Origin of the sequence: Geodermatophilus amargosae (assembly GCF_900116515.1) — a bacterium.
GTDB classification, from domain to species: Bacteria; Actinomycetota; Actinomycetes; order Mycobacteriales; family Geodermatophilaceae; genus Geodermatophilus; species Geodermatophilus amargosae.
In genome coordinates this window covers 1-55,904 of sequence record NZ_FPBA01000005.1, presented here as the reverse complement: position 1 = coordinate 55,904, position 55,904 = coordinate 1, and the positions used below count along the sequence as shown (strand labels likewise).

The window sequence follows — 55,904 nt, the reverse complement described above, 5'->3', positions numbered from 1 at the left end:
GCTCGACGCGGCCCCGGACCTCGCCGCCTCGGTGGTCCTCACCGGCCAGCACCGGTCGATGCTCGACCAGGTCAACGAACTGTTCGACATCCAGGCCGAGCACGACCTGGACATTATCGAACCGCGGCAGACCCTGGTCGGGATCACGGTGCGGGCGCTGGCGGGCCTCGTCCCGATCATCCACGACCGGCAGCCCGACGCAGTCCTGGTACAGGGCGACACGACCACCACGCTCTCCGCTGCGCTCGCGGCCTTCTACGAGCGGGTCCCCGTCGTGCACCTGGAGGCGGGCCTGCGCACGGGCGACGTCACCTCGCCCTTTCCCGAGGAGATGAACCGGCGGCTGACCAGTCAGCTGGCCACCCTGCACCTGGCACCGACGCAGGCCAGCCGTGCCAACCTGCTGCGGGAGGGGGTGGACGCCGCGAACGTCGTCGTCACGGGCAACACCGTCATCGACGCGCTCGTCGACGTCGTGCGCCGGCGCCACCCATACACCGAGCCCGCCCTGACCACCCTGGACGACGACGACCGGCCGGTCCTGCTGGTCACCACCCACCGCCGCGAGTCGTGGGGCGAGCCGATGCGCGGCGTCGGCCGGGCGGTCGCCACCATCGCTCGGCGTCACCCGGACCTGCGGGTCGTGGTCCCGGTGCACCGCAACCCCGTGGTGCGGGAGGCGTTGCTGCCGGAGCTCGAGCAGCTCGGCAACGTGCTCGTCGTCGACCCGCTCGCCTACGGGGACTTCGCCCGGCTCATGGCCCGCGCCACGCTCATTCTCACAGACAGCGGCGGCGTCCAGGAGGAGGCGCCCAGCCTCGGCAAGCCGGTGCTCGTCCTGCGGGACAACACGGAGCGACCCGAGGCGGTGGAGGCGGGCACGGTCCGGCTCGTGGGCACCGACCCGGACGTCCTCGTCCGCGCCACGGAGGAGCTGCTGACCGACCCCGCCGCCTACGCCACGATGGCTCGGGCGGTGAACCCCTACGGCGACGGTGCGGCCGCCGGACGGTGCGTACAGGCGGTGCGGCACCTGTTCGGCCTCGGTCCCGCGGCGGAGGAGTTCCGGTCACGCGTCCTGACCGCGGGCGCGGCGTGAGCAGGGTCCCGCGGTCAGCTCAGCAGGGGTGGTCACCGCTGTCGGATCGCCCGGCCCACCGTCAGCCAGGCACCACGTCTGAAGCTCGTCCACCGCGCCTGGGTACAGCCGCAGTGTGTTCGGTGACTTGCCCTCGGCGCGCAGGGGGTCACGAAGTCACGGCGCAGGTGCTGCCAGTGAGAGGTCGTGCGGCGAGAGTCATGCGGTTGCCGACACTCGTACGTGCATGTCTTCAGCGCTCGACCACTCGCAAGACCGCAGGTCGCATCAGCAGTGTGGGCAGGGGCGGGGTCGAACCGCCGACCTCTCGCTTTTCAGGCGAGCGCTCGTACCGACTGAGCTACCTGCCCCTCCCGGTGACTCGCACCGGAGAGCGACCCTGACGGGACTCGAACCCGCGACCTCCGCCGTGACAGGGCGGCGCGCTAACCAACTGCGCTACAGGGCCTTGCTGTGTACTGCGTGCCCCCAACGGGGTTCGAACCCGTGCTACCGCCTTGAAAGGGCGACGTCCTGGACCACTAGACGATGGGGGCTCGTTCTTGCCGGGGGCAGGGAGAACGATACATGGCCTCCGGGGCGACTCCGACACCACCCTCCTCCCGGGGCGCGGCGGCTCCTCCCCTCGGACGACACGGACGCGTGGTCCCCGGCACCGGGCCGGCCGGCTGTCACGATCGCCGCGTGTTCCGCCGCGCCCTCGTCCCCGTGTCCTCGGTGCTCGCCGCAGCGGTGCTGCTGACCGGCTGCGCGGAGGAGGGCAGGTCGTCGGCGGGCTCGTCGTCGGCCGCGACGTCGTCCTCCAGCGCCGCCGCGGAGACCGGCGCGTCCGACGCCCCGGCGAGCGGGACCCCGGCCGGCAGCGACACCGACGCCGACACCGGCACGGCCGCGCCGTCGTTCCCGGCCGACACGCAGCCCGACACCGCCGAGGCGTCGGCCGACGCCTCGGTGACCGTCACCGACATCCGCACCGGCCGGCACGACGGCTTCGACCGGGTCGTGTTCGAGGTCGGCGGTACCGGCACGCCGGGCTGGGACGTCCGCTACGTCGACGCCGCGAGCTCGCAGGGCAGCGGGGACGCGGTCGACGTCGCCGGCGAGGCGGTCCTCCAGGTGACCGTCACCGGCGCCGGCTACCCGTACGCGACCGGCGTCGAGGAGTGGTCGGGGCCGGACCCGCTGCCGGGGCAGGGCACGGCCACCGTCACCGAGGTCGTCTTCGACGCGACCTTCGAGGGGACGACGGTCACCTTCGTCGGCACCCGCACCGAGGCGCCGTTCCGGGTGTACGCGCTGCAGGACCCGGCCCGGGTCGTCGTCGAGGTCGCCGACCAGTCCTGAGCCCGGCCCCGCTGCAGGGGCCCGCCGCGAGCGTGCGAGTGGCGGGGGACAGCGGGGTCCTTGCTCAGTTGAGGCTGGCGGTGAGCTCGACGGAGTCGCCGCTCACGCTGGTGCACTCCAGGGACAGCGGGCCGGCCGCCACGGTCTCGCCCTCGCCGCAGGACACGCTGGCGCCGGCGACGGTGATCGACGCCCGGCCGTCCTGCACGCCGCCCAGCGTGACCGTCGTGCCCAGGATGTCGACCTCGCTGCCCTGGCCGTCGAGCGTGACGGTGCAGGACGAGCCGGAGCAGGAGAAGCCGTTCGAGGTGAACGAGCAGCCCGCGACGGGGACGAGGACGAGCGCCCCGGCGAGGAGACCGGCGGCCAGTCGGGGAGTCGGTGCCATGACGCGAGCGTAGGACGGACGGTTCAGCCCGTCGGGGAGGCGGGGGTCCCGGTGCCGTCCCCGTTCCCGTCCCCGCTGCCGTCCCCGCTGCCGTCCCCGCTGCCGTCCCCGCTGCCGTCCTGGGTCTCCTCGGCCGCCTCCTCCGGCACGACGGTGCGCACGATGGTCGCCTCGGTCGCACCCAGGCCGCCGAGCGTGATGTCGTCGTAGGCCACCAGTGCCCCGGTGTCGGGGTCGAGGTAGAGGACCGTGCAGGTCAGCGGCTCCGGGTACTCACCCTGGAGGCCGCGCAGGCCCGCGCCGCCGGTCGAGCCCTGCACCATGAGCAGCGTCCCGTCGTCGAGGGTCTCGACCTCCCGCTCGTGCGTGTGCCCGGCCAGGACCAGCGGGACGACGCCGTCCAGGGGGGCGGCCTGCTCGGGGTCGTGGACCATCGCGATGGCCGGTGGGTCGGGCTGCTCCTCGGCGACCTCCGCGAGGTCCTCGCCGCTCTGCTCGAGCGACTCGAACCCGTCGGTGGCGTCCTTGTCAGGGGTGAAGCGGGGGTCGCGCGCGCCGACGACGGTGAGCCCGGCGACCGTCGTCGCCGAGTCGTCGAGCACGGTGGCGTTGGGCTGGGCCGCCACCAGCCCGGCGGTGACCGCGGAGTCGTGGTTGCCGCGGATGTAGACGTAGGGCACGCCGAGCGCACCGATGGCTCCGATGACCTGGTTCTCCGGCTCGCTGCCCCAGTCGGTGATGTCGCCGGTGTCGAGCACGGCGTCCACGTCGAACTGGCCGGCCACCTGCGCCACGAGGTCGAAGCCCGCAGGGTTCAGGTGCAGGTCGGAGACGTGCAACAGCGCGACGGTGTCGGTGGGGCCACCGGGCGCCGGCAGGGCCGACAGCGCCGAGTACAGCGCGCCGACGTTGGCGACGAGGTCCTCGAGCGATGCCCGGTAGGCGCTGAACCGGGCGACGATGTCCTCGGCGCTGCCGATGAGGCTCGTCGCGTTGACCAGCAGGCCGGTGTAGGTCGGCTGCGACAGCGCCTCGGGGCGCCAGGTGGCCGCGCCCAGACCGGCGGTGCCCGCGAGCAGCAAGACGGAGACGCCTGCGGCGATCAGCGGCTCGCGCCAGCGGCGGTAGGTGACGAGCGAGGCGAGGACGGCGCCGCCCACCGCGGCGGCGCCCGTCGTCCAGGCCAGCCGGACGACGGCGTCCTGCAGGTCGGCGCTGACGCGGTCGACGATGCTGTCGAGCTGGGCCGGGTCGCTGACCAGTGCCTGGATGCGGGTCTCGTCGACGCGCCGCAGTTGGACGTCGAGCCCCAGCGGGCCGTCGTAGGCGTCGACCTCCAGCGCGCCGAGCGGCGGGACCTCGACCGTCGCGGCACCGCCGGTGGGGGTGAAGGCGAGGGTCGCGTCGAACGGGCCGATCGGGGAGTCGATGCGGCCGAGCAGCAGGATGCCGATCAGGGCCCCTGCGGCCGCGACCAGGACCCGCAGCGTCCAGCGCCCGGCGACCCGTCGACGCTGCGCCCAGGGGCCGGCAGCCGGCGGCGTGGGGGCGCTCATCCCGCCGAGGCTAGCGACGGCCGCCGTCCTGGCTCACCGCGCCGCGTCCTGGCTCCCCGTCGGAGGCGAGCCAGGACGCGGCATGACCGGTGGGAGCGTGGTGCCGATCCGGTCAGGCGGCGAGCTTCGCCGACACCTCGGCCAGACGACGGCCCTGGTAGCGCGCGGCGGCCAGCTCGGCATCGCTGGCGGTGGCCGACTTGCCACCCGAGGCGTTGGAGACGCCGTAGGGGTTGCCGCCGGCGTCGAACAGCAGCGGGTCGGTGTAGCCGGGCGGCACGATGACGGCGCCGAAGTGCGAGAAGATGTTGAAGAACGTCAGGATCGTCGTCTCGTTGCCGCCGTGGACGTTCTGCGCGCTGGTGAAGGCGGTCGCGCCCTTGTCGGCGAGCTTGCCGGTGAACCACAGGCCACCGAGCGTGTCGATGAACTGCTTCATCTGCGCGGCGGGCGTGCCGAAGCGGGTCGGGCTGCCGAGGGCGTACCCGTCGGCCCACTCCAGGTCGGCCGGCGTGGCCTCCTGGACCTCGTCGGCGGTGGCGTCGACGTGCGCGCGCCACAGGGGGTTGGAGTCGATGGCCTCCTCGGGGGCGAGCTCGGGCACCCGGCGCAGACGCACCTCGGCGCCGGCCTCCTGGGCGCCCTCGGCCAGCGCGGCGGCCAGCTGGTGCACGTTCCCGGTGGACGAGTAGTAGATGACGGCGATCTTCGCCACGGTTTCCCTCGGCTCTCGTGTTGCTGGTGATCATGTGGTTGCACGTTCAACCACTGGACCACAGTGTGCTCCGGACGGGCGTGCGTCAAACACGCGGGGTGGCCCGGTCCGGGAGGCTCAGGCCGACTGCGGCCGGAAGACCCAGCGAAGGGCCAGGAACCGCAGCGTGCCGATGGTCCCGGTGACCAGGGCGATGACCGCGAGCTCCGCGATGACGGCGGGGTCGGCGACCGTGGCGTTGAACCAGCTCAGCGCCAGGCTCGTGGCGACCATCCCGGCGATGGCCAGCGCACCGCCCTCCCACTGTGCGGTGAACCAGCTGACGCGCTCGCCGGCGTGGAAGGTCAGCCGCCGGTGCATCTCGTTGGCCAGCATCGAGGACAGTGCCGACCCGATGACGTTGGCCTGGACGCCGCCCAGATCGTGCAGCAGCCAGAACAGCAGCGCGTAGACGGCGCTGGAGAACCCGCCGACCATGACGAACCGGGCGAACTGGCCGAGGGTGCGGTCGGACCGCGCCAGTGCCAGTGCGCCCCCGGCGAGGTCGGTGACCGCGACCGGACGGCTCAGCAAGGAGGGGCAGGTCATGGCGTCCCTCCTCGGTCGTCCCGTCGTCGTTCGTCTGCAGTCTCCAGCCTCCTCCTGACACTTCCCGGTGACCATCAGGAAAATCCCTGAGGTCGCCCCTCAGGGTGTGCGTCCGCTCACTCCGCGCGGTCCCAGGTCGTTCCCAGCCGCCGTGCAGGGAGGTGAGCCACGGTCGGGGGCATGAGGTCGCTGCTGTCCGCCGTCCTGGCCGCCGCACTGGCCCTCGTCGCCGTCCTGACGCTCGTACCCGCCGGGGGCGGCGGCTGGGCGTGGGGATCGCCTGCCGTCGAGGCGCACTGGTACCTCTCCGGCCTCGACTCCGGGGCCACCGTGCTGCAGCTGCTGGGCAACCTCCTCCTGCTGGCGCCGGCCGCCGCGCTCGCCGTCGTCCGCTTCCCCGCTCTGCAGTCCCCGGCCGTGCTCGCGGTCGCGGCCGGCACCGCCGGTGCGGGGATCGAGGTGCTGCAGTGGCTGCTGCCGCTGGGCCGGGTCGTCTCGCCGCTGGACGCGCTCCTCAACGCGACCGGCGCGCTGGCGGTCGGCCTGCTGCTCACGGCGCTGATCGGCCCCGGCGCCGCGCGGCTGCGCGGCGGCTTCGTGGCGCCCTGCCGGGGGTAGTGAGGCGCGCATGAGCCTCATGGGTTTCCTCGACCGGATCGCGGACGTGAGCACCTTCGACAAGGCCATCGAGCCGGCCCGCAAGGCGGTCCAGGCGGTGCTGAAGCCCGGAGTGCTCAAGGATGCGCTGCACGGCACCTGGCTCGGCCACCCGCTGCACCCGGTGCTCGTGCAGGTCCCCGTCGGCAGCTGGACCTCCGCCGGCCTGCTCGACGCCGTTCCGCCGCTGCGGCCGGCGGCCACGGTGCTCATCGCCACCGGGGTCGCGGTGTCGGTGCCCGCGGCGATGTCGGGGGCGGCCGACTGGTCGGAGCAGGAGATCGGCGTGCAGCGGCTCGGGGCGCTGCACGCGCTGTCCAACGTGGCCGCACTCGGGCTCTACGTCGGCTCGCTCGTCGCTCGCGCGAAGGGTCGCGGCACCCTCGGCCGGGTGCTCTCCTACACCGGGCTGGGCATCGCCACCGGCTCGGCGGCGATCGGCGGGCACATGTCCTACGCGCAGTCCTCGGGCGCCTCGCACGCGGCGACGGCGGCCCGCGCGCTGACCTCCGACTGGATCGACCTCGGGCCGCTCGACGACCTGCCCGAGGGACGCCCGGCGATGCGCACCGGCGACGGGAGCGGGGTGTCCGTGCCGCTGGCCGCCGTCCGCCGGGGCGCGCGGGTCGACGTCTTCGTCGGCTCCTGTTCCCACCTGGCCGGGCCGCTGTACGAGGGCAGCGTCGAGGAGGTGCGGGGGCACGCCTGCCTCGTCTGCCCGTGGCACGACTCGGCGTTCGACCTGGACAACGGGGAGCCACGGCGCGGTCCGGCCGCCAACCCGCAGGAGAAGCTCGAGGTGCGGATGGAGGCCGGCCGGGTGATGGCGCGGCTGCCCGCCCGCCACCAGTAGTCCTACGCTCGCCGCATGCGGCGGACGGCGACGTGGCTCGCCGTCCTGCTGTGCACCGCGTGCGGGTCCGCGGAGTCGTCGGCGTCCCCAGCGCCGTCGTCCTCTCTCTCGTCGTCCACGCCCGCTCCGGTGCCGGCGGTGCCGGCCGTGCCCGGCATCGAGGCCGAGGCGGTGGAGCTGCGCACCGACGAGGCGATCGGCGGCCAGGTGCAGGTGCGGATCACCGACACCGGGACCGAGGCCTTCACCGTCACCTCCGTCGCGATCGACTCGCCCGGGTTCGCGCCGCTGCCCGACCGCGCGGTCACCGCGGCATTCGCACCCGGCCGCACGATCGACCTGCCCACCCCGTACGGCGACGCGCTCTGCGACCGGGCCGCCGAGCCGGCGGCGGCGCGGCTGACCGTCGTCCGGCCCGACGGGCGCACCGAGGCGCTCCGCGTGCCGCTGGCCGCCGAGGTGCTGGGGCGCATCCACGAGGAGCGGTGCGCGGTGCGCGCGGTCCTCGCCGTCGCGGACGTGACCGTCGACGGGCTGTCCCCGGACGGCGACGCGGTCACCGGCACCCTGACGCTGGCGCGCGCCGGTGACGACGACCGGCCGGTGACGGTGACCCGGCTGGAGGGCAACGTCATCTACGACGCCACCGCCGACCTGCCGCGGACGCTGGGAGCGGGGGAGTCGACGCTCGAGGTCGGGCTGGAGTTCACGATGGCCCGCTGCGACGCGCACGCGCTCGCCGAGGTCAAGCAGCCCCACCTGTTCCTGCTGGGCCTGCAGGTGGCCGACGACCACGAGGTGGCCGCCGACCTGCCGCTCGACGAGGCGCAGCGGGACGAGCTCGCGGCGCTGATCGACCGCGCCTGCCGCTGACCCGCTGACCGGACCCGGCCCGACGTGGGACCGGCCCGGCCGTCCGGGGGGAACGGACGGCCGGGCCGGGATCTGCGCGCGGGCACCGTGGCCCGCACTGGTGATGACCGTAGGTAGTGGCAGTCAGTGCCACAGTCCCCTGAACGGGTACAGGCACCCGACCGGGTGGTGGGCCTCGTCACGCAGGGTTGCGGGCAGGCGGCGGGGGGCACCCCGGGCGGGTGTTCCTCTTCGTCTCCGGCCGGTTGGGCTGCCTGGGCTCCCTGCTCGTGTCGGCGATCCTGACCCTCGTCGTGCTGCTGGTCCTGGACGTGCTGTGACCGGTCCCCACGGCGGAGGGGACGGCTGTCGCAGGACGCGCCGCCGACGGCCGGTGACCGCCGGGTCGGTCTGGGGGACTCGACGGTGCCGGGCCTCTGGTGGATGCAGAGAACCCTGTTGAGTTGCGTTTCGGCTGACGCAGCGAACAGTCCGACGTGCGTTCCAGGACGCTCCTCTTCCTTCGGTGGAACGCCGCAGCTCCCCGTGTGGAATGGAGCTGAGCGGCATCTCCGGAAGTCCGCGACCCCTCGTGTGGGAGCGGTTCCCTCTCCCACTCGCTGAGCCGTCGCTCCAGTCGCCGGCGCCCGCGTCGATGCTGGCTCCGGTGATCCTCCGACCACCTCCCTCGCACCCCGGGTGACGACCCTTCGCTCGTCGGCGGTTCCGGTCGTCGAAATCGCCCGCACCGCGGCGTCGGCTGGGAGGCTCCGCCGGCCCGCCCACACCGAGGTCGGCCACCAGAGCGAGTGGCCTCGCGCCCGAACGGATGCGTCTCATGACCATGCAGCGCAGCAGGAGCCGGATTCGTACTGCTCGGCGAGGCCTCGTGGCGGCAGCCGTCCTGGGCGTGCTCACGCTCGGGGTGACTGCGGTGCCGGTCGGTGCCACGACGACCTCCGCTGACACTCCGCAGGAGGAGACGGCCTCGGCTATCGCGGACATCGTGCACAGCGCGATGGCCGAGGGTCACCTCCGGGCGGTGATCGTCGAGGTCACCCGGGGCGGGGAGGTGGTGACGAGGCAGGCGTTCGGAACGTCGATGGACGGCGTGCCGGCAACCACCGACATGCACGTCCGCAACGGCGCCGTCGCCTTCGCCTACCTGGGCACCCTCCTCATGCAGTTCGTCGACGAGCACGAGGTCGGGCTCGACGACACCATCGACCGCTGGATGCCGGACCTGCCCGAGGCCGACGAGGTCACGCTGAGGATGCTGGCCAACCAGACCTCGGGCTATCCCGACTACGAGACCGATCCGGCCTGGGAGGCCGCCTGGAGCGCCGACCCGTTCCACATCTGGACCTTCGAGGAGCGGCTCGCCTACGCGTTCACCCGCCCGGTCGCGTTCCCCCCGGGGACGAACTGGAGCTACGCGCACACCAACTTCATGATCCTCGGTGAGATCCTCGCCGAGGTCGGCGGGAAGCCGTTGGACCAGCTGCTGCGCGAGAAGGTGCTGGGCCCGATGGGCCTGACCGACACCGAGGCGTCGGTGACCTCCGGCGTCCCCGACCCGGTGCTGCACACCTTCAGCTCCGAGCGCCGGGGAGCGCTCGGCATCGCGCCGACGACCGCCTTCTACGAGGAGTCGACGTTCTGGAACACCCAGTGGGGCACGCCGATCGGCGCGAACCAGACGACGACCATCAGCGACATGGCCACGACCGCGGCGCAGGTCGGCACCGGCGCCCTCCTGTCCGAGTCCAGCTACCACGCCATGACCGACCCGAACCTGCTGGGCTTCGGGCACCCGGACCCCAGCTGTGCGCCCTCGTGCTTCACGCAGGTGGAGGGGTACAACTACGGCCTGGGCGTCGTCCGCTCCGGGTCGTGGATCCTGCAGAACCCGCTCCTGGCCGGGATCAGCGGGACGGCGGCGTACCTGCCCTCCCAGGAGGTCGCCGTCGCGGTGGCCGCGACGTACCTGCCCGGCGCGTTCGACGCCGAGGGCAACTACGCCAACGCCGCTGACCACCTGTTCCGGTTGATCGGGGCGGCCGTGGCACCGGACGATGCACCTCCGATGCCGTCCGGCTGAGGCGCTGCGTCGACTTGCCGGTTGGTGGGACCCGCACGATGGAGGAGTCACTCACGCGCAGGTGACATCCGGCGCCAATCAGCGCGAGGAACGGACGTGGCCTCGCTTCGAACCGCAGCGAGCGGCCTCCAGTCGTCCTCCGCGTTGTCTCGTGGGTGCCGCTGGCCGCCCCGGCGGCGCGCTAGCCTCGCAGCGGGCCGCAGACGCCCCAGTTGTCTCACGCGTTGTCTCGTGGGTTCTCTGGAGGGTTCTCTGCACCCACCGGGCCTCTAGCTCAACTGGCAGAGCAGCGGACTTTTAATCCGCGGGTTGTGGGTTCGATCCCCACGGGGCCCACCGTGCCGAGCAGCAGTTTTGCGTCCTGGCGCCTGTCCGGACGAGGGCTGCGCCCACACCGCGCCCACACGCGCGGAAGCCGCCTCCCGTGCGGCAGCGTCCATCCGGGCGGCCAGATCGCTCAGGTCGTCGTCGAACAGGCCGGAGTAGACGTCGAGCGTCATGGCCGCCGAGGCGTGCCCGAGCATGCGTTGGACCGCCTTCACGCTGGCGCCGCTCGCCACGGCTAGCGAGGCGGCGGTGTGCCGCAGGTCGTGCGGCGTGACGTCGGTCAGCCCCACCGCGCGCACGGCCGGGTCGAAGACGAGCCGGCGCCAGTTGCGCAGCCGCAGCACCGTCCCGCTCGATGTGGTGAGCAGGAAGTCGTCTCGGTGCTTGCCGGCGCACCGCTGCGACAGGGTGTCGACGAGAAGCTCCGGGAGCGGGACGGTGCGCTGCTGGTGCGTCTTGGGGGTGCCGAACACCGCTTGGCCGGCGACCTCGGTAACGGACTCAGCGATCGTCAGGCGTCGGCGGAGGAAGTCGACGCGTCTGACCCGCAGCGCGGCCATCTCGCCAAAGCGCAGGCCGGTGTACGCGAGCAGGCGGATGATGTCCCCGTCCTCGCCCGCTGCGTCTGCGAGGCGCTCGACCTCGTCCCGCGTCAGGAAGCGGGGCTCGTCCCGGGTGACCCGTGGCAGCGGCACCCGCTGAGCCGGGTTTCGCGGTATGCGGCCGTCGCGGACGGCGAGGTCCAGCAGCAGGGACAACACCCGGTGGGCCTGTCGGACGGTGGCCGGCGCGAAGCCGCACTCGAGCGTCCGCGCCACCCAGGTAGCCACGTCGGCATGCCGGACGTCGGCGAGACGGTGCGCTCCCCAGGTCGGCAGGATGTGCGCGCGAAGAAGGCTGGCGTAGCGCTGCCGAGAGCTCGGCTTGAGGCCGACCTGCGCAGACAGCCACTGCTCGGCCCATACCGCGACGGTGACCCGGCCCCGCTCAGGTGCGGTCCAGGTATGCGTGACGAGCGCCGAGGTGGCTTCCTCCAGCCATCGCCGGGCGTCGATCTTGCGGGCGAAGCGCCTCTCGTGCTGCCGCCCGCTGGGATCGCGATAGCGAGCGCGGTAGCGAGTCGTCCCGTCACTGGTCTTGAGGGCAGCGATGCTCCCGGCCATCGCGCCAGGCTGACCGGCCTAGATGTCGTTGTCGACAGTCCCTCTGCAGAAGTTCTCCAGTGCTGCCGCCCTGTGGATGACAGTCGTTGGCGGCCGTCGGCTGTCATCGCCGCACCTGGGCATGTCCCCGCAAAGTGGACTGTCGTGGCGCCCGGGTGCTGAGGCGATAGCTGCTCCTCGACCTCCGTCAACGGACGATTCGTGTCAGTCCGAATCGTCAAGCGGCGCCTCGACCAACTCAGCGTCAACGGGAGGCGGAGAGTGCGGGTCGAGGACTTGACGTCCGCTAGCGTCGTCCAGCGTCAACACCTCGACCGCTGTGTACTCAGGTCGTTCAATGCCACCAGGCGAGACGTGCATCTCCAGTAGTGCGTCAACACGCACCCGCTGACCGATGCGCAGACTGGACGTAACCGCTTCAGCGATCTCGCCAGGCTTGATACGGATGGTCTCCTCAGCATCCGTGCGCAGCTCCCATGCGCTGTGGTCGGAGATCGTCCGTAGCGTTCCGACGAGCTGCACAGACTCAACGTCAAGACTCTGACCCGCAACGAGTTCCCCTAGCCACCGTGCCGTACCGGTCGACAGCCGGGCAGTCCGCCGGGTGCGCGACGGCGTGGCCCAAGACCACTCCAGCTCGATACCGGAGTCCACGACCGCGCCCGCGAGTCCCTTGATTCCGGCCGCTACCCGCGCGCCGTACTCGTCGATGTCACGGCTGAGAGCAGCTGTGTCGGGGGCAGGGCTTGATGCTTCGCTTAGGACGTCGATGAGCGCATCTGCGCTGCGGTCCACCAGCGTAGTTTGGTCGTCGATGAGCGGGACTTTTCCTCCCGGATAGAGCTCCTCAACGGGGGACGCCTCTGGCACCACGAACAGCATGACGGACCCTGGCGCTGTACCCGCCAGCAGGCGAAGTTGCGTAGCGGATCGGAAGCGCTCGGCGACTACGCCGACTTGTGACTTCGAACCCTCCATGGAGGCGCCGAGAGCGGTGACCAACTTCTGAGGCTTGGTCATCATGTCGCCAGCGCCGTCGAGCCGGGCGCTGTTTGCATCCACAGCAGGGCCTGTAAGACGTACGACGCCGTGGGAACGCGTCACGCGCCCGAGCGCTTGCTCCGCTGCCTGAGCGTCAACGCCCATGGGAGCCAGATCGCTCGCGGACAACCAGTCGGGAGTCTCGACGCCCTTGTAGCGCGCAAAGAAGGCGGCGGCGTCCTTACTCAGGGAAGCCATCGAGCACCACCTCTACGTAACCCCGCCGAGGCAGCGCGTCCGCCGTTGTTCTTGGGGCACCCTTTGGACCGTTGCGCACACGCTGCCAGAAGTCATCCCAGTATCCGCGCCACATGGCGTACTCCTGATCCCTCGCGTCCTCCATCTCGATGCCTGGCCGGGGCCTCCAAGGCAGGATCGAGCAGTCGACCCGCATGTCGTCCTGGCGTATAAGGCCGTTGGCGAAAAGCGAAAGGTAACGGCGCGTTTCCGGATCTGCGCGTGCCGTATTAAGCAAACCCTCGTCGACAACCCAAACGCAGTCGATGTCGTTGGGTTCAAGCGTCTCGGAGAGAAACGAGCCGCCGAGCCAAGCGGCACATACCGGTACCACCTCACGTAACGCAGCGGCGGCCTGCTGCCACTCGCCCACATCGCGCGGCGGTTCGTCGAGGACCATTTGGAGTCGTCAACCCAGACACTCTCCACCTGAGTTTGAGTCAGACGAAATCTGCCAGGCGGCAGGGTGCCTGACGAGAAATCAAGCACCACCACCTTCCACCCCCGTTACCCCCCGGCACACGCCCGTGCGTGTCCAGCTCAGGGCAACCGTAGTGAGGGCCTGGGACAGTCGCCCAGTCGGGACACCACCACCGGGTGACGGCCTGAACTGGCGAAAGCGTTCGTCAGCGTTGCGTTGACGAGGTCTTGAGCGCCTTGACTCTCTCTACCTGCAAGCACGTCTCGAGCACCTCCAGGGCCGCCCGCTGAGCTTCTGCGCGAGGTGTCCCTCAGGCCGCTTTCGGGGCTACCGCAGCCGACGACTCAACCCGACGCGCAGCAGCGAGCACACCGCGGCGTAGAGGCGACTCACGCCCGCATACGAGCCCGACGTCCGGCGAGTTGCCAGGTGGCTTCGTGGCGTAGGCCGGCCCACTGCTGGGCCAGCATCGCCCTCGCCATCGGACTGAAGCTGCTGGGTGGTTACTCGCCCAGCAGGCCAGCGAGGTCCTGCGCGGCGCCGACGACCCCATGCACCACCCGGAACAGGTAGATGGTCAGCACCAGGTTGGCGATCAATGCGATGAACGTGCAGACATGGAGGATCTTCATACCCACGTCGCCTCGCGGGGGCTGCTGAGCCGGCCAGGGCGGAGGTTGCTGGGCTGGCCACGCCGAGGACTGCTGCCAGGTTGCCGGGAACGGCTCGGACTGCATGACCTCTCTATCGGCAGAACCACCGTGCTGCGAGACCTGCAGCCAGAAGCTGCCGACAGTGTCGGCCAGGGTGCTGACGATCAGCTGGACGACGGCCGCCCGCGTTGTGGGCTACCTGCCAGCGGTGCAGTGACGTGTGCGCGCCCTGCCAGCGGTGCAGTGACGTGTGCGCCCCGCAACCCGTCACAACGAGTTGCGCGGTGCCCAATGCATGAGGTGTGTCGCCGCTTGGTCCGTCGCTTCTTCAGTAGAGCCCGCGCGCAGCAGTAGGCCGGCTTCTGCCTGGCGGACGCCCCTGTGGGCGGTCCCGTTGGCGGGTCGCTTCAAGCTCGAGACGGCCGAGGACCTTGCTGGGATGGGCGTCCTTCATGCGCCGGCCGTATCAAGTTCGCAAGGTCCTCGGAACCCGCCCAGGATCGGTACCTGCCCTCCAGGACGACCTCTGCTGATGTCCCCCAACCACCTGTCGGCGCCAGCGTCCCCACATGCCACACCGGTCTCAAAGCTGCCGAGTCGCTTCCGGAGGCCGCGTTGGGCGGTCTCTACGGTCCACGGCCATGCGCACCCGTACAGCCTTGACTCTCGCCGTGCCCGCCGCCCTCGCGCTCACCCTGGCAGGTTGCGGAGGTGACGACACCGGCACCGCGGCAGCGCCCAGCAGCGCCATCTCGTCGTCAGCTACGTCCGCTGTGCCGGACCTGAGTGCCAATGATGTCGACGTCCTCACTGACCTCACCGCCGGCCAAACGTGGGCGGCGCTCGTGTCAGAGGCAACTATCACCGAGCCGGGCCGGCTCGAGGTCACCACCGCGATCGTCGACCCCCGCGGCGGAAGCACCGGCACCTTGGAGGCGCAGCAGGCCCTGCAGGTGTGCCAGGGAGCGCTGGCGTACATGCAGCAGCAGGGCCAGTCCGATCCCTACGTGAAGGTCAATGAGTCGAACGGGACGACGTTCGCGTTGCGAGAGCGCGGCGCCGCGGGCTGCGCCGAGGTCTGATCCGCCGTCATGAGCTACCCGCCTCCGTTCCCGTTCCGCGGCCCAGCTCCGGACCGGGAGACGGTCGTCCTCGACCAGGCAACCACCGTCTCCCTGCGGGCGTGGCAGGCCGCGCTGCCCCTGGAGTGGCTGCCGCCGGCCTTCCGGGATTCCGACAACCGCAGGATCCGCGTGCAGCGCCGTGACGTCTTCGCCCTCGCCGAGCAGGCGCACACGCCGGTCGGTGCGGTGCACACCTACGTTGCCGCGGCCGCGTGGGGCAGTCGGTCTGGTCGAGAGGTCAGCCGCCGGCTGCGGGCGTTCACCGATGTGGAGGCGGTCGCGGCCAAGCTCGCCGCAGTCACAGGGATCCTGGCCGCGGACGGCGCGGAGGCCGGCTTCACGGCGCTTCTGCACGGTGATCAGCGGATCGCCCACGTGGGGCCCGCGTTTGGCACCAAGTTCCTGTACTTCGCCGGCTACAAGTGCGTCCCGTCGGGGCCGCAGCCGCTGATCCTGGACGAGAACACCGGCGTGGCCGTGCAGCGGCTCACCGGTGCTCCGTGCCCCTACGTGCAGGTCAGCCCCACCGACTACGCCGGCTACCTGCGGATGCTGCACCGGTGGGCGGAGGCATGGGGCAACTGCGAGCCCGACGTCGTGGAGCGCGCCGTGTTCGACGTCGGGAAGGCCCCTCGGCTGGCGGTCAGCGCACTCGCTGGCGTTCCCTACGCCTGAGTTTGCGGGTCATCGCCGTCACCAGCCTCCTGCGGGCGGCGGTAGGTAGCACTGCCCATGCGGCGCCCACACGGCGCCCACAGAACGGCCCGTCAAGGCCGATGACAATCGCTCGCAACCAATCACGAATGTGCAGATCGAAGGCCAGATTGGCGTCGAGTGCGCTGGTCAGAAGAGTGTCTCGGACGAGCTTTTAATCCGCGGGTTGTGGGTTCGATCCCCACGGGGCCCACCCTGTTGGGCTGCAGTCTGCGTCCTGAGGTACACCCGGATGAGAGCCGCGCCAACGCCGCACCCAGACGCGCGGACGCCGCCTCCCGCGCCGCGGCGTCCATCCGGGCGGCCGGACCGCTCGGGTCGTCGTCGAAACAGGCCGGAGTAGGCGCCGAGCGTCATGGCCTCCGAGGCGTGCCCGAGCACCCGCCGGCCGCCTCCACGGTGGCGCAGAGGCTGCTCGCTCGGCCCGCGTCTCCGTGCTCTCCGAGGTCGCACTCACCGCTCCGGGTACGACTCGAGTCCTCCTGCGAGGTTCCGGGCGGGAGATCCTCACGGACCGGTGGACGACGCGGCAGCGACTGGAGCGGGGGCCACGGGCAGGGTGGGCACGATCCCCTCCGCGTCGCCTGCGGGCACGTCGTCCCGTGCCCTGGCATACGCCTCGCTCAGCCGCCGGTAGGCCGGGCTGGCGAACGCGGCGAGGACGACGACGAGACCGATCAGGCCGGTGACCACGAAGACCAGGGCGATGCCGCGGGTGGGGCCCGTCCCGAACCACCCGCCGATCGCTCGCGCCCCGGCGCCGTCGGTCATGAAGGGGATGACGACGAACTCCGTGAGCGGCGCCATCAGGAAGGCGGTCAGCGGCGAGGCCGCCTGCTCGACGCTCTGGGCGAAGCCGAACACCCGGCCCTGCCGCTCGTAGGGCACCACTCGCTGCAGCACGGTCTGCTCGGCGGCCTCGGCGAAGGGCATCACCGTCATGAACACCGCCATCGCCACGGTCAGCGTGAGCACCGAGGAGGCCAGCGGGAACAGCATCGTCCCGGCCCACATCGCCACGTTGACCAGCAGCAGGACCCGGATCGGGCGGCTGCCCAGACCGATGCGAGCCACCAGCAGCCCGCCGACGATCATCAGCGCGGACAGCCCGCCCCACAGCAGTCCCCACGCCTGCACCGACATCAGCGACAGGCCGTAGGGGTCCATCAGGGCCATGAAGGCGCCGCCGAGGAAGTTGTTGAAGCAGCTGAACAGGATCAGCGGCAGCAGGCCGGGTACCCCGCGGACGAGGCGGAGCGTCCCGCGCAGGTCCACGCCGGACCCGTCCGCGTCGTCCCCGCCCTCCGCGGGGGACGCCGCCCGGTCCTCCGGGACCTGCACCCGGGTGAGGTGGGCGACGGACAGCACCAGGACGGTCAGGGCCACCGCGAGGACGGCGGTCATCCCGCCGAAGGCGACCAGCAGCCCGCTGATCACCGACGTGGCCAGCATGGACAGGCCGGTCGCCGACCCGACCAGACCGTTGGCCCGGTCCCGCCGGTCCGCCGGGACCAGCAGCGTCACCAGGGTCGGCAACGCGATTATGCGGGGGTTGCCGGCGATCACGCCCAGCATGAGCAGGACGATGAAGCACCACAGCGGCAGGCTGCCCGCCGTCCGGAAGGACTCCTCCGGTGTCAGCAGGTACACGGCGAGCGCCAGCGCGTAGAGCGTGGTCGACGCCCCTGCCGAGGCCTGCAGGACGGCGTGCTTGCGGTGGTGGTCGACGAGGCTGCCGAACCAGATGCCGGTCCCGGCCGTGGCGACCAGGAAGATGCCGGCGATCATCCCGGTGGCGAACACCGACCCCGTCTCGAGGAACACCCAGAAGGTGACCGCGAACCAGACGGTGTAGTTGACGACCGACACCAGCAGGTTGTTGACCAGCAGGTGCGCGAACACCCGCTCTGGTCCCGAGCGCAGGTCGAGTGCGGGTGCCCGGTCGGCCACGGTGTCCTCCTGTCGTCGGCACCGGGTCCGCGGGCGGGTGCCTGGCGCCGGTGCGGTTCCAGAGGAGACCGTGCGAGGACGGCGCGCTCATCGGTGCCCGCAGATGTCCTCGAAGGCCTGATCCTGGGGAGCGTCTCCGAAGGCGGGTCAGGAGCCGCCGAGGCCGGGACGGGACCGGCCGGAGGCGGTGGTCACTGCTGCATCCTCGGGTCGTGCGTGGGGTCGGCGTAGGGGACGGGGCAGCCGTGGTCGACAGCTCCGGGACGCAGCTCGTAGTGCCAGGGTTCGTTGCCGTAGACCTGGCACAGCCCGTACTCGGCGCCGTGCTCGGACAGCCACGCCGTGGCATCGGAGGGCCCGACGTCGACCGCGTCCCCTGACACGTGCAGGGACGTCTCCGCCGTGGCGACCCATCGGGCGGCTTCCTCCTCCGAGCCGTACTCGGAGACGGCCTCGCGGAACAGCTGGTCCTGGTACGCCGGGGAACGCCAACCGCTGTTGACGACGAACTCGACCCCGTCGCCTGCGGCAGCCGTCGCAGCCCGGCGGAAGGCGCTCAGCAGATCGGGATCGAGGTTGGCCACGGCCGGGAACTCGCCGTCGAAGACGGTCACGCCGTCAGGGACCACGCCGTCGTCGACTGTCACGCCGCCCGGGAGCGCACGGCCGGCTCCGGCAGGTGGGAGAGGCGGGTCAGGGACGTGTCCCGCACGGCCCTGGACGTCGCCCTGCGTCGTGACGACGGACGACGTCGCCGACGGAGCCGGGGCGGCCACCGACTGGTACCCGAGGACGGCTCCGACGATCGCGGCGAGGGCCACGGTCAGGACGACGGCGGCCGTCGATCGGTCACGGCGGGCCGTCGCTCGTACCTGCTGGCTGGAGGGCATGCCGCCAGTCAAGGCAGGAGCCTGTTGTCGGCACGTATGCGTTCTTCCCTATGCCGGCGATACGTCCCGGCTCCCTAGCCTCCAGGGCATGCGCGTGCTGGTCGTCGAGGACGAACCCCTGCTGGGCGAGGCGATCCGCGAGGGGCTGCGCCTCGAAGCGATCGCCGCCGACCTCGCCGGTGACGGGAACACCGCCCTGGGGTTGCTGAGCACCAACGCCTACGACATCGCCGTGCTCGACCGCGACGTCCCCGGCCCCTCCGGTGACGAGATCGCCGAGCACATCGTCGCTTCCGGCAGCGGCATCCCGATCCTGATGCTCACCGCTGCCGACCGGCTCGACGACAAGGCATCCGGGTTCGAGCTCGGTGCCGACGACTACCTCACCAAGCCGTTCGCACTGCGGGAGCTCGTGCTCCGCCTCCGGGCACTCGACCGCAGGCGTGTCCACAACCGGCCGCCCGTGCGGGAGATCGCCGGTCTGCGCCTGGACCCGTTCCGCCGCGAGGTCCACCGCGACGGCCGCTACGTCGCGCTCACCCGCAAGCAGTTCGCCGTGCTCGAGGTCCTCGTCGCCGCCGAGGGTGGCGTCGTCAGCGCCGAAGAGCTGCTGGAGCGCGCGTGGGACGAGAACGCCGACCCCTTCACCAACGCCGTGCGCATCACCGTCTCGGCCCTGCGCAAGCGCCTCGGCGAACCCTGGGTCATCGCCACCGTGGCCGGCGTCGGGTACCGCATCGCCGCTGCTCCCGGCACCGGACGTGCGGACGGGCACCGTGGATAGGGCCCCCGGGATGAGTGTCCGCCTTCGACTCACCCTCAGCTACGCCGGCTTCATCCTGCTCGCCGGTGCCCTGCTCCTGGCGGTCGTGTGGGTGTTCCTGCTGCGGTACGTGCCCGACGCCGTGCTCATCGCCTCCGATCCCCCCGGGCGCGACCCCGGGCTCTTCGTCCCCAACCGGTCCGACCTGCTGCGCGCCTTCGCTCCGAGGGCAGCCGCGGCGTCGGCGTTCCTCCTGGTGTTCGGTCTCGCGGGAGGGTGGTTCCTCGCCGGCCGGATGCTCGCCCCGCTGGCCCGCATCACGGACGCCACCCGCATGGCCGCGAGCGGGTCGCTCTCCCACCGGATCCGGCTCCCGGGCCGCGAGGACGAGTTCCGCGAGCTCGCCGACGCCTTCGACGGCATGCTCGCGCGGCTCGAGGCGCACGTCGCCGAACAGCGGAGGTTCGCGGCCAACGCCTCCCACGAGCTGCGGACGCCGCTGACGGTCACGCAGACGCTCCTCGACGTGGCCCGCAGGGACCCGGACCGGGACACCGGCCAACTCGTCGACCGGCTCCACGCCGTCAACACCTGGGCGATCGACCTCACCGAAGCGCTGCTCCTGCTCACCCGCGCCGACCAGCGGTCCTTTCCGCGTGGGCACGTCGACCTGTCACTCGTGGCGGAAGAGGCGACCGAGACGCTCCTCCCCCTCGCGGAAGGGCGGGGCCTCACCATCGAGACCTCCGGGGACATCGCCCCCACGATGGGCTCCCACCCGCTCCTGCTGCAGATGACGACGAACCTCCTGCACAACGCGATCGTCCACAACTTCCCTGGCCAGGGCGCCGTGTGGGTCAGGACGGGCGCCCGGGGCCGGAGCGTGACGCTCACCGTGGGGAACACCGGGGAGGAGCTCGCTCCTCGGCTGGTCTCCACGCTCGCCGAACCGTTCCGGCGCGGCACCGGACGCATCCACGCCGACCACGTCGGTGTGGGCCTCGGCCTGGCGATCGTCACGAGCATCACCGAAGCGCACGACGGGACCCTCACGGTCACCCCCCGGGCCGGTGACGGCCTCATCGTCACGGTGCAGCTACCTGCCGCGCCGAGCTGACCGAGCACTCCGAGGCGTTGCCGTTCCGACCTCCCGCTCGAGCGCCGAGCGTCAGTCGGGGCCGAGGGGGTGGAGGGAGTCGTGACAGCAGGAAGGTCAGCGCGGGAGCGGGGGCGACGCCGCGGCGCACGAGGCTGCCGGCCACCGGGACCGAGGCGCACTCGCAGCCGGGCAGCACCGCGCCGCTGAGGCCGGCCACCGGCACTGCCATCCCGGCCCGCCGGGGCAGCGCCCGCTCGAAGAAGTCCGCCGGCACGAACGCGGTGATCGCCGCCGACAGCAGCACCCCGAGCACGAGGAACGGCAGCGCCTGCAGGCAGACGGCGACGAACACCGTCGACCAGGCCTGCAGCACCAGCGCGGTGAACAGGCCGGGCGTCAGGACGCGCAGCGCGACGACGACCAGGAGCAGGACGACCAGGACGTCGGTGGGCAGCACCCTGCGGCGTGGCGGGCCGGCGAGAGGCGGGGCGGTCCCCGTGATGGTGGGCGGTCCGGTCACGGGGCGCCATCCTGCCGTCCCCGGCCGTGCCCGGGAGCCGCGCGGCACGCCGCGGGTGCGTGCCGGTCGCAGAGCCGAGCGCCACGGCTCCTCGTGCCCGCGACCACGCCCGCCGCTCACCGTGCGGGGTGGTGGATCATCGGTCCATCGAGGACCCCAGCGGTGTCGTCGTCCGTCGCCCGGGTGGAGGCGGCGTCGGCCGGTCCGGACCGTGCCGATGAGGGGGAGGTGCCGGTTGGAGGGCGATGCGACCGGTGCCGGTGGCCCGCCGAGGGTGGGTCTCCGTCCCTCGTCGTCCGCCGCCGCGGCGGGCCGGCGGTTCGCACGGGGTCTCCGCACCCCGTCGGGGTCGGGGAACGGCTCCGCGCTCGACCGGATCACCGGGCTGGCGGCTCGCCTGATGGGGGCGTCGGCATCGCAGGTGTCGCTGCTGTCCGACGTGCAGACCATCGCCGGGGGAGCCGGGCTGGCGCCGTCCGCGGTGGGCAGCGAGGGGCCGCTCGCGGACTCCCTCTGCACGGTCACCGCCGACCTCGGCGGGCCACTGGTGGTGACGGACGCCGCCTGCGACGACAGGGTCCGGGGTCTGCCACCGGTCACCTCGGGTGCGGTCGGGGCCTACCTGGGCGTGCCCCTCGCGGGGGACGACGGCCTGCCGTTCGGGGCGCTGTGCGTCTTCGATCCCGTGCCGCGCACCTGGTCGCCGTCCGACGTGGCGGTGCTCGAGGAGCTCGCCCGGGCAGTCGTCGCGGAGCTGGAGCTGGCGGCGCTGAGCGCGGACCGCCGAGCGGACCGGGCGCGCTGGGAGCTGGCGGCCGTGGCCGGGGGAGTGGGGACGTTCGACCTGGACCCGGCGACGGGCGCCCTGGTCCTCGACGACCGGCTGCTCGAGCTGTCCGATCTCGACCGGGACTCGTTCAGCGGACGGTCCGAGGACGTGTACGCCCACGTCCACCCCGACGACGTCGGTGACGTCGCCGCCCGTGTCGGACACGCTCTCGCGACGGCCGGCTCGTACGAGGCCGAGTACCGCATCGTCCTCGCCGACGGCAGGCACCGCTGGGTCGCCGCCCGCGGCCGGGTCGTCGAGGACGGCGGTGCGCCGCGGCTGGTCGGCGTCGCACACGACACCACGGCGCAGCGCGAGCCGATGCAGCGGACGGCGGAGCTCCTGGAGGGGCTGGCCGTGGCGTTCATCGCGATGGACACCGACTGGGTGATGACCCACGTCAACGCCGAGGCGGAGCGCATCGCCGGCCACGGCCGGTCCCGGCTGCTGGGCCGCAGCCTGTGGGAGGCCTTCCCGGCCACCGTGGGCACGGCGTTCGAGGACAACTACCGCCGCGCCGCCGCCACCGGTCAGCCGGTCGTCTTCGACGCCCACTACCCCGCACCGCTGGACGTGTGGGTGGAGGTCCGGGCGGTCCCCGGGCCACACGGGATCGCCCTGTACTTCCTCGACATCACCGAGCGGGTGCGGCTGCAGCGGCGCAGCGAGCTGCTCGGCCAGGTCACCGCCGAGCTGACCGGCACCCTCGACGCGGAGGACGCGGTCGCCCGCCTGGCGCGCCTGGCGGTCCCCGAGCTCGCCGACTGGTGCCTGGTGACCCTCGTGGGGGACGAGCCGCACCACGGCTTCCGGCGGGGTCTGCGGGACGTCGGCTGGTGGCACACCGACCCCGGCCTGCTCCCGGTGGTCGAGGCCTACGCCCGCGAGCGCATCCCCGCGCTCACGGACACGTCCTTCGTCGCCCGGGCGCTGGGCACCGGCCGGCCCGTCGTCATCGAGGAGGAGGCCACCGCCCGCATCCGTGAGGTCCTCGTCCCGGGCCCGGCGCACGAGCTGCTCGAGCGGTTGTCGCCGTCCTCGTTCGCCGTGGTCCCGCTGCGCGGGCGCGGGCGCACGGTGGGTCTCCTCAGCCTCTTCAACGGCCCGGCCCGGGGGGCGATCTCCGCCGAGGCCCTGGCCACGGTCGCGGACATCGCCGCCCGTGCGGGCCTGGCGCTGGACAACGCGCGGCTGTACCGCCAGCAGCGCCAGCTGGCCGAGGGACTGCAGCGGTCGCTGCTGACCGCGCCCGCGCAGCCCGACCACGTGCAGGTCGTCGTCCGCTACACGCCGGCGGCGGAGACCGCACAGGTCGGCGGCGACTGGCACGACGCCTTCCTGCAGCCCAGCGGCAGCATGATCGTCACCGTCGGCGACGTGCTGGGGCACAACACCGAGGCCGCCGCGGCGATGGGGCAGATCCGGTCGATGCTGCGGGCCATCGCGGTGACCACGGGCGCCGGTCCCGCGGAGATCCTGCGCCGCGTCGACGAGGCGATGACCACGCTGCAGGTGGACACCACCGCCACCGCGGTGGTCGTCCGGCTGCAGCAGACCGAGGACGAGGCCGCCCGCGGCGTCACCGAGGTGCACTGGTCCAACGCCGGCCATCCGCCGCCGATGGTCATCAACCCGGACGGCACGGTGCTGCCCCTGAACGGCATCCGGCCGGAGCTGCTCCTGGGCGTCGACGACACCGCGCGGCGAAGCGAGTTCGCGGTCACCCTCGACCGGGACGCGACGCTGGTCCTGTACACCGACGGGCTCATCGAACGACGTGACCAACACCTCGACGACGGCCTCGACCGTCTGCACCGGTCCCTCGAGGAGCTCGCCGGCCGTGACCTCGACGAGCTGTGCGACGAGCTCCTGGCCCGGATGCTGCAGGGCGGATCCGACGACGACGTCGCTCTCGTCGCGGTCCGCCTGCACCGCCAGGACAGGCCCCGGCCCGTGGAGGCCGGGCCCAACCGCATCCCGGACGACGTCGCCGACAGCCCGGACGTCATCCCCCAGCCCGACTGAACGGGACGGGCCCACGACACGGGACGACCGGCTCGGCGCGGACCGGCGACGTCGGGGGCGGGCCGGTCAGATCTGCGGGCGCCGCTCGCCGCCGGTGCGCCACTCGAGCACGACGATGCCGGCGTCGTCCTGGAGGTGGTCGGCCTGGTGGGCCAGGACCTGGCGCATGAGCCGGCGCACGGTCTCCGGGGCCGGGTCGCCCGCAGCGGTGGCCCGGTGGATGACGTGGACCAGGCGCTCCTCGCCGAAGAACTCCCCCTCGGGCGACCGGGCCTCGACGATGCCGTCGGTGTGGAAGACCACCCGGTCCCCCTCGTGCAGCTGCGTCTCGCAGACCTCGGGCTTGCGCACCTGCAGTCCGAGCGGCGGATGCGGCTTGCAGCGGCCGGGGTGCAGGAGCGCGCCGTCGCGGACGATGACCGGGTCGGGGTGGCCGGCGTCGACCCAGCGCAGCTGCCCGGTGTCCAGGTGCAGGCGGGCGATGGCCGCGGTGGGGAAGCGGCTGTCGGAGAGCTGGCTCGCGACGTCGTTCACCACGGCCGCGACGTCGGGGAGGTCGTGCTCCTCCCGGCGGGCGTGGCGGTAGGCGCCGACCGCCGTGGCGGCCAGGACCGCGGCAGGATGTCCCGCAACAGCGCCCGGAGCGGGTCGCTGCTGGGGGAGCCGGAGGAGGTCACGCCGGACCATGATCCCAGGACGGTGCGGCGCCGCCCGCGGACCTCCCGCCGGCCGGTGGCGCGGACCTGGTCAGGGACGGGCGGGCACGCTCACCGGGCCGGGAGGCAGGCCCAGACGTGCTTGCGGCCGTCGAGCACCTCCCACCCGCGCGCGGTGGTGAGGTGCGCGACCAGGTGCAGGCCCATGCCGCCGAGGGCGGGATCCCGGCCCACGGCGGGCTCCGGCCCTCGCTCGGGGTCGGCGTCGCTGACGTCGATCAGCACACCCTCGGCGGTCCGGGCGGCGTGCACGCGGACCGGCCCGCCGCCGTGCCGGAGGCCGTTGGCGGCCAGCTCGTCCACCGCGAGCAGCAGTCCGTCGAGGAGGTCCTCGTCCGCCTCCGGCGCGTTGGCGGGCAGCCAGGACCGCAGCCGGGACCGGATCGTCCGCAGCTGCCTCGCGTCGGTGATCTCGGCTTCGTAAGGGGGCCCCGTCGTCGCGGGACGGGACCGTCGCGGCCAGCTGTCGGGTTGCATGTCCTCGTTCCGGTCGGCGTCGTCCGCCCCTGGGGTGCCCACCCGGCACGGACGCCAACCGGAGCGGCGTCGTGGCCGGTGCCCGGCCGGTACCAGGGGCGTGGCGCGTTCCGTCGGCCGACGGAGTCACGGTCGTGGCAAGCGAGTCCGCCGGGTGGACGGGCAAGACCTCGGGGTCGGGAGCGGCGAACGGGCGCCGGCGCCTCCCGACCCGTCCTGACAGACCGACGGCGTCTCGTACGTCGACAACTGTCGATTGACTCTCGATAGATGCCGCGCGAGAGTCGTTGCATGTCACGTGTGCACCGTGTGGTGCTGCCCCTCCGGGTCCTGCTCGTGGTGGTGTTCGCGGCGTTGACCGCCGCCGAGGTCTGGGCCGTGCCCGGCCTGGTCCCCGACATCGCCGAGCCGTCGACGGAGCAGCTGGTCGTGCAGTGGGTCATGCACGCGGTCCTGGTGCTGGCGCTGGGCTGCGTGCAGGCGGTCATCGTCTGCACCTGGCAGCTGCTCACCCTGGTCACCACCGACCGGATCTTCAGCGCGAGCTCCCTGCCGTGGGTCAACGCCATCGTGTCGGCGATGGCGGTCGGGTGGGTGGTGCTCCTGGGCGCCTTCGTCTGCTCCTACTACTTCGTCATCGACGAGGTCAGCGACGACCCGGTGCTCCCCGGACTGCTGCTCGTGCTGCTGCTGGTCGGCGCCGTGGCGGGGCTGCTCATGGTGGTCATGCGGGCGCTGCTGCGGCAGGCCACGACGCTGCGCACCGACATGGAAGCGGTCATCTGATGCCGATCGTCGTGCGCATCGACGTCGAGCTGGCCCGCCGCAAGATGAGCGTCGGCGAGTTCGCCGAGCGGGTCGGCCTCACGCCGGCCAACGTGGCGGTGCTCAAGAACGGCCGCGCGAAGGCGGTCCGCTTCAGCACGCTGGAGGCCATGTGCCGGGTGCTCGGCTGCCAGCCCGGCGACCTGCTCGAGTACGTCGAGGACGACGTCGACGCGCCGCAGCCCTCCCGCCGGTGAGCCGCACCGCGAGCGCCGACGTCCTGGTGGTGGGCGCCGGGCTGGCCGGCCTGCACACCGCGACGTTGCTCGCCCGGCGCGGCCACGACGTGCTGCTGGCCGACCGGCGCCGGCGCCTGGACGGCGCCATCCGCACCACGGGGATCTTCGTCCGCAAGACCCTCGACGACTTCGCGCTGCCGCCGGAGTGCCTCGGGCCGCCGATCCGCCGGGTGGTCCTCTACCCGCCCGGCCTGCGCCGCCCGGTGACCCTGGACAGCGACCGGGACGAGTACCGGGTGGGCGACATGGGGCCGCTGTACCTGGCCGCGGCCCGCGAGGCGGCCGACGCCGGCGTGCGGCTCGCGCTCGGCACGCGCTACGCCGGCCGGGCGGGCGGCGCCTCGCTGCTCACCGGCCCGGACGGCGCGACGCGGGTGCGGGCGCGGTTCGTCGTCGGCGCCGACGGCGCGCGCTCGGCCGTCGCCCGCGACCTCGGGCTCGACCGCAACACCGCCCTGCTGGTCGGCGCGGAGGAGGTATCCGCCGTCGGCCCGGGGGAGGGGCCTCCGACGTTCCACTGCGTCCTGGACCCCTCGCTCGCCCCCGGCTACCTGGCCTGGGTGGTCGACGACGGGCGGCACGCCCACGTCGGCGTGGCCGGGTACGCCTCCCGCTACCCCGACGGGATGCGCGCGGCACTGCGCCGGTTCGCCGCCTCGGCGCCGGGGCTGCGCGGCGCCGCCCGCTCCGGGGAGGTCGAGCGGCGCGGCGGCCCGATCCCGGTGGGCGGCCTGCTGCGGCGGATCAGCTGCCCCGACGGGCTCCTCGTCGGGGACGCGGCGGGCGCCGTCTCGCCCCTGACCGCCGGCGGCCTCGACCCCTGCCTGCGGCTGTCGCGGCACGCCGCCGACGTCCTCGACGACGCCCTGCGGACCTCCCGCCCCGAGGGGCTGCGGCACCACGACGGCGCCGCGCTGCGCCGGCAGTTCCGCGGGCGGCTGCTGCTGCGCGGCGGACTGGCCCAGGTGCGCACGCCCGCCATGGCGACGGCGGCGTTCGCGCTGCTGCGCACCCCGCCCGGCCGGGCCGCCGCCCGCCGCGTCCTGTTCGGCGACCGGTCCTTCCCCGACCCCCATCCCGACCCCGCCGTCGCCTGATCCGGTCGTGCCCCTCCGTCGCGCGGTGGCGGGCGCTTGGTTTCCTGGTACCGGACGCGGACGGCCACGGAGCCGGCCGCCGGAGGCCGCGGAAGGGGGACCGGTGGACCCGACGAGCGAGCTCCTGGGCGGCCGCTACCGGCTGGAGTCGGTAATCGCCAGCGGCGGCATGGGCCGGGTGTGGCGGGCGACCGACACGCTGCTGGAGCGCACCGTCGCGGTGAAGGTCCTGCGCAGCGAGTACACCGGTGACCCCTCCTTCCTGCAGCGCTTCCGCGCGGAGGCGCGGCACGCGGCGCTGCTCAACGACCCCCACATCGCCGCCGTCCACGACTACGGCGAGACCGTCGGCCCCGGCGGCGAGCCGCTGGCCTACCTCGTCATGGAGCTCGTGGCCGGGGAGTCGCTGTCTGACCTGCTGGCCCGCGTCGGCCGGCTCGACGTGCCGACCACGCTCGACCTGCTGCGCCAGACCGCGTCCGCGCTCGCCGCCGCGCACGCCGCCGGCGTGGTCCACCGCGACGTCAAGCCCGGCAACGTGCTGGTCGCCCCGGACGGCATCGTCAAGATCACCGACTTCGGGATCGCCTGGTCCGCCTCGAGCGTCCCGCTGACCGGGACCGGCCAGGTGATCGGCACCGCCCACTACCTCTCCCCCGAGCAGGCGAAGGGCGCCAAGGCGTCCCCGGCCAGCGACGTCTACGCCTTGGGTGTCGTCGCCTACGAGTGCCTCTCCGGGCGGCGGCCCTTCGACGGCGAGAGCTCGGTCCAGGTGGCCCTCATGCAGATCCAGGACGAGCCGCCGCCGCTGCCGCCGGACGTGCCGGCCGACGTCCGCGCGCTCGTGGAGCGGGCCATGGTCAAGGACCCGGGGGTCCGGTACCCCGACGGCGCTGCGCTCCGCGACGCCGTCGACGGGGTCCTCCGGCACCCGTCGGCCGCTCCGGGCGCCCGGCACGACACCGTCGTCCTCCCCGCGGCCGCGCCGGCGCACACCGCCGTCCTGCCCGCGCCCGCGCCGGTGCCGGCACCGGACACCCCCGCTCCCGGAGCTCCCGGGCGGACCCGTCGCGGAGCCGTCCTCGCCGGGCTCCTCGCCCCGCTCGCCCTCGCCGTGGTCGGCGTGGTGCTGGCGCTGACGAGCGGGGACCCGGAGGGCACCACGGCGTCCCCGACGACGACGTCGAGCCCGGCACCGTCCTCGGCCGCGACCACGGCCCCGACCCCGGTCCCCACGTCGTCGCCGGCCCCGACGCCGACCGGGCCGGTGCCGGTCGACGTCGTGGCGGCCGACCTGGTCGGGCGCCCGCTCGCCGACGTCCAGGCTGCGCTGACCGGGCTGGGCCTGCTGGTGCAGCCGCAGCCGGTCGTCACGGGCGAGGTCCCCGCGGACCAGGTGACCGCGGTCGCCCCCGAGGGGGCCGTCCTCCCGGGACGGACGGTGACCGTCACCTATGCGGTCGCGCCCCCGGCCGACGACGACCCGGGCGGGGACGACGGCGGGGACGACGACGGCGGCGGGAACGGCGACGAGGGCAACCAGGGCAACGGCAACGGCAACGGCAATGGCAACGGCAACGGCGGGAACGGGAACGGCAACGGGCGCGGCGGCGACGACTGACCGCCCCCGAGGGTCAGAGCACGGTGGAGCCGTACATCTCTCCGAGCGGGTCGGCGATCAGCTCGATGCGGGCGCCGTCGGGGTCGCGGAAGTAGACCGAGACGCCGCTGTGCACCACGTGCTCCACCCCGGCGTCGGTGAGCCGCTGCACCAGCTCGTGCCAGCGCCCGGGCTCGACGCTGATGGCCATGTGGTGCAGGCCGCCCAGCACCTCGGCGTAGGGGCCGACGTCCAGGCCGGGGAAGTCGAAGTACGCCAGCAGGTTGCCGTTGCCGATGTCGAAGAAGAAGTGCGAGGAGCCGGGGTAGTCGCGGTTCTCGATGAGCTCGGTCAGCGGGAAACCGAGCAGGTCCTGGAAGAAGCGGACGGTCCGCTCGACGTCGCTGCTGATCAGCGCGGTGTGGTGCAGACCGCGGGCGGTCGAGGGCGGGCGCTCGCCGGCCGGCTTGAGGTGCGCGGCGCGGATGCGGGCGCGCTCGGCCTCCAGGGCCGCGGTGTCTCGGGTCTCGGTGTCTCGGGTCTCGGTGTCTCGGGTCTCGGTCATCTCGGGACTTCCCTCGGGTCGGGGGTCGGCTGGTCGGCGGCCGGGGCGAGTCCGAACTGCGCCCGGCGCCGCGCGGGGACGAGGTCGAGGTACGCGGGGTGCCGCTCGACGTAGCCGCGGATGAACGGGCAGAACGGCAGGACGGCCAGCCCCGCCTCCCGGGTGGCGTCCAGGGCACCCCGCGCGAGCACGGAGCCCAGGCCGCGTCCCTCGAACCCCGGGTCGACGACGGTGTGCGTGAACGACACCGACGACGACGTCCGCCGGTACTCCGCGAACCCGGCCACCCGGCCGTCCACGAGGACCTCGAAGCGGCTCGCCGCCGGGGCGTCGACGACCACCGGTGCACTCTCGGTCACGGGCCTCCTCCGATCGTCCCGGGAGATGATCCCGCATCCCGCCCGGGTGCGGATCCCGTCCCGGCACGGCCGAGGTAGGGCGGACGACCCGGGCTGTCCGCCGCGGACGCGCCGGTGGGGTTGAGCCGAACCGGCGTCATCGTGCGGTTTCGGCAGATCCACACGCCCGCGGAAGCGCGGAACGGTCGACATGTGGGCGGTTGGAGGAGCAGGTCACCGACCCGGTCGGTGGGCTTCGCAACGATCCGAACACGCCGTGTCCCGCGAGCGATCCACGGCGGCGTCCGGCGCGGCGCGCGGCCATACCTTTCCTCCACCCGCACCGCCCTCACCCGGCGGGCGCGGGCGCCGTCGCACTTCCCCGGCGACGGCCCCATGGACGGGACGAGACGGTGGGACCAGTGGCACTCCGCAGCAGCAGTGAGATCAGGGTCGGCAACCAGGCATGCCTGGGCTGGTGGCTCGTCGTCGACGACGGGCAGGGCCGCGACCGGCTCGTCGACGGGCCGTTCGCCGACCGGTCGGAGGCCGCCTGGGCGGCCGTCGTGCACACCGAGGAGGTGCGGCCGGTCCACGGCGTCCGCCGGCCCGACGGCAGCCTGCACCGCCGTCCCTCGCCGCAGGAGCTGGCCTGGCTCGGCCACCTCGGCGACCAGCTCGACCGGCTGCCCGCGGACTGGGACGCCGGGCTGACCGACGAGGACCCCTTGGCCACCCTCGTCGTCGAGGTCACCGCCGCGCTGACCGAGGCCGGCCTGCCCCTGTGGGACGCCGCCGGCGACGGCGCCGCGCTCGGGGGCGCCTGCGTGACGGCCGAGCCCGGCCTCGACGGCGTCGTCGTGGGCTGGCGCCAGCACGACCGGATGAGCGTCGAGCAGGTCCACGGCCTGGTCGCCGACATCTCCGTGCAGGCCGTCATGAACCGCGCCGTGGCCGACGTGCTCTGGCTGCGCGGCCTGGACGTCACGCCCCTCGGCGAGGAGGCCGGCGGCCACGTCGTCCGCTACGCCGAGTAGGACCACCCCGCAGGGCTCCACGCCCCACACGTCTCCCGGGACGCCGTCGACACCGACGGCGTCCCGGTGTCGTTCCCGCAGGACTCCTCCGGACGTCGGACCCCGTGACCGGCTCGGCGCCGACCCGACCCCGGGGACGGAGGCGGACGTGCCGCAGGCCGGGTCCACCGGGGGACGGCACGAGGAGGGGCACCGCGACGGGTCGCTGCGGCCCCGCGGCCGCGTCGCCGGCGGGTACCGGGAGGGTCCCGCCTCGACGGGACGGTGCTGCGCCCCGGCCGGTCCGACCGCGGCCGCGCGACCGGCGAGCGGACCGCGTACGACCGGGCCGGCGCGCCGTACCGGACACGACGCGGGGCCGGGACCGCCGACACGCCGCCGTCCGGGACGACCGTGCGGCAGCGGGCGCGCTCCACGCGGGGGAGTGCACCGCGAGTCGACAAGACGGTGCCCGGTGGACCGGGTCACACGCCCCTGACCAGGGCGGACACAACGATCGCGTGACGCCGCCGCCCGGGGCGCCGCCACGGGGGCCTCCGCGGGGTGTGCCGGCCCGATGCTCTGCGTGTCCCCGGCACTTCCCCCGCCGGGACGACGTCCTGGAGGAACCCGTGAGCGCCCCCACCCTGCCGGCTCCCCGCCGGCCGATCCCGTCCACACCGGCCCGGGCCGCAGCCCCGGAGGCCGCCGGGGACGGACTCGGCATCGCCGACCTGGTCGACCTGCTCGGTCTCGACCTCGACCGCCTGCTCCTCGACACCGCGGAGGAGGACGAGGCGGCCGCGGCCGCGGCCGCCCGCGAGCCCGTCGACCCGGTGGCGGTCGTGCGCGGCTGGGTGCGACGGGCGGCAAACTGGGGCTCCGGTCCGCAGCGGTCCTGGTGCGCCTGGTGATGGCCGCCCTCCTGCTCTGGCCGGCCGTCGTCGTCGCGGGCTTCCTCGCGGTGGCCGTGCTGGTCGTCGTCCTCGGCCGCAGCTCGACGGCCCGCTACGAGTTCGAGCGCAACGCCGCGCGCCGGCCGCAGCCGGCCGGCGCGCCGACGCCGGCCGCGGTCGAGGTCCGCGACGCCGCCCCCGCCTGCGCCGACGTCCCGGTGCCGGCCAGCCCGGCCGCCGGCCCCGAGGCCGCGGAGGGCGCCGTCGCGACGGCGACCCCGGCGCGCACCGCCGTCGGGCTGGCCACCCACCCCGCGGGGCGGCGCCTCCCCGGCGCCGGGGCGCCGACGGCGTGGTGGCTGGTCGACGGGACCGGGGACCGGCCGGAGGCCCTGGCCGGGCCGTTCGCCGACCGGGTGGAGGCCGACTGGGCGGCCGTGTCGTGCGACCTCGACGGCGCGGTCCGCACCGTCCACGGCGTGCTGACCGAGGACGGCTCGGTCTCCCGTCGGCCCTCGCCGCAGGACCGGGCGTGGCTGGCCGGTCTCGGCACGCAGCTCGACCGGCTGTCCGAGGACTGGGACGAACTGCTCACCGACGAGGACGCGCTCACCACGCTGGTCGTGGAGGTCGCCGCCGCGCTGGTCGAGTCCGGCCTGACGCTGCACGACTGCTCGGGCGCCGACCCGGAGGCCGCGGCGGCCGGCGGGGTGTGCCTGACGCCGGAGACCTCGTACGGCGGGGTCCTGGTGAGCTGGCGCCAGCACGACCGGATGAGCCTGCAGCAGGTGCGCGGCGCCGCGCTGGACACGTCGGTGCAGCGGACCATGAACGCGCTGCTCGCCGACCTGCTCGCGCAGTTCGGGTTCGTCGTGGACCCGTTCGGCGAGGAGGGCTGCTCCCTGGTCACCGCGATCCGGACCCACCCGGTCGGGGGGTAGCGGGGGCATCGCGGATCGAGCCCGTCCGCGATCGTGCCGACTCCCGGTGCATGGCAGAGTCGACGACGACCCGGGCCCGCCGCCGCGGGATCGCCCTGTGGTGCTACCTCACCGCGCTGGTGACGGTGCCGCTCATCGGTGTCGGTGTGCTGACCACCCTGATCGCGGGCGCCCGCTCCGCCGAGGTGGACAGCGCGGCGCGCGCCGATCAGGGGGTCCGGGCGGTGGCCGGCCTCGACGCGCTGCGGGCAGCCACGGAGCAGGAGATCCTCCCGGCGCTGGCGCTGACCGTCATCGACGACCCGGCGGCCGCCCAGCAGCTCGGCGTGCAGCCGTGGCTGCTGGGCACCGTGCGCAGCACCGCCGAGCAGGCCCTCGCCGAGCGCCGGACGCTCACCGACCAGGCCCTGGCCGCGGTGCCCGAGGGCTCCCTCGGGTCCGCGGTCGTCGGCCGGGTGGACGAGGCGCTGGCCTGGCTGCGGGCGCGCAGCGACGCCGGCGACGTGCGGCTGGAGCAGATCTACCTCGGCTACCTCGACATCTCGAACGAGGTCATGACCGCCGAGCGCGCCGCGGCCGCGGCCGCCGTCTCCGAGGGCGTGCCGGCGCGCACCGTGCGCGCCGTCCAGGACGTCCAGACCGTCGCCCAGCTCGCCCAGGACGCCGGCCGGCAGATGCCGCTGTACCTCGGCTCGCTGTTCGCCCCCGACGACGCCCTCATCGGCTCCCGCCTGGCGTGGGAGACCGGCTGGCTGTCCTACACCGACGCCAAGCGGCAGATGGACGAGCTGTCCTCGGGCTCCCTGCGGACCGCGTGGCAGGAGGTCCGCCAGTCCGACCTCATGACCGAGTTGGACACCCTGCTCACCCCGTCGGACGCTCCCGACGAGTTCGTCACCGACACCACCCGCATGACCGACCTGCTGTTCAGCAGCGGGGACCGCGACATGCAGCTCGCGGGGCTGGTCGACACCGCGGTCGACACCGCCGTGACGCTGGCCGCGGGCGACCGCGAGGAGGCCGCCGCGGACCTGCGGACCACGCTCCAGGTCGGCGTGGGCCTGCTGCTGCTGTCCGTGGTGGGCGCGGTGTGGATGGGCCGCACCGTGTCGCGCAAGCTCGGCGTGCTGGCCGGCCAGGCCACCCAGATCAGCCAGGGCGAGCTGGTCGAGGTCGAGGTCGACGGCCCGCGCGAGGTGCGCACCGTCTCGGCCGCCCTCGGGGAGGCCGTCGCCGGGCTGCGCCGCATCCAGGACCAGGCACAGGCCGTGGCCCGCGGCGACCTCGACGACGCGCTGCTCGACCAGCCACTGCCCGGCCCGCTCGGCGAGGTCGTGCACGCCTCCATCCAGCAGATCGTCTCGTCGGTGCGCCAGCGCGAGGAGCTGCAGTTCGCCCTGGCCCACCGCGCCACCCACGACCCGCTCACCGAGCTGCCCAACCGGGCGCAGGCGCTGACCCTGGTCACCTCGGCCCTGCACCGCGCCCGCCGGTCCAGCGAGATGACCGGACTGCTCTTCGTCGACCTCGACGGCTTCAAGGCGGTCAACGACGCCCACGGCCACGCCGCCGGTGACACGGTGCTGCGCAAGGTCGCCGCCCGGATGCGCTCGCTGGTGCGCGCCGGCGACGTCGTCTGCCGCCTGGGCGGGGACGAGTTCGTCGTCCTCGTCGAGCCGGTCGAGACCGAGCGCGACCTGCAGGAGCTCGCCGAGCGGCTGATCGCCGGCGTCAGCGAGCCGATCGTGGTCGGGGGCGCCACGGTGCGGGTGGGCGCGAGCATCGGCATCGCGGTGAGCCGCGACGGCGGCGCCGACGCCGATGTCCTGTTCGCCGAGGCCGACACCGCCGCCTACCGCGCCAAGCAGCACGGCCGCGGCCGCGCGGAGGTCTTCGACGAGGCGCTCCGCAGCGCTCTGGCCCTGCGCGCCGAGACCGAGGCGGCGATCACCGCCGCGCTCGGCAACGGCGAGATGCGGCTGCACTACCAGCCGGTCGTCGACGTCGCCGACCAGCGGCTGCACGGCTACGAGGCGCTCGTCCGCTGGCAGCGCGACGGGGTCTTCGTCCCGCCGGACGAGTTCATCCCGGTGGCCGAGATGTCGAGCCTGGTCTGCGACCTGGACCGGTGGGTGCTCGGCGAGGCCACCCGGCAGCTGGCCGCCTGGCGCGCCGAGGTCCCGCCGGTGCCGGGCGAGCCCGAGCCGACGATGGCGGTCAACGTCTCCGGCCGGCACCTGACCGACCCCCGCCTGGTCACCGCCGTCGCCGACGCGCTGGCCGCGTCGGGGCTGCCCCCGCACCTGCTCGTCCTGGAGGTCACCGAGACCGTCCTGGTCGACGACCCGGTCGCCATGACCCACCTGTCCCGGCTGCGGGACATGGGCGTGGCCATCGCCATCGACGACTTCGGGACCGGCTACACCTCGATCGGGCAGCTGCGGCACATGCCGGTGGACACGCTCAAGATCGACCGCAGCTTCGTGACCTCGCCCGACCCGGGTCAGCGGGAGCTCGTGGCCCTGATCATCCGCGCCGCGCACACCTTCGGCCTCAGCGTCGTCGCCGAGGGCGTGGAGGAGCCGCTGCAGCTGCAGCGGCTGCGGCAGCAGGCCTGCGACCACGCGCAGGGCTTCCTCCTGCACCGCCCGCTGCCGGCCGAGGCCGCCGGGGCGCTGCTCCGGCCGGTGCCGGACGGGGTGCCCGCGCCGCGGACCGACGGCGAGCCGGTCCCCGCGTCCTGACGCGGCGCGTCCCGGACGGGGAGGGCCCGGCGTCCGGGTCGCGCGGGTCGGCGCGTGTCCCGTTGACCGGGGGACGGCGGCCGGGGGAGCCTCCAGCGGCCATGCCGACTCCCGCCGCCGTCCGCGCCCTCGCCGGGTTGCTCGCCGCCGGCCTGCTGGCCGGCGGCTGCACCACCGTCGTCGCGGGGGCGGCTGCGCCCGCGGGGACGATGCCGACCGACGCCACGGACGCCGAGGTCGAGATCCACCTGGCCGAGGAGGGCGACCCCACCGACCGGGTCGCCCGCAACGCGCTGGCCGACGTCCTCGCCTACTGGGAGGAGACCTACCCGCAGGAGTTCAGCGGGACGTTCCGGCCGCTCAGCGGCGGCTTCTGGTCGATCGACCCGGACGAGACCGACCCCGCCGACCTGCCCGGGGGAGCGTGCTTCGCCGACGACGTCGACGAGCTCGCCGACAACGCCTACTACTGCGGCGAGGACGACGTCGTGGTCTACGACCGCGCGTGGATGGCCGGCCTGGTCAGGGACTACGGGCCGTTCATCGTCGCCGAGATCATGGCCCACGAGGTCGGCCACGCCGTCCAGGCGCGGGCCGGCCTCGACGACCCCTCGATCGTCTCCGAGACCCAGGCCGAGTGCTTCGCCGGCGCCTGGACGAAGTGGGTGGTCACCGGTCACTCCGAGCACGTCACGGTGCGGCCCAAGGAGCTCGACCCCTCCCTGCTCGGCTACCTGTACTTCGGCGACGCCGTCGGTTCCTCGCCCGACGCCGAGGACGCGCACGGCTCGCTGTTCGACCAGCTCTCGGCGTTCCAGGAGGGCTACGCCGACGGCCCGTCGGCCTGCACCGCGTTCGACGAGTCGCGGGTCTACACCGCGCAGGAGGCCGGCCGGGGTCCGGGCCGGGGCGGCGGGTCCTACCGCGCCGTCGTGGACGGTGCCGACGACGTGCTGGCCGGCTTCTGGGACCAGGCCCTCGCCCGCGGCTTCCCCGGTACCGCCCCGCTGGGCGGGTCGCTCAGCGCGCCCCACGTCCGCGCCGCCGACGGCTCCGGGATGGTGTGCAGCGGGGAGGGCGCCGAGCTGGACCTGCAGTACTGCCCGGAGGACGGCTCGGTGCGCTACGACGCCTCCGACCTGCTCGAGCCCGTGTACGACGACGTCGGCGACTTCGCGGTGACGACGCTGCTCGGCCTGCCCTACGCGATGGCCGTCCGGGAGCAGCGCGGGCTGTCGGTCGACGACCCCGAGGCGGTCACCAGCGCGGTCTGCGCCACCGGCTGGCTGGCCCGCGAGGCACACCTGGGCCGGCTGGACGGCGCACGGCTGGACATCTCCCCGGGCGACGTCGACGAGGCCGCCGTCGTGCTGCTGCAGTACGCCACCGAGCCCACCGTCGTCCCGGACTCGGGGCTGTCGGGCTTCGAGCTCGTCGACAGCTTCCGGCAGGGCTTCGTCGACGGCGGGGGCGCCTGCGGTCTCTAGGGCCGCTCAGGCGTCCGCGGGCTCGTCGAGGAACGCGTCCACGACCGGCGCCAGCTCCTCGGCCTCGGTGACCAGGGCCAGGTGCCCGCCGGGGTAGAGGTGCAGCCGGGCACGGGGGATGCCGCGGGCCAGGATGCGGGCGTTGACCGTCGGGATGACCGGGTCGTCGTCCCCGGAGAGCACCAGCGTCGGCTGCCGGATCAGCGACAGGAACGGCAGGCTGCTCCAGCCCGTGCTCGCGGCCAGCTGGTAGTAGTACCCGCGCCGCGGGCCCAGCCGGGTCTCCGCGTGCAGCGCCCGGGCCGCCCGCGCCGGGTCGGTGCGCACGCTGCCGCCGTAGATCGTGCCGGCGATGCGCGTCGCGTAGTCCGGGTCCCGGTGCCGCCGCGGGGTGAGCATGTGGGAGAGCACCCGCGGCGAGGCCGGCACCATCAGCGACCCGGTACCGGTGGCGGCGAGCACCAGCCGGCGGCACCGGCGGCGGTGCTGGACGGCGAAGTGCTGCGCCAGCCCGCCGCCCCAGGACAGCCCGAGGACGTCGACCGGCTCGTCGTGGCCCAGCCGGCGCAGCAGGGCGGACACCACCGGCGAGAGCGTCGCCAGCACGTACGGGACGACCGGCGGCGGCGAGCCGCCGACCCCCGGCACGTCGAAGCGGACGACGGTGCGGCGCGGGTCGACGGCGTCGACGAAGGGCTGCAGCACCTCGAGGCTGGCACCGATGCCGTTCATCAGCAGCAGCGGTGGACGCGACCCGTCCCCGCGCCGCTCGCTCACCCGCAGCGTGCGGCCTCCGACCGTCAGCGTCCGGACGGTCTCCCGGCCGGGGTGCGGCCGCTGCTCACTTGTCGAAGACATACGTGCCCGGTGCGTCGCCCAGGACCGGCAGCTCCGCGCTGCCCAGAGTCTGCGGTGCCGGCACCTCCTCGCCCGCGCGCTCGCCCAGCCACTCCATGAAGTCCGGCCACCAGGAGCCCTTCTCCTTGTGCGCCGACGCCAGCCACTTCTCGGGGTCCTCCGGCGTCTCGGGCGCGACGTGGAAGGTCGACTTCGGGTTGCCCGGCGGGTTGACCAGCGAGGCGATGTGGCCGTTGGTGGAGAGCACGAAGCGGGTGTCCCCGCCGAGCATCCGGGTGGTGCGGTAGCAGGCCTGCCACGGGCAGATGTGGTCGGCGATGCCCGCGGTGACGTAGGCGTCGACGTCGACGGCGGAGAGGTCCACCGGCGTCCCGAGCATCGTCGCCCCGCCCGGCTCGGTGAGGGAGTTGCCGATCGCCACCTCGATGAAGTCCCGGTGCAGGCCCGCGGTCATGCGGGTCGTGTCGGCGTTCCAGAAGAGGATGTCGAAGGCGGCCGGCGGCTTGCCCTGCAGGTAGTTGTTGACCCAGTAGTTCCAGACCAGGTCGTTGGGCCGCAGCCAGGCGAAGACCTCGGCGAGCATCGCGCCGTCGAGGTAGCCCTTCTTCCGGGACTTCTCCGTGGCCTCCTGCACCGCCTCGCGGTCCATGAGCGCCGACACCGTGCCGGCCCGCGCCCAGTCGAGCACCGTGACGGCGAAGCTCGCGGCGGCCACCTGGCCGAGCCCGCCGGTGCCGGCGAGGTGGGCCAGCACCATGGCGGTGATGATCCCGCCGGAGCAGAAGCCCTGAAGTGCCACCCGCTCGCTGCCGGTGATCCGCTCGGCGGCCTCCATCGCGTCGAGGACCGCCTGGCCGTAGGTGTCCAGGCCCCAGTCGGCGTGCCGCTCGTCGGGGTTGCGCCAGCTGATCATGAACACCTGCTGGCCGGCGGCCACGTAGTGCTCCACGATGCTGCGCCCGGGCGCGAGGTCGGTGATGTAGAACTTGTTGATCGTCGGCGGCACCACCACCAGCGGGACGCTGCGCACCGTCTCCGTCGTCGGCCGGTACTGGATCAGCTCGAACACGTCGGTGCGCAGGACGACGGCGCCCGGGGTGACCGCGAGGTCCTCGCCCACGGTGAAGGCGTCGGGCTCGACCATCGAGGGCACCCGCGGCGGGGACAGCACGTCCGACACCAGCCGGCGCAGACCCGAGACGGCGTTGCGGCCGCCGGTGTCGATGACCGCCTTGAGCGCCAGCGGGTTGAGGAACGGGACGTTGCTGGGCGCCAGCGCGTCGACGAGGTTGGTCAGCGCGAAGCGGATCCGCTCGTCGTCCTGCCAGTCGAGGTCGGCGTCGTCGACCAGGCCGACGGCGGCCCGGGCGGCGGCGATGTGCGCCTGCATCGTGCGCTTGAGCAGCGGGTTGCCGCTCCAGGCCGGGTCGGCGAAGCGCCGGTCCTTCGGCGACGGCGCGATGTCCGAGCGGCCGACGGCGATCCGCCCGACGTCCTCGGCCAGCTCCTTGAGCCGCCCCCCGACCGCGTCGGGGTGCCGGGCCAGGGAGGTGCCGAGCGCGGCGAGCGTGCGCACCGGCGGGACCATGCGGCGCAGCGGCCCGCGGGCGGCGTCGACGAGCACCATGTCCAGGCCCATGACGGCCTCGCCGGCCTGCTCCTCGGCGGTGCCGTCCCCGGCCGCGGCCGGGCGGGGGCGCGGACGCGCGGTGTCGTGCGCCGGTCGTTCTGCGGTGGTGGTCATGCCGGACTCCTGACAGCTGGTTCGGCCCCTGTGACCGGCTTCACTCAAGCACAGGTCCCCGTGTCCGGCAGGAGGAGGTGCCGCCTACGGGGACGTCGCCGGGGAAGTTGCGTCGTCCCGCCCGTCCCCGTCCCGGGGGTCGGCGGGTGGAGGGCCGCGCCGGTCGCGCAGGGCCAGCACCACGGCCGGCCAGCCCAGGGCGAGCCCGGCGCCCAGCAGCGCCCCCGCGACCGTGTCGGAGAGCCAGTGCGCGCGCAGGTAGACCCGGGACAGCGCCATGACGGTCGCGAAGACCACCGCCCACACCTCCCAGCGCCAGCGGGCCCGGCCCGGCGGGGCCAGCACCAGCACCAGCCCGACCGCGGTCACGGCGCCGGCGATGGCGTGGCCGGAGGGGAAGGAGGCCGCCGACGTCTCGATCAGGGCGCTGAGCGGACGCGGCCGGTCGTAGGCGGCCTTGACCGGCCCGATCGCGGCCTCGCTGGTGACCACCGCCAGGGTGAAGGCGGCCAGCCGCGACCAGTGCCGGCGCCAGGCCAGCAGGAGGACCGCCAGGACGCGCAGCGGCCAGTTGACCCACACGCCGCCCAGCCAGGACATCCCGACCGCGACCACGGTGGCCGGCCCGTTCTCCGCGCCGCCGGCCCAGCGCCACACCGCGTCGTCCACCACCTGCACCGCCGGGCGGGTGGCGGGCAGCGCCACCAGCACCCCGACGGCGACCGCACCGGCCAGCAGGACGCCGCTGACCCGCAGCCCCCGGCGGGTGTCGACCAGCATCAGCGCGGTCGCCCGACGACCAGCCGGACCAGCCCGCCCACCAGCAGCCCCAGTCCCACGCCGCCGACGACGTCCAGGGGCAGGTGCGCCGCGGTCCACACGCGGGCCAGGCACACGAGCGCCGCCAGCACGACCCCGGCGATCCGGCCCCGGCGCCCCAGCCACGGCCAGGCGACCGTCAGCAGGGTGACGACGACGGCGGCGTGCCCGGAGAGGAAGCCGCGGCCCTGGGCGGCGGCCCCGCGGACGACGACGTCGGCGAGCAGCCCGTCGGGCCGGCCACGCACCACGAGGTCCTTGACCACCTTGGCGGCGACGTAGGTGCCGGCGCCGGCCAGCAGCAGCCCCGCCGCCAGCCGCCAGCGACGGAACGCGGCGGCCACCAGCGCGCTGGCGGGGACGACCAGGACGTTCCCGAGCTGCATGGCCGGCCAGACGAGGAGGAACGGGACGACGTCGACGCCGTTGACCGCCCGGAAGACGGCCGCCTCGGCCCCGGGCACCGAGGTCCGCTCGACCGGCAGCGCGGCGAGCACCAGGACGAGCGCGCCCCCGGCCACCAGGACGGCGTCCCGGGCCTGCCGCGTGGCCCCGTGGGGCCGGGTGACCGCCGGCCCCCTCACGCCGTCTCCGGCACCAGGTCCGTCCGGGGTGCCGTGTTCGGCTCCCGCCGCCACGAGCGGTTGTGCCGCCAGAACAGGTACGTGCCGACGCCCAGCGGGATGGGCAGCACGTAGGTGAGCCCGCGGAAGACGAGGACCGCCGCCGCCACGAGCGGCCGGTCGCCGCCGGCCGCGGCCAGGCCGGTGATCAGGGCCAGCTCGATGACGCCCAGGCCGCCGGGGGTGAACGGGATGGCGGTGAGCAGCCGGGCGAAGGCGAAGACCGCCAGCGCCTCGAGCGCGCTGACCTGGCCGGAGGTCACGCCCACCGCGCGCAGCGCGATCAGCAGGACGAGGAACAGCGAGACCTGGCTGACCAGGGTCGCCAGCGTCAGCCAGTGCCACCGCGCGCGCAGCAGCAGCGCCGTCCGGTCGCGGAACTTCGTCGTCGCCTGGTCCCAGCCGTGCACGGGCGGCCGGCCGAACGGCCGCAGCACGGCCGAGGCCACGCGGCCCGCGCCCGTGCCGATCCGGGCTGCGCTCTCCCGGCTGCGCAGCAGCAGGCCCAGCAGGACCACGGCGGCGACCAGCCCGCCCACCCCGGCCAGCCCGGCCACCAGCCGGCCGGTGCTCGGCGTGGAGGACAGGGCCAGCAGCGACAGCGCGAGGACGGGGAGCGCCAGCTTGGCGAAGTTGTTCCAGAGCCCCGACAGCAGCAGGGAGACCGATGTCCGGGAGCGGGAGAAGCCCCACGAGGAGTTCATGCCGTAGGTCAGCCCGAGGGAGATCGCCGCACCGCCGAGGACGGTGTTGGACACCGCGGTGGTGGTCAGCGTCGAGACCGTCGCCTCCCGCAGCCGCAGCCCCGGCATGGTCACGACCATCACGAACTGGTAGGTGGCGAGGTTCCACACCGTGGCGGCGGCCAGCAGGCCCAGCTCCGCCCAGGACATGCCCCGCACCGCGGACCAGACGTCGGACAGGCTGGTGAACTGCGGCAGGAACCAGAAGAAGACGGCGGCCAGCAGTGCCAGGGAGAGCACCGGCGCCAGCAGCCGGCGCCAGAGGGGCTTGTTCCTCGGCGGGCGGGCGGGCGGTGCCTGGGGCGCGACGGCGGTCATGGCGGGTCCCCCTCGCCCTCGGTCCGGGCGGGTGGGTCGAGGAACAGCCGCCCGCCGCTCGCGTCGTGCACCTGGGTGGCCAGGTCTTCCCGGCTCACGACGCCGAGGCTCTGCGTGGCCAGTGCCAGCGGCTCCCCGCGGTTGTCCCCGGAGAGCGTGAAGACGACGGTCAGGCAGCCGCCGTCGAAGACGTAGTACCGGCGGCCGAGGTACTGCGGGCTCACCTGGGTCACCCGCTCGAACCGGCGCAGGTCGTCGAGCTCGCTCGGGATCTCGGTGGCGCCGCGGGTGTCGCACCCACCGGTCAGCCGCACCTCGATGGCGCGCATGCCGTCCCGGTCGGAGTCCAGCCAGAACCGGGCCGAGCCGGAGCGGGCGTCGAGGCCGGCGAAGGTCCAGCCGACCGGGACGTTCTCCACGCAGGGCAGCCAGGACGCCGTCGGTACCGACTGCGCCATGAGGACGACGCCATTCGCCGCGGTGGCGCCGTCCCCGGCCGCGCAGGCCGGCACCTCGGTGCTGACGCTCGTGCCCTCGCTCGTGCAGCCGGCCACCAGCAGGGCGGTCGCCAGGAGGGTGGGCACCACCGGCCGCGTCACAGCGGGGAGCCCAACAGGTTGATGACGACGCCCACGGTGACGAGGAGAGCGACGAGGGTGACGAGGCTGAGCCCGACCCGGCGCCAGGTCCAGCGCTGGATGCGCACCGGCGGCAGCCGGTAGGGCAGCAGGTCGAGGAAGGCCGCGTGCAGGTCCTTGCCCTGTGCCCTGAGCATGCGGCGCAGCTGGGAGGGCATCGTCAGGCCGCGGGTGGCGGCGAAGGCCTCGGCGATCTCCTCGTCGGAGAACTGCAGGCGCGCGCGGGCGTAGACCGTCGGCGCGTCGGTGCGCAGCGCGAGGACCAGCATCATGTTGGCCAGGTCCACGGCCTGCCGCCACGGACTGGGACGGATCTCGGCGAACGCGGAGTCGATGAGGAACAGCGTGCCGTCGCGCACCAGCAGGTTGGCCGGCTTGATGTCGCGGTGGGCCATCCCGATCTCCCACATGCGCCGCACCACGGCGAGGCCCTGGTCGATCACCGCCTCGTCGATGTCGGCCTCGCCGATCTCCCGGGCGCCCTGCATGAACTCGGTGACCAGCAGGTACTCGCGCTCCGGCGTGATCTCCACGATCCCGAGCGGGTGCGGCACCGGGAGCCCGGAGTCCGACAGCAGCCGCAGGACGTAGTCCTCGTACTGCACCAGCCGGCGGACGGAGTGGTAGGGCTTCTCGTCCTCGAGCCGGCCGTAGAGCAGCGTGCGGCCGAGCTTGAACCAGCGGTCGGAGCGCAGGTGCGTGGCGGCGTAGAGCTTGCCGAAGATGCAGCTCTCCTCGTCCCCCTCCGCCTTGACGGTGATCCTCAGCGGGGTCGAGCCGCCCGAGCCGGCCAGGCCGAACGGCGTCACCGCGGTGGCCACGACGCCGAGCTGGTCCTGCAGCGCCCGGGTGATCGCCTCGCCGCGCGCCCCGGTGACGTCGAGGTGGGCGGGGCTGCCCCGCCGGTAGCGGACCGGGTACACCTCGTTGGGCGTCAGCATCCGGAAGGCGGCCAGCGGCGCGGCGACCCCGAGGACGATCCCGGCGACGACGTCGGTGGGGTGGTCCTGGGCCAGGTACAGCCGGGACGCGGCGGTGACCAGCAGCAGAGCGCCGACCAGCCACTTCGCGGTGTTCCGGCGGCGGCCGGCGGGGACCAGCGAGTACAGGCTGCTGACCAGGAACGTGGCCAGCACGGTCATCGGCAGGGAGGGCATCGAGTAACCCAGCCAGGGGCCGAGCACCTCGACCTCGTAGGGCCGCGGCCGCTGCAGCGTGGCCGCGGCCGTCGCAGCGACGTTGACCACCAGGATCCCGACGACCACCCAGATGAGCAGGTGCCGCCACCGCCGGAAGACGGCGAGGACGGCGATGTTGAGCAGCCACAGCACGTGGATGGCCCGGCTGGTCCCGAGCACCCCGGCCACCTCGGCCACCTGCGTCAGGCCCGGCGAGCGGATCCCGGCGATCCCCTGGAGGACCCGCGTGTCCACCAGGTCGACGAACGCCACGCTGCGCGTCGCCACGACGACGAGCACGCTGACCAGGACGACGCCGCTGAGCGCCAGCCACCACTTCCCCGAGGCGTTGAGGTGGCGCGGCAGCGGCGGCGGCTCACCCGAGGGGCGGCGCCGGCGGCGGACGCGCTGGATCGGCGGGGGGTCCGGGCGCCGGGCCTGACCCCTCGCGAGTTGCTGCGCCGCCGTCGACGGTGCAGGCGTCGTCGGGGCCCGCGTCGTGGCCGCCATGCCGGCTCATGCTGCTCCGGCGGAGGCCGCGGGACCATCGACCTTGGTCCCTGTCGGGGCTAGCGTCTGCCGTGCTCCCGCACGTCACCTGCGGGGGCGCCGCCTCCTCCTGCGAGGGCCCGCGATGCGTCGTCGACCGGTTGCCGCCCTGCTACTCCTGGCCGCCCTGCTCTGCGGGTGCGGCAGCCCCGCCGCGGACGCCGGCCCGCCGCGCGAGGGCGTCGTCCGGATCGCCTCCTACGACTTCGCCGAGAACCAGACGCTCGCCGAGGTCTACGCCGAGGGGCTGCGCCGGGCCGGGTTCGAGGTCGCGGTGCAGCACGGCATCGGCACCCGCGAGGTGGTGTTCCCGGCGCTCGAGCAGGGCGTCGTCGACGTCGTCGTCGACTACCTGGGCACCGCCTCGGAGTTCCTGCAGCCAGGAGCCGGGTCGACGTCCCACGACCCGGCCGTCCTGCGGGACGGGCTCGCGGCCGCCCTCGCGCCGCGGGGGCTCACCGTCCTGGCCGCCGCCGAGGCCGAGGACCAGAACGGGTTCGTCGTGCTCACCGACCTCGCCGTGCGGCACGGCATGACGACCCTCAGCCAGCTCGCCGAGCTCGCGCCGCAGCTCGTGTTCGGCGGCCCGCCCGAGTGCACCGAGCGGCGGTTCTGCCTGCCCGGGCTGCGCGAGGTGTACGGCGTGCAGTTCGCCGAGGTCCGCAGCATGCCGTCCCGGTCGGCGACCGTGGAGGCGCTGCTCACCGGGCAGGTCGACGTCGGCATGCTGGAGACGACCGACGCCCGGTTGACCGACGCCTCGCTGTACCTGCTGCGCGACGACCGGTCGCTGCAGCCGCGGGAGAACGTGGTGCCGCTGGTGCGGACCGCGGTGGCCACCGACGGCGGTCAGCGGCTGCGCACCGCGCTGGACGCGGTCAGCGCCCAGCTGACGACGATCGACCTGATCGGGCTCAACCGCTCCGTCGCGGTGGACGGACGCACGCCGGAGGAGGCCGCCGCACGGTGGTGGGACGGCCGGTGAGGGACCTCCTGCTCCCCACCGCTCGCAGGCTCGCGGCGGGGCCCTGCAGGAGGGCCGTTCAGACGATGGCGCTGGTGCCGGTGATCGCGCGGCCGACGATGAGGCTGTTGACCTCGCGGGTCCCCTCGTAGGAGTAGATGGCCTCGGCGTCGGCCACGAACCGTCCCACGTGGTTCTCCAGCAGGATCCCGTTGCCGCCCATCAGCTCGCGGGCCCAGCCGACGGTCTCGCGCATGCGCATCGTCGAGTAGCCCTTGGCCATCGAGGCGTGCTCGTCGCGCAGCATGCCGCAGTCCTGCAGCTGGGAGGCGCGGGCGCACAGGGCGGCCGACGCGGTGATGTTGCCGAGCATCCGGAACAGCAGGTCCTGCACCAGCTGGAAGGAGGCGATGGGCCGGCCGAACTGCTCGCGCTGCGTGGCGTAGCGCAGCGCGTGCTCGTACGCGCCGCGCGAGCACCCGACCGCCGACCACGCGACGCTCACCCGCGTCGCCCGCAGGACGTTGGCGGTGTCGCGGAAGCTGTTGGCGTTCTGCAGCCGGTTCTCCTCCGGCACGCGGACGCCGTCGAGGGTGATCTGCGCGTTCTGCACCGCACGCAGCGCGATCTTGTCCTCGAGGTCGACGGCGCTGAAGCCGGGTGTCGGCGTCTCGACGACGAACCCGAGCACCCGGTCGGTCTCTACGTCGCGCGCCCAGATGACCACCAGGTCGGCGAAGCTGCCGTTGCCGATCCACTTCTTCTGGCCGTCGAGGACCCACTCGTCGCCGTCGCGGCGGGCCGTCGTCTGCAGCCCCCGGGCGACGTCGGAGCCGTGCTCGGGCTCGGTCAGCCCGAACGCGCCGATGAGCTCCATCCGGCTCATCGCCGGCAGCCAGCGCTCCTTCTGCTCCTCGGAGGCGCACAGGTGCATCGTGCCCATGGCCAGGCCGCCGTGGACGCCCATGAAGGTGGCCACCGACGGGTCGCCGCGGCCGAGCTCCATCGAGACCATGCCGTCGAACAGGGACGAGCGGCCGGGGGAGCCGTGCCCGGAATACTGCGCGCCGGCGATGCCCAGCTCGGCCAGGCCGGGGATGAGCTGGCGGGGGAACTGCGCCCGCGTCCACCACTCGTTGATGATCGGCTCGACCTGCTCGTCCATGAACGTGCGGACGCGGTGCAGGGTGGCGCGGTCCTGCTCGTCCAGGAGGGCCTCGAACTCGTAGAAGTCCGACGTGACGGTGGGCCGGTCGGCCATGGGAGTGCCTCCTCAGGGGGCGGGACCCCGCTGTCCCGTGTGCCCGCCCTACCCCGCGCCCCGCCGCACAACCCGGGACCCGGTACGGCGACGTCGGCATGGCGCTGTCGGGATGCGGGCAGGGACGGACGGTCCCGACCGCACACGTCCCGAGGAGGGCCCCGTGCCCCGATCCATCGCCGACCAGACCGAGGACGAGCTCGGCGGGCCCGGCAGCGTGCTGGTGCGCCAGCGCGCGGACCACGTCGAGCTCGACCGGCTGCTGCACGAGCTCGACGGCACCACCGGCCGCGCGCAGGAGGAGGTGCTCACCCGGATCGACCGGCTGGTGTTCAGCCACGCCTTCGCCGAGGAGACCGTCATCTGGCCGGTCGTCCGCCGGGTGCTGCCTGACGGCGACGAGCTGACCCGCCAGATCGAGGTCGAGCACCAGGAGGTCAACGAGCTGGTGGCCGCGCTGGAGGAGGGCGGGTCCGACCACCCGGAGCGGCCGGCCCGGCTGGCCCGGCTGGTCGAGGTGCTGCGCGAGGACGTCCGCGACGAGGAGGACGTGATGTTCCCTCGGCTCCAGGAACGTCTCGACCCCGCCGAGCTGCGGCGGCTCGGCCGCCGGTGGGAGCTGATGCGCCGCATCTCGCCCACCCGCCCGCACCCGACGGTGTCCCGCCGTCCGCCGGGCAACGCGCTGTCGGGGCTGCCGCTGTCGCTGCTGGACCGCAGCCGCGACGCCGTCGACTCCCTCGTCCGCCGGGCTCCCGCACCGCTGGCCCCGGTCGGGCAGGCGGTGAGCCGCGGGCTGGCCGCGGTCGCCGGCCTGGTGGAGCGGACGCCGCCCGCCCGCCGCGGCGACGGCCCGCCCACCGCGCACTGACCACGCGACAGAGGCCCCCTCCCGATCCCGGGAGGGGGCCTCTGTCGTCGTGCGCGGGACTCAGTTGGTGTTGCGGTCCTTCGGCTCGGCGCGGGCGTCGAGCTGGATCTCCTTCTCGGCCGCCGGGACGCCCTCCTTCATCTCCTTGGTCCGCTCCATCTCGGCGTCGAACTCGATGCCGAACAGCAGCGCCAGGTTGATGAGCCAGAACCAGATGAGGAAGACGACGACGCCGGCCAGCGCGCCGTAGGTCTTGTTGTAGCTGCCGAAGTTGCCCACGTAGAAGGCGAACGCGGCGGAGGCGACGACGGCCACGAGGATCGCGACGCCCGCACCCGGGCTGACCCACTTGAAGCCACGCAGCTTCACGTTCGGCGTCGAGTAGTAGAGGACGGCGATCATCAGCGCGAGGATCACGAGGATGACCGGCCACTTGGCCACGTTCCACACGGTCAGGACGGTGTCGCCCAGGCCGATGGCCGAGCCGATGGCCTCGACGACCGGGCCGCTGAGCACCAGCATCAGCACGATGACGGCGGCGAACAGGATGCCGATCAGGGTGACCAGCAGTTGCAGCGGCTTGAGCTTCCAGATCTTGCGGCCCTCGGGCGTCTCGTAGACGACGTTGGCCGCGCGGGTGAAGGCGCCGACGTAGCCCGAGGCCGACCAGATGGCACCGGCCAGACCGATGACGAGGCCGATCCCCGCGGTGCTGGTGTTGCCGGCGATCTGCTGGATCACCGGCTGCAGCGTGTCCGCCGCCTGCCCCGGCACGACGGTCGTCAGCGCGTCGGTCAGCTGCTGGGGAGTGGTCAGCAGGCCGACGATCGACACCAGCGCGATGAGCGCCGGGAACAGCGCCAGGACCCCGTAGTAGGTCAGCGCGGCGGCCCAGTCGGTGAGGTTGTCCTCGCTGAACTCCTTGAGCGTCCGCTTGATCGTGCCCATGGTCGTGGGCGTGCGGTCGTGGCCCTGGGGGGCGTTGTCGAAGCGCGTCGAGTTGACGAGATCGTCGTTCGGAGCCGGGTCGCCGGCTTTGTTGCCGGCGAACCTGGTCTTCGCTTCCGTGCTGCGGGCACGGGAGCCGGTGGTTCGGGCCATGGAGTCCTCCGGGGCTGGGGCACAGTCGCCTCGGTGGATGCCCCGGACGGGACCGTTCCATGCGCCTCGGTGATCATCCGGGCGCGTCGGGTCAGCGGATCCCCGAGACGGGTGACCACTCGCCGGCACAGGCGGTCGCCCGCTCGACGGCGTGCAGGTCGGCGGGGTCGGCCGGCCCGCTGCGCCGGGCCTGCACCATCCCGGCCAGGCTCACCAGCGCGACGGCGGCCGCGGCACCGGCACCGAGCAGGGCCACCAGGGTGAACCCCGAGGCCCGCGGCAGGCCGGTGGCGGGGTCGGTGGCGGCGCCGAGCAGGGCGACGGTCAGCGTGCTGCCCACCGCCTGGCCCACCGCCCGGGCGATCGAGTTGACCGCGTTGGCCACGCCGGTCTCGGTCCGCCGCACCGCCCGGACCACCAGCGTGGGCAGCGCGGCGTAGGCGACGGTCACCCACGCCTGCGACAGCAGCCCCGCCGCGATCACCACCCACGGCTCGGACCGGCCCAGGGCGAAGACGACGAAGCCGGCCACGCCGCTGACCGCTCCGGTGAGCAGCGTGGGCAGCGCGCCGATCCGGTCGACGACCTTCCCGGCCAGGGGCGCGAGCAGGATGCCGAGCACGCCGCCGGGCAGGAGGTAGACGACGGCGGCCTCGAGGACCGGCGCGCCGAACCCGTAGCCGGCCACGCCGGGCGGCGTCTGCACGTACTGCATGACGGCGAGGAAGGAGACGAACAGGCCGACGCCGGTCATGAGGCCGGCGACGTTGGGCACCAGCATCCGCGGGTCGGTCAGCAGCGCGGGACGCACCAGCGGCTGGGCGCGGCGGCGCTGCAGCAGGACCCAGGCGGCCAGGACGGCCAGCGCCCCGGCCGCGCAGCCGAGCGTCAGCGGGGAGGTCCAGCCCCACGTGTTGCCCTGCGACACGGGCAGGAGCAGCAGCACCAGGCCGATCCCGAGGACGACGGCCCCGAGCCAGTCGACCCGGCCGGTGGCCGTGGGCGCGCGGCGTGGCAGCAGGACCGCCGCGAGGAGCAGCGAGACCAGGGTGACGCCCAGCCCGATCCAGAACGGCCGGTGGTAGTCGCCGCCGTCGCCGGTGAGCAGGCCCGCGGCGACCAGGCCGATGACGCCGCCGACGCCCAGGGTGCTGCTGACGATCGACATCGCGACGCTCAGCCGCTCCGGCGGGAGCTCGCGGCGCAGGACGCTGATCGACAGCGGGAACAGCCCGTAGGACGCGCCCTGCAGCACCCGGGCGACCAGCAGCAGCGGCAGCGAACGGGTGACGATGGCCAGCAGCGTGCCGATCGCGACGGCGACCAGGATGCCCAGGATCACCGGCCGCTCGCCGCGGGTGTCCCCGAGCCGGCCGAGCACCGGGGTGAGGACGGCGGCGGCGAGCAGGTTGGCGGTCAGCACCCAGCTCGCTGCGGCGGGCGAGACGCCGAGCTGCTCGCCGATGGGGCCGAGCACCGGGACCACGAGGCTCTGCAGCAGCGACAGCGTCGTGACGCCCAGTGACAGGGTCAGGACCAAGAGCGCCGGACGCGTCGGAGCGGTGGAGGAGCCGGTGCGGGAGGTCGAGACCTGGGCACCGGGGGACACCCTCCGATGACACCATGCGGCGGCCCCCGACGACGCGGCGGCCGTTGCAGGACACAACGGTGAGTCCAGTCACAGTCCGTCAGGTGAACAATGCGTAACGACGGTTGAGAGGCCGCTTTCTGGGGGACACAGGCTCCAGACGACGAGCCGCCGGGCCTGCTGCCGGGCGGCGGACGAGACGAGCAAGGGGACGTTCGAGATGTTGCTGTGGCCTGCAGTCACCCTGGTCGGGTTCCTGGTACTGACCGCTCTGGTGATCGCGATGGGCACCTCGACGACGGCACGGTACGAGCGCGAGCGGGCGGCGGCCGGCGCCGTGGCCCGCCGCGAGACTGCTCCCGCCGGCGTCGCCGTCGAGCCCGTGGGGATGGCTCAGGCGGCGGCCTGACCGGCCCGCCCGGACGCCCGTAGACGGCACGCGCCCCGCCGCTCCCTCCCGGAGCCGCGGGGCGCGCGTGCGTCCGCAGGCCCTCCGGGGCCTACAGATGGGCCTCGGGGGTGTCGAGCACCGTCCGGTCGAGGGACTCCAGCAGGTCCAGCCAGGTGTGCACCTTGGGCAGCTCCCACCGCTGGAAGAACCGCGCCGCCGCGCGCTTGCCCTCGTGGAAGTCGCTGGTCTCGTCCCGGGTGGCCAGCGCCTGCTCCAGCCACAGCCAGCCGACGACGGTGTGGCCGGCCGCGTCGAGGTAGGCCGTCGCGTTGGCCAGGGCCAGCGCCGGGTCGCCGGCGCCCCAGAGCGTGCCGGTCACCGAGACCAGCCGGGCCACGGCGGCGTCGACGTCGGCGGCGAGGTCGGCGAAGGGTGTCCCGGCGGCGCGGGCCGTCGTCGCCGCGATGGTCTCGGCCAACAGCCGCAGCCCGGCGCCGCCGTGCATCGTCACCTTGCGGCCCAGCAGGTCCAGGGCCTGGATGCCGTTGGTGCCCTCGTGGATCGGGTTGAGCCGGTTGTCCCGGTAGAACTGCTCGACCGGGTAGTCGCGCGTGTAGCCGTAGCCGCCGTGGACCTGGATGGCGAGGTCGTCGGCGACCGGGCCCCACTGCGAGGGCCACGCCTTGGCGATCGGCGTCAGCGTGTCCAGCAGGAGGTGGGCGCGGCTGCGGTCCTCCTCGGTCTCGCCGGTCCGCTCCTCGTCGACCAGTCGGGCGCAGTACAGGCCCAGCGCCAGCCCGCCCTGCGCGTAGCTCTTGGCGGCCAGCAGCATGCGGCGCACGTCGGGGTGGTCGACCAGCCGCACCATCGGCGAGGCCGGGTCCTTGCTGCTCGCCGGGCGGCCCTGGGTGCGGGTGCGGGCGTACTCGAGCGCGTGCAGGTAACCGGTGTAGCCCAGGACGGTCGCACCCATCCCGACGCCGATCCGGGCCTCGTTCATCATGTGGAACATGTAGGAGAGCCCCTTGTGCGGCTCCCCGACCAGGTACCCGACCGCGCCGGGCCGGCCGCCCGGCCGGTGCACGCCCTCGCCGAAGTTGAGCAGCGTGTTCGTCGTCCCGCGGTAGCCCATCTTGTGGTTGAGCCCGGCCAGGACGACGTCGTTGCGCTCGCCGAGCGAGCCGTCCTCCTGCACCAGGACCTTGGGCACCACGAACAGCGAGATGCCCTTCACCCCGGCCGGGCCGCCGGGGATCTTGGCCAGGACCAGGTGGACGATGTTCTCGGTGAGCTCGTGGTCGCCGGCCGAGATCCACATCTTGTTGCCGGTGAGCCGGTAGGAACCGTCGTCCTGCGGCTCGGCGCGCGTGCTGATGTCGGCCAGCGAGGACCCGGCCTGCGGCTCCGACAGCGCCATCGTGCCGAACCAACGGCCCTCGAGCATCGGCCGGACGTAGGTGTCCTTCTGCTCCTGCGAGCCGTGCGCGAGCAGCAGCCGGGCGTTGCCCATGGTCAGGAACGGGTAGCTCGACGTCCCGACGTTGGCCGCCTTGAACCAGGCGAACGCCGCCTGACCGACGGTCTGCGGCAGCTGCATGCCGCCGTACTCCTCGTCGAAGGTCCCGGACATGATCCCGGACTCGCGGAACACCGCCAGCGCCCTCGCGACCTCGGGGATCATCTCGACCCTGCCGTCGACGAACCGCGGCTCGTTCTCGTCGGCCGTGCGGTTGTGCGGCGCGAAGTGCTCCGTGGCGATCTGCTGGGCCAGCTCCATGACCGCGTCGAAGGTCTCGCGCGAGTGCTCGGCGTAGCGCGGGCGCTTGGTGAGCGTCTCGACCTCCAGCCACTCGTGCAGCAGGAAGTCCAGGTCGCGCGGCGACAGGATCAGGTTGGGGGACAACGGGGCCTCCACGGACGACGGCGGCGGGAGAGCGGGCGCGCTGCCCGACCGGTCCACGATAGGCCGGGCCGGCGGGCGGGTAGCAGTTCCCTCATGGACCTGAACCAGCTCATCGGCCGGGCGAGCGGTCTGGCAGGCGGCGCGGGCGCCGCGCTGCTCAAGCAGTTGCAGCACGTCCGCGTGCCCGGTGCGGGGCAGGCCTCGGCCACCGACGACCCGGAGGTCGCCGCCCGCCGGTGGCGCGCGGTGACGGTGCTCCGGGAGCCGGCCGACGTCGACGGCGCGGGCCTGCCCGCGCCGCTGGCCGCGCTCGGCGACCGGATCGAGGTGCGCACGACCCCGGCACCCGGCGACCGCGGCACCGAGCTCGCGGCGCGCTACCGCGGGACGCCCGGCGAGGACGAGATCGGCGACCTGCGCGCCGCGCTCCGCGAGGCCAAGGCGCTGCTGGAGGTCGGCGAGGTGCTGCGGGTGGACCCGCAGCCGCACGGGACACGCGCCGCCACCCCGCATGGTGCCGCACTGGAGGGGGCCGCGAAGGCGGCGCCGAGGGAGGGTGTGCTGTGAGCGGCTCCATGACCGTGCCGGCTCCGCCGGCCGCGAGCGAGGGGAGGACATCGTGAGGGCCGTGACCTGGACCGGCGTCAACGAGGTGTCGGTGGAGACCGTCCCCGACCCCACCATCCTCAACGCCCGCGACGTGATCCTGAGGGTGCGGCGCACGACGACCTGCGGCTCGGACCTGCACCTGCTCGGCGGCTACATCCCGGCGATGCGCACCGGCGACGTGCTCGGCCACGAGTTCATGGGTGAGGTCGTCGAGGTCGGCCCGGGCGTGCGGGACCGGCGCGTCGGCGACCGCGTCGTCGTCAACTCCTTCATCGCCTGCGGCGCCTGCTGGTACTGCCGGCAGGAGCTGTACTCGCTCTGCGACAACGGCAACCCCAACCCGGGCATCACCGAGGGGCTGTGGGGCCAGAGCCCGGGCGGCTGCTTCGGCTACTCGCACGCGATGGGCGGCTTCGCCGGGTCGCACGCGGAGTACGTCCGGGTGCCCTACGCCGACGTCGGCAGCTTCCTCGTGCCCGAGGAGGTCAGCGACGACCGGGCGCTGTTCGCCTCCGACGCCGTCTCCACCGGTTGGATGGGCGCGGACCTGGCCGGCACGAAGCCCGGGGACACGGTGGCCGTGTGGGGCGCCGGGGGGGTCGGGCAGATGGCCGCGCGGGCGGCGATGCTGCTGGGCGCCGAGCAGGTGTACGTCGTCGACCGGCTGCCCGAGCGGCTCGAGCAGGTGCGGCGGCACGTCGGCGCGGAGGTCATCGACTACTCGACCACCGACGTCATGGCCGAGCTGCGCGAGCGCACCGGCGGCCGCGGGCCGGACGTCTGCATCGAGGCGGTCGGCATGGAGGCGCACAGCACCGGCGTCCAGGGCGTGTACGACCAGGTCAAGCAGCAGCTGCGGCTGCAGACCGACCGGCCCTCCGCCGTCCGCGAGGCGATCATGGCCTGCCGCAAGGGTGGCAGCGTCTTCGTCCTCGGCGTCTTCGCCGGGCCGGTGGACAAGTTCCCGCTGGGTGCGGCCATGAACAAGGGGCTGACGCTGCGCGGGGCGCAGGTGCACGGGCAGCGCTACATGCCGCGGATCCTCGAGCACATGGCCCGCGGGGAACTCACCACCGAGCACCTGGCCACGCACGTGATGCCGCTGGAGGACGCGGCGCGCGGCTACCGGATGTTCAAGGACAAGGAGGACGGCTGCGTCCGCGCCGTCTTCCTGCCCCACGGCTGACGGACGGGGCCGCCCGGCTGACAGCTGGAGACGACGGAGGCCCCTCCCCGCGGTGCGGGGAGGGGCATCTCGACGTGCGGGACGTCAGCCGCGGGACCGGCCGGCGGGCTCGGCGTCGCCGGGGCGCCCGGTCGGGGGAGCGGTCGACGTCGGCGCCGCGGCACCGGCCGCCTGGGTGGCCTGCTCGGCGGCGTCGTCCGCGGTGGGCTCGCCGGCGGTCTGCCGGGCGGCCGCCTGACGCGCCTGGATGCCCGACTGGGTGCTCAGTGCCAGCTGCGGCAGGAACAGGAACACGAGGAACCCGAGCGCCGCGGCGCACGCCGCGATGAGGAACACCAGGTCGATCGCGTTCGAGAACCCGGTCTTGAAGGGCAGCGCCAGGAACGAGGGCAGGTCCTGGATGAACGAGGTGTCGGACAGGTCGCTGCCGGCCTGCAGCTGACCGCTCTGCAGCGCCTCGGCCACCCGCGGGTCGCCCGCCGCCGCGGAGGCCAGCGACTGCTCGATCTCCACCGGCAGCCGGGTGAAGAGCACGGAGAGGAACGCGGCGGTGCCGACCGTGGCGCCCATCTGCCGGAAGAAGGTCACCGACGAGGTCGCCACGCCCATCTCGCCGGGCGGGACGGCGTTCTGCACCGCCAGCACCGCCGGCTGGAAGTTGAAACCGAGCCCCACGCCGAGCAGCACCATGAACGGCACCAGTGCCCAGATCGAGGTCTCGGCGCCGACGACGAAGGACAGCGACACCAGGGCCGCGGTCATCAGCACGGTGCCGGCCAGCGGGAAGACCCGGTAGCGGCCGGTCCTGGAGATGGCGATGCCCGAGCTCATCGCGCCGATCATGATGCCGAGGACCAGCGGGATCATCTGCAGGCCGGCGACGGTCGCGCTGGAGCCGTGCACGATCTGCAGGTACTGGGGGAGCAGCAGCAGGCCGCCGAACATGGCCGCGCCCACCACCACGCTGCCCGTGGTGGCGATGCTGAAGCTGCGGTTGCCGAACAGCCGCAGCGGCAGCAGCGCCTCGTCGCCGTAGGCCCGCTCGGCCAGCAGGAGGAGCGCCAGACCGACGATGCCGATGGCGTAGCAGACCAGGGCGCGGGTCGACGTCCAGCCCCAGATGCGGCCCTGCTCGGCGATGACCAGCAGTGGCACGATGAAGGTGATCAGGGCCAGGGCGCCGGGCCAGTCGATGCGGTGGTCCTGGCGCTGGTGCGGCAGGTGCAGCACCCGGAACACGGCGGCGAACGCCATCAGACCCAGCGGCACGTTGACGAAGAAGATCCAGCGCCAGCCGTCGAGGCCGAGCAGGGAGCCCTGACCGGCGAAGAACCCGCCGATCACCGGGCCCAGCACGCTGGAAGCGCCGAAGACGGCCATGAAGTAGCCCTGGTAGCGGGAGCGCTCCCGCGGCGGCACGATGTCGCCGATGATCGCCAGCGCCAGCGACATCAGGCCACCGGCGCCGATGCCCTGGACCGCGCGGAAGGCGGCCAGCTCGTACATCGACGTCGCCATGCCGCACAGCACCGAGCCGACGACGAAGACTGCGATGGCGAACAGGTAGAAGGGCCGCCGGCCGTAGATGTCGGAGAGCTTGCCGTAGAGCGGCGTGGAGATCGTCGACGTGATGAGGAACGCCGTGGTCGCCCAGGCCTGCAGGTCGTAGCCCTGCAGGTCGTCGGCGATGGTGCGGATCGCGGTCGCGAC

The 55,904-nt window shown here is 73.6% G+C and carries 51 protein-coding genes, 4 tRNA genes and 1 pseudogene (1 of these 56 running past the window's edge); 26 read left to right on the top strand and 30 right to left on the bottom strand.

Annotation, left to right across the window (positions count from 1 at the left end):
- Positions 1-1,099, top strand: partial view of a non-hydrolyzing UDP-N-acetylglucosamine 2-epimerase gene (gene wecB, locus BM414_RS09040; RefSeq protein WP_093579123.1) — the 3' portion only. It extends 68 nt beyond the left edge of the window; the window shows 1,099 of its 1,167 coding nt (coding positions 69-1,167); its start codon lies off the left edge, out of view; the stop codon is at positions 1,097-1,099.
- Between the two features lie 276 nt (positions 1,100-1,375).
- On the opposite strand, the gene BM414_RS09035 is transcribed toward wecB, so the two are convergent.
- From BM414_RS09035 to BM414_RS09025, 3 genes are all read right to left on the bottom strand, one after another.
- Positions 1,376-1,449, bottom strand: a tRNA-Phe gene (locus tag BM414_RS09035).
- A gap of 24 nt (positions 1,450-1,473) precedes the next feature.
- Positions 1,474-1,547: transfer RNA gene (locus BM414_RS09030), tRNA-Asp, on the bottom strand.
- A 15-nt stretch (positions 1,548-1,562) separates the two neighbouring features.
- Positions 1,563-1,635, bottom strand: a tRNA-Glu gene (locus tag BM414_RS09025).
- Between the two features lie 148 nt (positions 1,636-1,783).
- Between BM414_RS09025 and BM414_RS09020 the strand changes: the two genes are divergently transcribed.
- Positions 1,784-2,443 carry an AMIN-like domain-containing (lipo)protein gene (locus BM414_RS09020; RefSeq protein WP_217644625.1) on the top strand — a complete coding sequence of 220 codons (660 nt, stop codon included), beginning with the start codon at positions 1,784-1,786 and terminating at the stop codon, positions 2,441-2,443.
- Between the two features lie 64 nt (positions 2,444-2,507).
- On the opposite strand, the gene BM414_RS09015 is transcribed toward BM414_RS09020, so the two are convergent.
- From BM414_RS09015 to BM414_RS09000, 4 genes are all read right to left on the bottom strand, one after another.
- Positions 2,508-2,831 (bottom strand): hypothetical protein, encoded by a 324-nt coding sequence (locus BM414_RS09015; protein ID WP_093579122.1) that lies wholly within the window; start codon positions 2,829-2,831, stop codon positions 2,508-2,510.
- Positions 2,832-2,854: 23 nt separating this feature from the next.
- On the bottom strand, positions 2,855-4,387 hold the full coding sequence (locus BM414_RS09010; RefSeq protein WP_093579121.1) for a metallophosphoesterase: 1,533 nt from the start codon (positions 4,385-4,387) through the stop codon (positions 2,855-2,857).
- Between the two features lie 112 nt (positions 4,388-4,499).
- On the bottom strand, positions 4,500-5,102 hold the full coding sequence (wrbA, locus tag BM414_RS09005) for an NAD(P)H:quinone oxidoreductase (protein ID WP_093579120.1): 603 nt from the start codon (positions 5,100-5,102) through the stop codon (positions 4,500-4,502).
- Between the two features lie 117 nt (positions 5,103-5,219).
- Complete coding sequence (locus BM414_RS09000) at positions 5,220-5,690, bottom strand: GtrA family protein (protein WP_093579119.1); 471 nt, start codon at positions 5,688-5,690, stop codon at positions 5,220-5,222.
- 180 nt (positions 5,691-5,870) lie between these two features.
- Between BM414_RS09000 and BM414_RS08995 the strand changes: the two genes are divergently transcribed.
- The 5 genes from BM414_RS08995 to BM414_RS08975 all read left to right on the top strand — a co-directional run bounded on the left by BM414_RS08995 (position 5,871) and on the right by BM414_RS08975 (position 10,489).
- Positions 5,871-6,308, top strand: coding sequence for a VanZ family protein (locus BM414_RS08995; protein ID WP_139245760.1), 438 nt, complete (start codon positions 5,871-5,873; stop codon positions 6,306-6,308).
- A 10-nt stretch (positions 6,309-6,318) separates the two neighbouring features.
- Positions 6,319-7,200, top strand: coding sequence for a Rieske (2Fe-2S) protein (locus BM414_RS08990; protein WP_093579118.1), 882 nt, complete (start codon positions 6,319-6,321; stop codon positions 7,198-7,200).
- 138 nt (positions 7,201-7,338) lie between these two features.
- On the top strand, positions 7,339-8,073 hold the full coding sequence (locus tag BM414_RS08985; protein WP_093579117.1) for a hypothetical protein: 735 nt from the start codon (positions 7,339-7,341) through the stop codon (positions 8,071-8,073).
- 868 nt (positions 8,074-8,941) lie between these two features.
- Positions 8,942-10,153: a serine hydrolase domain-containing protein gene (locus BM414_RS08980; protein WP_093579116.1), complete on the top strand. Its 1,212-nt coding sequence runs from the start codon at positions 8,942-8,944 to the stop codon at positions 10,151-10,153.
- A 263-nt stretch (positions 10,154-10,416) separates the two neighbouring features.
- A tRNA-Lys gene (locus BM414_RS08975) sits at positions 10,417-10,489 on the top strand.
- Positions 10,490-10,692: 203 nt separating this feature from the next.
- Here the strand turns inward: BM414_RS08975 and BM414_RS31775 are convergent.
- From BM414_RS31775 to BM414_RS31325, 4 genes and pseudogenes are all read right to left on the bottom strand, one after another.
- Positions 10,693-11,643, bottom strand: a pseudogene (locus BM414_RS31775) (tyrosine-type recombinase/integrase); the annotation flags it as partial.
- Positions 11,644-11,847: 204 nt separating this feature from the next.
- Positions 11,848-12,882 carry a hypothetical protein gene (locus tag BM414_RS08965; RefSeq protein ID WP_093579115.1) on the bottom strand — a complete coding sequence of 345 codons (1,035 nt, stop codon included), beginning with the start codon at positions 12,880-12,882 and terminating at the stop codon, positions 11,848-11,850.
- Complete coding sequence (locus BM414_RS08960; protein WP_093579114.1) at positions 12,866-13,321, bottom strand: DUF6932 family protein; 456 nt, start codon at positions 13,319-13,321, stop codon at positions 12,866-12,868. Before BM414_RS08960 ends, BM414_RS08965 begins: the two co-directional genes overlap by 17 nt.
- Before the next feature lie 524 nt (positions 13,322-13,845).
- Positions 13,846-13,980 carry a hypothetical protein gene (locus BM414_RS31325; RefSeq protein ID WP_281246722.1) on the bottom strand — a complete coding sequence of 45 codons (135 nt, stop codon included), beginning with the start codon at positions 13,978-13,980 and terminating at the stop codon, positions 13,846-13,848.
- A gap of 656 nt (positions 13,981-14,636) precedes the next feature.
- Here BM414_RS31325 and BM414_RS08955 point away from each other — a divergent pair.
- Together BM414_RS08955 and BM414_RS08950 are read left to right on the top strand one after the other, a co-directional pair.
- The gene (locus BM414_RS08955) at positions 14,637-15,077 is read left to right on the top strand and encodes a hypothetical protein (RefSeq protein ID WP_093579113.1); all 441 of its coding nucleotides are present in this window, start codon (positions 14,637-14,639) and stop codon (positions 15,075-15,077) included.
- Positions 15,078-15,086: 9 nt separating this feature from the next.
- A complete protein-coding gene (locus tag BM414_RS08950) occupies positions 15,087-15,794 on the top strand; it encodes an 8-oxoguanine DNA glycosylase OGG fold protein (protein ID WP_093579112.1) in 708 nt (235 codons plus the stop codon).
- Positions 15,795-16,340: 546 nt separating this feature from the next.
- Here the strand turns inward: BM414_RS08950 and BM414_RS08945 are convergent.
- Together BM414_RS08945 and BM414_RS08940 are read right to left on the bottom strand one after the other, a co-directional pair.
- On the bottom strand, positions 16,341-17,783 hold the full coding sequence (locus BM414_RS08945) for an MFS transporter (RefSeq protein ID WP_093579111.1): 1,443 nt from the start codon (positions 17,781-17,783) through the stop codon (positions 16,341-16,343).
- A 191-nt stretch (positions 17,784-17,974) separates the two neighbouring features.
- Positions 17,975-18,673: a M15 family metallopeptidase gene (locus BM414_RS08940; protein WP_175551510.1), complete on the bottom strand. Its 699-nt coding sequence runs from the start codon at positions 18,671-18,673 to the stop codon at positions 17,975-17,977.
- An 88-nt stretch (positions 18,674-18,761) separates the two neighbouring features.
- Here BM414_RS08940 and BM414_RS08935 point away from each other — a divergent pair, with 88 nt between their 5' ends.
- Both BM414_RS08935 and BM414_RS08930 read left to right on the top strand, forming a co-directional pair.
- Positions 18,762-19,457 carry a response regulator transcription factor gene (locus BM414_RS08935; RefSeq protein ID WP_093579110.1) on the top strand — a complete coding sequence of 232 codons (696 nt, stop codon included), beginning with the start codon at positions 18,762-18,764 and terminating at the stop codon, positions 19,455-19,457.
- A gap of 10 nt (positions 19,458-19,467) precedes the next feature.
- On the top strand, positions 19,468-20,553 hold the full coding sequence (locus BM414_RS08930) for a sensor histidine kinase (RefSeq protein WP_281246721.1): 1,086 nt from the start codon (positions 19,468-19,470) through the stop codon (positions 20,551-20,553).
- On the opposite strand, the gene BM414_RS08925 is transcribed toward BM414_RS08930, so the two are convergent.
- The gene (locus tag BM414_RS08925; RefSeq protein ID WP_093579109.1) at positions 20,522-21,055 is read right to left on the bottom strand and encodes a permease; all 534 of its coding nucleotides are present in this window, start codon (positions 21,053-21,055) and stop codon (positions 20,522-20,524) included. The genes BM414_RS08930 and BM414_RS08925 overlap by 32 nt on opposite strands.
- A 217-nt stretch (positions 21,056-21,272) precedes the next feature.
- Here BM414_RS08925 and BM414_RS08920 point away from each other — a divergent pair, with 217 nt between their 5' ends.
- Positions 21,273-23,909, top strand: coding sequence for a SpoIIE family protein phosphatase (locus tag BM414_RS08920; RefSeq protein WP_093579108.1), 2,637 nt, complete (start codon positions 21,273-21,275; stop codon positions 23,907-23,909).
- A gap of 66 nt (positions 23,910-23,975) precedes the next feature.
- Here BM414_RS08920 and BM414_RS08915 read toward each other — a convergent pair whose 3' ends face one another.
- A complete protein-coding gene (locus BM414_RS08915) occupies positions 23,976-24,596 on the bottom strand; it encodes a PP2C family protein-serine/threonine phosphatase (RefSeq protein WP_093579107.1) in 621 nt (206 codons plus the stop codon).
- 80 nt (positions 24,597-24,676) lie between these two features.
- Positions 24,677-25,102 carry an ATP-binding protein gene (locus BM414_RS08910; RefSeq protein WP_139245759.1) on the bottom strand — a complete coding sequence of 142 codons (426 nt, stop codon included), beginning with the start codon at positions 25,100-25,102 and terminating at the stop codon, positions 24,677-24,679.
- 291 nt (positions 25,103-25,393) lie between these two features.
- Between BM414_RS08910 and BM414_RS08905 the strand changes: the two genes are divergently transcribed.
- From BM414_RS08905 to BM414_RS08890, 4 genes are all read left to right on the top strand, one after another.
- On the top strand, positions 25,394-25,888 hold the full coding sequence (locus BM414_RS08905) for a DUF2975 domain-containing protein (protein ID WP_093579105.1): 495 nt from the start codon (positions 25,394-25,396) through the stop codon (positions 25,886-25,888).
- On the top strand, positions 25,888-26,124 hold the full coding sequence (locus tag BM414_RS08900) for a helix-turn-helix domain-containing protein (RefSeq protein ID WP_093579104.1): 237 nt from the start codon (positions 25,888-25,890) through the stop codon (positions 26,122-26,124). The genes BM414_RS08905 and BM414_RS08900 overlap by 1 nt, the downstream gene beginning before the upstream one ends.
- Positions 26,121-27,263, top strand: coding sequence for an FAD-dependent oxidoreductase (locus BM414_RS08895; protein ID WP_093579103.1), 1,143 nt, complete (start codon positions 26,121-26,123; stop codon positions 27,261-27,263). The genes BM414_RS08900 and BM414_RS08895 overlap by 4 nt, the downstream gene beginning before the upstream one ends.
- A 103-nt stretch (positions 27,264-27,366) precedes the next feature.
- Positions 27,367-28,884, top strand: a complete 1,518-nt coding sequence (locus tag BM414_RS08890; RefSeq protein ID WP_139245758.1) for a protein kinase domain-containing protein — start codon at positions 27,367-27,369, stop codon at positions 28,882-28,884.
- 13 nt (positions 28,885-28,897) lie between these two features.
- Here BM414_RS08890 and BM414_RS08885 read toward each other — a convergent pair whose 3' ends face one another.
- Positions 28,898-29,428, bottom strand: coding sequence for a VOC family protein (locus tag BM414_RS08885; RefSeq protein ID WP_093579102.1), 531 nt, complete (start codon positions 29,426-29,428; stop codon positions 28,898-28,900).
- Complete coding sequence (locus BM414_RS08880) at positions 29,425-29,787, bottom strand: GNAT family N-acetyltransferase (RefSeq protein ID WP_245784594.1); 363 nt, start codon at positions 29,785-29,787, stop codon at positions 29,425-29,427. Before BM414_RS08880 ends, BM414_RS08885 begins: the two co-directional genes overlap by 4 nt.
- A 401-nt stretch (positions 29,788-30,188) precedes the next feature.
- Here BM414_RS08880 and BM414_RS08875 point away from each other — a divergent pair, with 401 nt between their 5' ends.
- The 5 genes from BM414_RS08875 (at position 30,189) to BM414_RS08855 (ending at position 36,850) form a co-directional block, all read left to right on the top strand.
- On the top strand, positions 30,189-30,803 hold the full coding sequence (locus BM414_RS08875) for a hypothetical protein (RefSeq protein WP_093579100.1): 615 nt from the start codon (positions 30,189-30,191) through the stop codon (positions 30,801-30,803).
- 611 nt (positions 30,804-31,414) lie between these two features.
- On the top strand, positions 31,415-31,696 hold the full coding sequence (locus BM414_RS08870; protein ID WP_093579099.1) for a hypothetical protein: 282 nt from the start codon (positions 31,415-31,417) through the stop codon (positions 31,694-31,696).
- Positions 31,696-32,619 carry a hypothetical protein gene (locus BM414_RS08865; RefSeq protein WP_093579338.1) on the top strand — a complete coding sequence of 308 codons (924 nt, stop codon included), beginning with the start codon at positions 31,696-31,698 and terminating at the stop codon, positions 32,617-32,619. The genes BM414_RS08870 and BM414_RS08865 overlap by 1 nt, the downstream gene beginning before the upstream one ends.
- A gap of 50 nt (positions 32,620-32,669) precedes the next feature.
- Positions 32,670-35,363 (top strand): putative bifunctional diguanylate cyclase/phosphodiesterase, encoded by a 2,694-nt coding sequence (locus tag BM414_RS08860; RefSeq protein WP_093579098.1) that lies wholly within the window; start codon positions 32,670-32,672, stop codon positions 35,361-35,363.
- A gap of 101 nt (positions 35,364-35,464) precedes the next feature.
- Positions 35,465-36,850 carry a neutral zinc metallopeptidase gene (locus tag BM414_RS08855; protein WP_093579097.1) on the top strand — a complete coding sequence of 462 codons (1,386 nt, stop codon included), beginning with the start codon at positions 35,465-35,467 and terminating at the stop codon, positions 36,848-36,850.
- Between the two features lie 6 nt (positions 36,851-36,856).
- Here the strand turns inward: BM414_RS08855 and phaZ are convergent, their stop codons facing one another.
- The 7 genes from phaZ to BM414_RS08820 form a co-directional block, all read right to left on the bottom strand.
- Positions 36,857-37,708 carry a poly(3-hydroxyalkanoate) depolymerase gene (gene phaZ / locus BM414_RS08850; RefSeq protein ID WP_093579096.1) on the bottom strand — a complete coding sequence of 284 codons (852 nt, stop codon included), beginning with the start codon at positions 37,706-37,708 and terminating at the stop codon, positions 36,857-36,859.
- Complete coding sequence (locus BM414_RS08845; RefSeq protein ID WP_093579095.1) at positions 37,692-39,452, bottom strand: PHA/PHB synthase family protein; 1,761 nt, start codon at positions 39,450-39,452, stop codon at positions 37,692-37,694. Before BM414_RS08845 ends, phaZ begins: the two co-directional genes overlap by 17 nt.
- Before the next feature lie 84 nt (positions 39,453-39,536).
- On the bottom strand, positions 39,537-40,232 hold the full coding sequence (locus BM414_RS08840) for a phosphatase PAP2 family protein (RefSeq protein WP_093579094.1): 696 nt from the start codon (positions 40,230-40,232) through the stop codon (positions 39,537-39,539).
- Positions 40,232-40,855: a phosphatase PAP2 family protein gene (locus BM414_RS08835; protein ID WP_093579093.1), complete on the bottom strand. Its 624-nt coding sequence runs from the start codon at positions 40,853-40,855 to the stop codon at positions 40,232-40,234. The genes BM414_RS08840 and BM414_RS08835 overlap by 1 nt, the downstream gene beginning before the upstream one ends.
- Positions 40,852-41,955 (bottom strand): lysylphosphatidylglycerol synthase transmembrane domain-containing protein, encoded by a 1,104-nt coding sequence (locus BM414_RS08830; protein ID WP_093579092.1) that lies wholly within the window; start codon positions 41,953-41,955, stop codon positions 40,852-40,854. Before BM414_RS08830 ends, BM414_RS08835 begins: the two co-directional genes overlap by 4 nt.
- A complete protein-coding gene (locus BM414_RS08825; protein WP_093579091.1) occupies positions 41,952-42,554 on the bottom strand; it encodes a hypothetical protein in 603 nt (200 codons plus the stop codon). The genes BM414_RS08830 and BM414_RS08825 overlap by 4 nt, the downstream gene beginning before the upstream one ends.
- A complete protein-coding gene (locus BM414_RS08820; RefSeq protein ID WP_093579090.1) occupies positions 42,551-44,281 on the bottom strand; it encodes a phosphatase PAP2 family protein in 1,731 nt (576 codons plus the stop codon). Before BM414_RS08820 ends, BM414_RS08825 begins: the two co-directional genes overlap by 4 nt.
- Positions 44,282-44,405: 124 nt before the next feature.
- Between BM414_RS08820 and BM414_RS08815 the strand changes: the two genes are divergently transcribed.
- The gene (locus BM414_RS08815; RefSeq protein ID WP_093579089.1) at positions 44,406-45,305 is read left to right on the top strand and encodes an ABC transporter substrate-binding protein; all 900 of its coding nucleotides are present in this window, start codon (positions 44,406-44,408) and stop codon (positions 45,303-45,305) included.
- A gap of 58 nt (positions 45,306-45,363) precedes the next feature.
- On the opposite strand, the gene BM414_RS08810 is transcribed toward BM414_RS08815, so the two are convergent.
- On the bottom strand, positions 45,364-46,545 hold the full coding sequence (locus tag BM414_RS08810) for an acyl-CoA dehydrogenase family protein (protein WP_093579088.1): 1,182 nt from the start codon (positions 46,543-46,545) through the stop codon (positions 45,364-45,366).
- Between the two features lie 163 nt (positions 46,546-46,708).
- On the opposite strand from BM414_RS08810, the gene BM414_RS08805 reads away from it, so the two are divergent.
- Entirely contained in the window at positions 46,709-47,416 is a 708-nt protein-coding gene (locus tag BM414_RS08805; RefSeq protein WP_093579087.1) for a hemerythrin domain-containing protein, read from the top strand.
- Positions 47,417-47,476: 60 nt separating this feature from the next.
- Here the strand turns inward: BM414_RS08805 and BM414_RS08800 are convergent, their stop codons facing one another.
- Together BM414_RS08800 and BM414_RS08795 are read right to left on the bottom strand one after the other, a co-directional pair.
- The gene (locus tag BM414_RS08800) at positions 47,477-48,517 is read right to left on the bottom strand and encodes a YihY/virulence factor BrkB family protein (RefSeq protein WP_093579086.1); all 1,041 of its coding nucleotides are present in this window, start codon (positions 48,515-48,517) and stop codon (positions 47,477-47,479) included.
- 91 nt (positions 48,518-48,608) lie between these two features.
- A complete protein-coding gene (locus BM414_RS08795) occupies positions 48,609-50,126 on the bottom strand; it encodes an MFS transporter (protein WP_093579085.1) in 1,518 nt (505 codons plus the stop codon).
- Between the two features lie 199 nt (positions 50,127-50,325).
- On the opposite strand from BM414_RS08795, the gene BM414_RS08790 reads away from it, so the two are divergent.
- The gene (locus BM414_RS08790; RefSeq protein WP_093579084.1) at positions 50,326-50,514 is read left to right on the top strand and encodes a hypothetical protein; all 189 of its coding nucleotides are present in this window, start codon (positions 50,326-50,328) and stop codon (positions 50,512-50,514) included.
- Between the two features lie 91 nt (positions 50,515-50,605).
- Here the strand turns inward: BM414_RS08790 and BM414_RS08785 are convergent, their stop codons facing one another.
- On the bottom strand, positions 50,606-52,399 hold the full coding sequence (locus BM414_RS08785) for an acyl-CoA dehydrogenase (RefSeq protein WP_093579083.1): 1,794 nt from the start codon (positions 52,397-52,399) through the stop codon (positions 50,606-50,608).
- Positions 52,400-52,492: 93 nt separating this feature from the next.
- On the opposite strand from BM414_RS08785, the gene BM414_RS08780 reads away from it, so the two are divergent.
- Positions 52,493-52,966 carry a hypothetical protein gene (locus BM414_RS08780; RefSeq protein WP_093579082.1) on the top strand — a complete coding sequence of 158 codons (474 nt, stop codon included), beginning with the start codon at positions 52,493-52,495 and terminating at the stop codon, positions 52,964-52,966.
- A 52-nt stretch (positions 52,967-53,018) separates the two neighbouring features.
- Positions 53,019-54,194: a zinc-dependent alcohol dehydrogenase gene (locus tag BM414_RS08775; RefSeq protein WP_093579081.1), complete on the top strand. Its 1,176-nt coding sequence runs from the start codon at positions 53,019-53,021 to the stop codon at positions 54,192-54,194.
- A gap of 84 nt (positions 54,195-54,278) precedes the next feature.
- Here the strand turns inward: BM414_RS08775 and BM414_RS08770 are convergent.
- A partial coding sequence (locus BM414_RS08770; protein ID WP_139245756.1) for an MDR family MFS transporter occupies positions 54,279-55,904 on the bottom strand: 1,626 nt, incomplete at its 5' end.

Bases quoted from the DNA above. Each gene is read 5' to 3' on its own strand.
- BM414_RS08900 (WP_093579104.1), top strand. From the start codon at position 25,888: ATGCCGATCGTCGTGCGCATCGACGTCGAGCTGGCCCGCCGCAAGATG.
- BM414_RS08930 (WP_281246721.1), top strand. From the start codon at position 19,468: ATGAGTGTCCGCCTTCGACTCACCCTCAGCTACGCCGGCTTCATCCTG.
- BM414_RS08865 (WP_093579338.1), top strand. From the start codon at position 31,696: ATGGCCGCCCTCCTGCTCTGGCCGGCCGTCGTCGTCGCGGGCTTCCTC.
- BM414_RS08830 (WP_093579092.1), bottom strand. From the start codon at position 41,955: ATGACCGCCGTCGCGCCCCAGGCACCGCCCGCCCGCCCGCCGAGGAAC.
- BM414_RS08845 (WP_093579095.1), bottom strand. From the start codon at position 39,452: ATGACCACCACCGCAGAACGACCGGCGCACGACACCGCGCGTCCGCGC.
- BM414_RS08860 (WP_093579098.1), top strand. From the start codon at position 32,670: ATGGCAGAGTCGACGACGACCCGGGCCCGCCGCCGCGGGATCGCCCTG.
- BM414_RS09000 (WP_093579119.1), bottom strand. From the start codon at position 5,690: ATGACCTGCCCCTCCTTGCTGAGCCGTCCGGTCGCGGTCACCGACCTC.
- BM414_RS08840 (WP_093579094.1), bottom strand. From the start codon at position 40,232: ATGCTGGTCGACACCCGCCGGGGGCTGCGGGTCAGCGGCGTCCTGCTG.
- BM414_RS09010 (WP_093579121.1), bottom strand. From the start codon at position 4,387: ATGAGCGCCCCCACGCCGCCGGCTGCCGGCCCCTGGGCGCAGCGTCGA.
- BM414_RS08960 (WP_093579114.1), bottom strand. From the start codon at position 13,321: ATGGTCCTCGACGAACCGCCGCGCGATGTGGGCGAGTGGCAGCAGGCC.
- BM414_RS08955 (WP_093579113.1), top strand. From the start codon at position 14,637: ATGCGCACCCGTACAGCCTTGACTCTCGCCGTGCCCGCCGCCCTCGCG.
- BM414_RS08935 (WP_093579110.1), top strand. From the start codon at position 18,762: ATGCGCGTGCTGGTCGTCGAGGACGAACCCCTGCTGGGCGAGGCGATC.
- phaZ (WP_093579096.1), bottom strand. From the start codon at position 37,708: ATGTCTTCGACAAGTGAGCAGCGGCCGCACCCCGGCCGGGAGACCGTC.
- BM414_RS08800 (WP_093579086.1), bottom strand. From the start codon at position 48,517: ATGGCCCGAACCACCGGCTCCCGTGCCCGCAGCACGGAAGCGAAGACC.
- BM414_RS08780 (WP_093579082.1), top strand. From the start codon at position 52,493: ATGGACCTGAACCAGCTCATCGGCCGGGCGAGCGGTCTGGCAGGCGGC.
- BM414_RS08820 (WP_093579090.1), bottom strand. From the start codon at position 44,281: ATGGCGGCCACGACGCGGGCCCCGACGACGCCTGCACCGTCGACGGCG.
- BM414_RS08910 (WP_139245759.1), bottom strand. From the start codon at position 25,102: ATGCAACCCGACAGCTGGCCGCGACGGTCCCGTCCCGCGACGACGGGG.
- BM414_RS08990 (WP_093579118.1), top strand. From the start codon at position 6,319: ATGAGCCTCATGGGTTTCCTCGACCGGATCGCGGACGTGAGCACCTTC.
- BM414_RS09015 (WP_093579122.1), bottom strand. From the start codon at position 2,831: ATGGCACCGACTCCCCGACTGGCCGCCGGTCTCCTCGCCGGGGCGCTC.
- BM414_RS08965 (WP_093579115.1), bottom strand. From the start codon at position 12,882: ATGGCTTCCCTGAGTAAGGACGCCGCCGCCTTCTTTGCGCGCTACAAG.
- BM414_RS08855 (WP_093579097.1), top strand. From the start codon at position 35,465: ATGCCGACTCCCGCCGCCGTCCGCGCCCTCGCCGGGTTGCTCGCCGCC.
- BM414_RS08885 (WP_093579102.1), bottom strand. From the start codon at position 29,428: ATGACCGAGACCCGAGACACCGAGACCCGAGACACCGAGACCCGAGAC.
- BM414_RS08940 (WP_175551510.1), bottom strand. From the start codon at position 18,673: ATGCCCTCCAGCCAGCAGGTACGAGCGACGGCCCGCCGTGACCGATCG.
- BM414_RS08790 (WP_093579084.1), top strand. From the start codon at position 50,326: ATGTTGCTGTGGCCTGCAGTCACCCTGGTCGGGTTCCTGGTACTGACC.
- BM414_RS08810 (WP_093579088.1), bottom strand. From the start codon at position 46,545: ATGGCCGACCGGCCCACCGTCACGTCGGACTTCTACGAGTTCGAGGCC.
- BM414_RS08815 (WP_093579089.1), top strand. From the start codon at position 44,406: ATGCGTCGTCGACCGGTTGCCGCCCTGCTACTCCTGGCCGCCCTGCTC.
- BM414_RS08995 (WP_139245760.1), top strand. From the start codon at position 5,871: ATGAGGTCGCTGCTGTCCGCCGTCCTGGCCGCCGCACTGGCCCTCGTC.
- BM414_RS08905 (WP_093579105.1), top strand. From the start codon at position 25,394: ATGTCACGTGTGCACCGTGTGGTGCTGCCCCTCCGGGTCCTGCTCGTG.
- BM414_RS08920 (WP_093579108.1), top strand. From the start codon at position 21,273: ATGAGGGGGAGGTGCCGGTTGGAGGGCGATGCGACCGGTGCCGGTGGC.
- BM414_RS08915 (WP_093579107.1), bottom strand. From the start codon at position 24,596: ATGGTCCGGCGTGACCTCCTCCGGCTCCCCCAGCAGCGACCCGCTCCG.
- BM414_RS08950 (WP_093579112.1), top strand. From the start codon at position 15,087: ATGAGCTACCCGCCTCCGTTCCCGTTCCGCGGCCCAGCTCCGGACCGG.